At 72.2% G+C, this 57671-nt stretch carries 39 protein-coding genes (1 of these 39 running past the window's edge); 17 read left to right on the forward strand and 22 right to left on the reverse strand.

What is annotated here, in order from left to right; all coding sequences use genetic code 11:
- The 3 genes from AB0H62_RS40690 to AB0H62_RS40700 all read right to left on the reverse strand — a co-directional run.
- Nucleotides 1-9149 (reverse strand): type I polyketide synthase (locus AB0H62_RS40690; RefSeq protein WP_360591913.1); only part of this gene is annotated, 9149 nt, incomplete at its 3' end.
- A 191-nt stretch (nucleotides 9150-9340) separates the two neighbouring features.
- Nucleotides 9341-12154, reverse strand: coding sequence for a LuxR family transcriptional regulator (locus tag AB0H62_RS40695; protein ID WP_220238835.1), 2814 nt, complete (start codon nucleotides 12152-12154; stop codon nucleotides 9341-9343).
- Between the two features lie 668 nt (nucleotides 12155-12822).
- Nucleotides 12823-13386, reverse strand: a complete 564-nt coding sequence (locus AB0H62_RS40700; protein WP_220238834.1) for a DUF1579 family protein — start codon at nucleotides 13384-13386, stop codon at nucleotides 12823-12825.
- A gap of 251 nt (nucleotides 13387-13637) precedes the next feature.
- On the opposite strand from AB0H62_RS40700, the gene AB0H62_RS40705 reads away from it, so the two are divergent.
- The 3 genes from AB0H62_RS40705 to AB0H62_RS40715 all read left to right on the forward strand — a co-directional run bounded on the left by AB0H62_RS40705 (nucleotide 13638) and on the right by AB0H62_RS40715 (nucleotide 17604).
- Entirely contained in the window at nucleotides 13638-14849 is a 1212-nt protein-coding gene (locus AB0H62_RS40705; protein ID WP_220238833.1) for a cytochrome P450, read from the forward strand.
- A 284-nt stretch (nucleotides 14850-15133) separates the two neighbouring features.
- Nucleotides 15134-16891, forward strand: a complete 1758-nt coding sequence (locus AB0H62_RS40710) for a non-ribosomal peptide synthetase (protein WP_360591914.1) — start codon at nucleotides 15134-15136, stop codon at nucleotides 16889-16891.
- Nucleotides 16888-17604, forward strand: coding sequence for an alpha/beta fold hydrolase (locus AB0H62_RS40715; RefSeq protein ID WP_220238831.1), 717 nt, complete (start codon nucleotides 16888-16890; stop codon nucleotides 17602-17604). The genes AB0H62_RS40710 and AB0H62_RS40715 overlap by 4 nt, the downstream gene beginning before the upstream one ends.
- A 49-nt stretch (nucleotides 17605-17653) precedes the next feature.
- On the opposite strand, the gene AB0H62_RS40720 is transcribed toward AB0H62_RS40715, so the two are convergent.
- Entirely contained in the window at nucleotides 17654-23929 is a 6276-nt protein-coding gene (locus tag AB0H62_RS40720) for an amino acid adenylation domain-containing protein (protein ID WP_360591915.1), read from the reverse strand.
- A gap of 151 nt (nucleotides 23930-24080) precedes the next feature.
- Between AB0H62_RS40720 and AB0H62_RS40725 the strand changes: the two genes are divergently transcribed.
- Nucleotides 24081-25367 carry a condensation domain-containing protein gene (locus AB0H62_RS40725; RefSeq protein WP_360591916.1) on the forward strand — a complete coding sequence of 429 codons (1287 nt, stop codon included), beginning with the start codon at nucleotides 24081-24083 and terminating at the stop codon, nucleotides 25365-25367.
- A 55-nt stretch (nucleotides 25368-25422) separates the two neighbouring features.
- On the opposite strand, the gene AB0H62_RS40730 is transcribed toward AB0H62_RS40725, so the two are convergent.
- From AB0H62_RS40730 to AB0H62_RS40770, 9 genes are all read right to left on the reverse strand, one after another.
- Nucleotides 25423-26676 carry an MFS transporter gene (locus AB0H62_RS40730; protein WP_220238828.1) on the reverse strand — a complete coding sequence of 418 codons (1254 nt, stop codon included), beginning with the start codon at nucleotides 26674-26676 and terminating at the stop codon, nucleotides 25423-25425.
- Nucleotides 26673-27848 carry an LLM class flavin-dependent oxidoreductase gene (locus tag AB0H62_RS40735; RefSeq protein ID WP_360591917.1) on the reverse strand — a complete coding sequence of 392 codons (1176 nt, stop codon included), beginning with the start codon at nucleotides 27846-27848 and terminating at the stop codon, nucleotides 26673-26675. Before AB0H62_RS40735 ends, AB0H62_RS40730 begins: the two co-directional genes overlap by 4 nt.
- 26 nt (nucleotides 27849-27874) lie before the next feature.
- Nucleotides 27875-29014: an acyl-CoA dehydrogenase family protein gene (locus tag AB0H62_RS40740; protein ID WP_220238826.1), complete on the reverse strand. Its 1140-nt coding sequence runs from the start codon at nucleotides 29012-29014 to the stop codon at nucleotides 27875-27877.
- Nucleotides 29005-29760 carry a class II aldolase/adducin family protein gene (locus tag AB0H62_RS40745; protein ID WP_220238825.1) on the reverse strand — a complete coding sequence of 252 codons (756 nt, stop codon included), beginning with the start codon at nucleotides 29758-29760 and terminating at the stop codon, nucleotides 29005-29007. Before AB0H62_RS40745 ends, AB0H62_RS40740 begins: the two co-directional genes overlap by 10 nt.
- Nucleotides 29757-30473 carry a dihydrodipicolinate reductase C-terminal domain-containing protein gene (locus tag AB0H62_RS40750; RefSeq protein ID WP_360591918.1) on the reverse strand — a complete coding sequence of 239 codons (717 nt, stop codon included), beginning with the start codon at nucleotides 30471-30473 and terminating at the stop codon, nucleotides 29757-29759. Before AB0H62_RS40750 ends, AB0H62_RS40745 begins: the two co-directional genes overlap by 4 nt.
- Nucleotides 30463-30729: an acyl carrier protein gene (locus AB0H62_RS40755; RefSeq protein ID WP_220238823.1), complete on the reverse strand. Its 267-nt coding sequence runs from the start codon at nucleotides 30727-30729 to the stop codon at nucleotides 30463-30465. The genes AB0H62_RS40750 and AB0H62_RS40755 overlap by 11 nt, the downstream gene beginning before the upstream one ends.
- 16 nt (nucleotides 30730-30745) lie before the next feature.
- Entirely contained in the window at nucleotides 30746-32200 is a 1455-nt protein-coding gene (locus AB0H62_RS40760) for a class I adenylate-forming enzyme family protein (RefSeq protein ID WP_220238822.1), read from the reverse strand.
- A gap of 19 nt (nucleotides 32201-32219) precedes the next feature.
- Entirely contained in the window at nucleotides 32220-33602 is a 1383-nt protein-coding gene (locus AB0H62_RS40765) for a nitroreductase family protein (RefSeq protein ID WP_360591919.1), read from the reverse strand.
- A 221-nt stretch (nucleotides 33603-33823) separates the two neighbouring features.
- Nucleotides 33824-34360 carry a helix-turn-helix transcriptional regulator gene (locus AB0H62_RS40770; RefSeq protein ID WP_360591920.1) on the reverse strand — a complete coding sequence of 179 codons (537 nt, stop codon included), beginning with the start codon at nucleotides 34358-34360 and terminating at the stop codon, nucleotides 33824-33826.
- Between the two features lie 467 nt (nucleotides 34361-34827).
- Here AB0H62_RS40770 and AB0H62_RS40775 point away from each other — a divergent pair, with 467 nt between their 5' ends.
- From AB0H62_RS40775 to AB0H62_RS40835, 13 genes are all read left to right on the forward strand, one after another.
- A complete protein-coding gene (locus AB0H62_RS40775; RefSeq protein WP_220238820.1) occupies nucleotides 34828-35574 on the forward strand; it encodes an alpha/beta fold hydrolase in 747 nt (248 codons plus the stop codon).
- Nucleotides 35571-36167 (forward strand): NADPH-dependent FMN reductase, encoded by a 597-nt coding sequence (locus AB0H62_RS40780; protein WP_360591921.1) that lies wholly within the window; start codon nucleotides 35571-35573, stop codon nucleotides 36165-36167. The genes AB0H62_RS40775 and AB0H62_RS40780 overlap by 4 nt, the downstream gene beginning before the upstream one ends.
- The gene (gene ccrA / locus AB0H62_RS40785; RefSeq protein ID WP_360591922.1) at nucleotides 36164-37498 is read left to right on the forward strand and encodes a crotonyl-CoA carboxylase/reductase; all 1335 of its coding nucleotides are present in this window, start codon (nucleotides 36164-36166) and stop codon (nucleotides 37496-37498) included. The genes AB0H62_RS40780 and ccrA overlap by 4 nt, the downstream gene beginning before the upstream one ends.
- A 198-nt stretch (nucleotides 37499-37696) precedes the next feature.
- Nucleotides 37697-38458, forward strand: coding sequence for a 3-oxoacyl-ACP reductase FabG (fabG, locus tag AB0H62_RS40790; RefSeq protein ID WP_220238817.1), 762 nt, complete (start codon nucleotides 37697-37699; stop codon nucleotides 38456-38458).
- Between the two features lie 5 nt (nucleotides 38459-38463).
- Nucleotides 38464-38916: a MaoC family dehydratase gene (locus tag AB0H62_RS40795; RefSeq protein WP_360591923.1), complete on the forward strand. Its 453-nt coding sequence runs from the start codon at nucleotides 38464-38466 to the stop codon at nucleotides 38914-38916.
- Nucleotides 38917-39070: 154 nt separating this feature from the next.
- On the forward strand, nucleotides 39071-40096 hold the full coding sequence (locus AB0H62_RS40800; RefSeq protein ID WP_360591924.1) for a phosphotransferase family protein: 1026 nt from the start codon (nucleotides 39071-39073) through the stop codon (nucleotides 40094-40096).
- A gap of 2 nt (nucleotides 40097-40098) precedes the next feature.
- On the forward strand, nucleotides 40099-41322 hold the full coding sequence (locus tag AB0H62_RS40805; RefSeq protein ID WP_360591925.1) for an acyl-CoA dehydrogenase family protein: 1224 nt from the start codon (nucleotides 40099-40101) through the stop codon (nucleotides 41320-41322).
- On the forward strand, nucleotides 41319-42497 hold the full coding sequence (locus tag AB0H62_RS40810) for an acyl-CoA dehydrogenase family protein (RefSeq protein WP_360591926.1): 1179 nt from the start codon (nucleotides 41319-41321) through the stop codon (nucleotides 42495-42497). The genes AB0H62_RS40805 and AB0H62_RS40810 overlap by 4 nt, the downstream gene beginning before the upstream one ends.
- Nucleotides 42494-43612, forward strand: a complete 1119-nt coding sequence (locus tag AB0H62_RS40815) for an acyl-CoA dehydrogenase family protein (protein ID WP_220238812.1) — start codon at nucleotides 42494-42496, stop codon at nucleotides 43610-43612. Before AB0H62_RS40810 ends, AB0H62_RS40815 begins: the two co-directional genes overlap by 4 nt.
- Before the next feature lie 155 nt (nucleotides 43613-43767).
- Nucleotides 43768-44622: an alpha/beta hydrolase gene (locus tag AB0H62_RS40820; RefSeq protein ID WP_360591927.1), complete on the forward strand. Its 855-nt coding sequence runs from the start codon at nucleotides 43768-43770 to the stop codon at nucleotides 44620-44622.
- A 370-nt stretch (nucleotides 44623-44992) separates the two neighbouring features.
- On the forward strand, nucleotides 44993-46825 hold the full coding sequence (locus tag AB0H62_RS40825) for an amidase (protein ID WP_360591928.1): 1833 nt from the start codon (nucleotides 44993-44995) through the stop codon (nucleotides 46823-46825).
- Nucleotides 46822-47022: a hypothetical protein gene (locus AB0H62_RS40830; protein WP_220238809.1), complete on the forward strand. Its 201-nt coding sequence runs from the start codon at nucleotides 46822-46824 to the stop codon at nucleotides 47020-47022. Before AB0H62_RS40825 ends, AB0H62_RS40830 begins: the two co-directional genes overlap by 4 nt.
- A 50-nt stretch (nucleotides 47023-47072) precedes the next feature.
- Complete coding sequence (locus AB0H62_RS40835; protein WP_220238808.1) at nucleotides 47073-47636, forward strand: GrpB family protein; 564 nt, start codon at nucleotides 47073-47075, stop codon at nucleotides 47634-47636.
- Nucleotides 47637-47796: 160 nt separating this feature from the next.
- On the opposite strand, the gene AB0H62_RS40840 is transcribed toward AB0H62_RS40835, so the two are convergent.
- The 9 genes from AB0H62_RS40840 to AB0H62_RS40880 form a co-directional block, all read right to left on the reverse strand.
- Complete coding sequence (locus AB0H62_RS40840; protein WP_360591929.1) at nucleotides 47797-48408, reverse strand: TetR/AcrR family transcriptional regulator; 612 nt, start codon at nucleotides 48406-48408, stop codon at nucleotides 47797-47799.
- A 54-nt stretch (nucleotides 48409-48462) separates the two neighbouring features.
- Nucleotides 48463-49437 carry a phosphotriesterase-related protein gene (locus AB0H62_RS40845; RefSeq protein WP_354885186.1) on the reverse strand — a complete coding sequence of 325 codons (975 nt, stop codon included), beginning with the start codon at nucleotides 49435-49437 and terminating at the stop codon, nucleotides 48463-48465.
- A gap of 12 nt (nucleotides 49438-49449) precedes the next feature.
- A complete protein-coding gene (locus tag AB0H62_RS40850) occupies nucleotides 49450-51105 on the reverse strand; it encodes an AMP-binding protein (RefSeq protein WP_360591930.1) in 1656 nt (551 codons plus the stop codon).
- Nucleotides 51106-51280: 175 nt separating this feature from the next.
- Nucleotides 51281-52051: an SDR family oxidoreductase gene (locus AB0H62_RS40855; RefSeq protein WP_220238804.1), complete on the reverse strand. Its 771-nt coding sequence runs from the start codon at nucleotides 52049-52051 to the stop codon at nucleotides 51281-51283.
- Nucleotides 52048-52800 (reverse strand): SDR family oxidoreductase, encoded by a 753-nt coding sequence (locus AB0H62_RS40860; RefSeq protein ID WP_220238803.1) that lies wholly within the window; start codon nucleotides 52798-52800, stop codon nucleotides 52048-52050. The genes AB0H62_RS40855 and AB0H62_RS40860 overlap by 4 nt, the downstream gene beginning before the upstream one ends.
- Nucleotides 52801-53392: 592 nt before the next feature.
- Nucleotides 53393-53806: a DUF126 domain-containing protein gene (locus AB0H62_RS40865; protein WP_220238802.1), complete on the reverse strand. Its 414-nt coding sequence runs from the start codon at nucleotides 53804-53806 to the stop codon at nucleotides 53393-53395.
- Nucleotides 53803-55107, reverse strand: coding sequence for an aconitase X catalytic domain-containing protein (locus AB0H62_RS40870; protein ID WP_360591931.1), 1305 nt, complete (start codon nucleotides 55105-55107; stop codon nucleotides 53803-53805). Before AB0H62_RS40870 ends, AB0H62_RS40865 begins: the two co-directional genes overlap by 4 nt.
- A gap of 3 nt (nucleotides 55108-55110) precedes the next feature.
- Nucleotides 55111-56400 carry an FAD-dependent oxidoreductase gene (locus AB0H62_RS40875; RefSeq protein WP_220238800.1) on the reverse strand — a complete coding sequence of 430 codons (1290 nt, stop codon included), beginning with the start codon at nucleotides 56398-56400 and terminating at the stop codon, nucleotides 55111-55113.
- A gap of 10 nt (nucleotides 56401-56410) precedes the next feature.
- Nucleotides 56411-57671, reverse strand: the 3' portion of a protein-coding gene (locus AB0H62_RS40880) for a dihydroxy-acid dehydratase (RefSeq protein ID WP_360591932.1). It continues 359 nt past the right edge of the window; 1261 of the gene's 1620 nt are visible here — the last part of the coding sequence; its start codon lies off the right edge, out of view; it ends in the stop codon at nucleotides 56411-56413.

Here is a 57671-nt window from a genome sequence, read left to right on the forward strand (position 1 = left end):
AGAGCCCGCTCACACGCAACCATCGACTCCGCAAACACCGCAGACGCTTCCCACAACGCCCGACCCATGCCAACCCACTGACCACCCTGACCAGCGAAAACACCAGCCACACCACCGGAACCCGACACCAACCCCCGCACCACATCCGGAGACTCGACACCCTCAGCCACCGCCGCCAAACCGCCCAGCGCCGCCGCCCGGTCACCGATCACCACCGCGCGATGCTCGAACCGCGACCGTCCAATCGCGAGCGTGTGCGCAACCTCCGCCGCCGACACATCCTGATGCGAAGCCAGATACGCGCTCAAGCGCCCGGCCTGCGCTGCCAACGCCGCACCCGTCGCCCCGGACAACGGCAGGAGCACCTCACCATCCGACGGCTCGGACACCACCGGCTCTTCCTCGGGTGCCTGCTCCAGAATGACGTGCGCGTTCGTGCCACTCACTCCGAACGACGAAACCCCGGCCCGCCGCGGGCGGTTCGTCTCCGGCCACTGCCGGTTCTCGGTCAGCAACTCCACCGCGCCCGAGGACCATTCGATCTCACGCGACGGTTCGTGCGCGTGCAACGTCGCCGGCAACACGCCGTGCCGCAACGACTCGATCATCTTGATCACACCCGCCACACCGGACGCGGCCTGGGTGTGGCCGAGGTTCGACTTGAGCGAACCCAGCCACAGCGGCTCGCCAGCGATCCGGTCGCGCCCGTACGTCGCCAGCAACGCATGCGCCTCGATCGGGTCGCCCAGCTTCGTCCCCGTCCCGTGGGCTTCGACCGCGTCCACTTCGGACGGATCAAGGCCGGCAGCGGCCAGCGCGGCACGGATCACGCGTTCCTGCGAGGGGCCGTTGGGGGCCGTCAGGCCGTTGGACGCGCCGTCCTGGTTGATCGCCGAACCCCGCACCACCGCCAGCACCCGATGCCCGTTACGGCGGGCATCCGAAAGCCGCTCCAGTACCACCACACCGGCGCCCTCGGCCCAGCCCGTGCCGTCGGCCTCAGCCGAAAACGCCTTGCACCGCCCGTCGGCCGAAAGCCCGCCCTGCCGGGAGAACTCCACGAAGTTCCCCGGCGTGGACATCACCGTGACCCCACCGGCCAGAGCCAGGTCGCACTCACCGCCGCGCAACGCCTGCAGCGCGAGGTGCAGCCCGACCAACGACGACGAACACGCCGTGTCCACCGAGACCGCCGGCCCCTCCAGGCCGAGGAAGTACGACAACCGTCCGGAAAGGACACTGCCGGCCGCGCCCGTGATGCCGTGGCCGACGTGCTCCTCACCGGAGCGGTCCAGCAGCCGGCTGTAGTCCTGGCCGTTGGTTCCCACGTAGACGCCGGTGCGGCTGCCGTGCAACGACAACGGATCGATCCCCGCCCGCTCCACCGCCTCCCACGACACCTCCAACAACAACCGCTGCTGCGGATCCATCGCCAACGCCTCCCGCGGCGACACCCCGAAAAACCCCGCGTCGAACCCACCCACCTCGGCAAGAAACCCGCCACGGCCACCGGCAGAACCAGGCCACGCCTCCCAACCACGATCCACCGGAAACCCCGACACAGCGTCGACCCCGTCCGACACCAGCCGCCACAAATCCTCCGGCGAGCTCACCCCGCCCGGCAGCCGGCACCCCATCCCCACCACCGCCACCGGCTCGTCGGCGACGGACCCGGGCGCAGCTCGGCCATCGGCTTCCGGGGCGCGGCCGGACACCAGGTCGTGCAAGTGCCCGGCCAGCCGCCCCGCGGACGGGTGGTCGAACACGACCGTGCTGGGCAGGTCGGTCCCCAAAGCCGCGCCGAGCCGGTTGCGCAGGTCCACCATGGCCATCGAGTCGAACCCGAGCGAGGCGAACGCGCGGTCTTCGGCGACGTCGCGGATCGACGAGTAGCCGAGGGCGTCGGCCACGTGGGTGCGGACGAGGTGCACCAGCGCCTGGCGGTCCAGCGCGGCGGGCGCCGCGCCCGGTGCCGGGCCGGCCGGCGTGGTGGCCGGCCGTTCGCCGCTGCCCGCCAGCATCGCGCTGATCAAGGGGCTGTGTCGGGCGGCACCGAACGAAGCCGCCAGCCGGGGCCAGTCGACGTCGGCGACCAGCGCGGACCCGCCGTCGTCGATCAGCCGGTGCAGGGCGGCGAACGCGTGGTCCGGCAGCAACGGCCGCAGCCCGAGGCGGGCCAGCGTCCGGCCGGCCGCACCGGCGCCGCCGGCCATACCCTCACCCCAGGAGCCCCACGCGACCGCGCTCGCGGGCAGGCCGAGTGCTCGGCGGTGTTCGGCGAGCCGGTCCAGGTAGGCGTTGGCCGCCGAGTACGCGGCCTGCCCGGCATTGCCGAGAACACCGGTGAACGACGAGAAGACCACGAACGCGGACAGGTCCAGCTCGCGCGTCGCCTCGTGCAGCGCCCAGGCACCGCCGGCCTTCGCGGCGAACACGCCCGCGAGCCGCGCCGGGGTCAGCCCGTCCAGCACCCCGTCGTCGAGAGCCCCGGCCAGGTGGAACACCGCTCGCAAGGAAGGCGTGCCCGCGACCAGCCGCGTCACGGCACCCGGATCCGTGAGATCACAGGCGGCCAGGGTGACCTCGGCGCCGAGCGCCCGCAGCTCGTCGGCGAGGTCGGCACCGCCGTCGGCCGCCGGTCCGCCCCGGCTCGCGAGCACGAGGTGCGGCGCGCCCAGCTGCGCGAGCCAGCGCGCGACCCGGGCGCCGAGCGCGCCGGTTCCGCCGGTGACGAGCACGGTTCCGTCCGGCCGCCAGCCGGGTTCCGGGCGGGCCGGCCGGGCGGCCGGGACCAGACGCCGGGCGAGGACGCCGGCGCCGCGCACCGCGACCTGGTCCTCGCCGGTTTCCCCGCCGAGTACGGCGAGAAGCCGTTGCACACCACGGTCGTCGAGGGTTTCGGGCAGGTCGATCAGCCCGCCCCAGCGCCGAGGGTGCTCCAGCGCCGCGACGCGGCCGAGCCCCCACAGCGCGGCTCCTCCGAGGCCACCCGGATCACGCGCGAGCTGCTCGTCGCGCGGTCCGGTCGACAGCGCGCCCCGCGTCAGCCACCACAGCGGCGCGGTGACGCCCAGTTCACCCAGCACCTGGGTCAGCAGCAGAGCCGCAACAGGTTCACCGCCACCGAGCCCCGGCAGCGCGACGACGCCGGCGAACAGTCCACTGTGGATTTTCAGGCGCAGCGCCTCGCCGAAGTCGCCGTGGTCCGGTACGACGGCGGCGACCACGGTGGCGCCCGCCCGGCGCAACGCACCGCTCAGCAGCTCGAGGTCGGCCCCCGCCTCGGCGGCGACCACGAGCCAGGTCCCGCTCATCCGGGTGACCGGCGGTTCGCTCACCGGCACCCATTCGACGGTGTAGCGCAGGCCGTCGACGGCGGCGTCGCGGTCGGCGGCCTCGGCCCGGCGGGCCAGCGCGGCCCAGCCGTCGGCGAACGAGGCGTCCCCGTCGAGACCGAGCTCCGCGCCGGCTTCGGCGACGTCCGCCCGGCGCAGGAGCGCCTGGACGTCGTCGTTTCCGGGCGCCGTGGCCGGCTCGTCGGCGTCGAGCCAGAACCTCTCGCGCTGGAAGGGGTAGGTGGGCAGCTGGACCGGCCGCGGACCCGGTCCGTGGAATCGCCGCCAGTCGACTCGCACCCCCCGGCACCACACCGCGGCGAGCGCGGTCAGCAGGGTGCGCACCTCGCCCTGGTCCGCGCGGGCGACCGGCACCGCGGCGCATTCCGAAGCGGCGGGGAGACACGCCGGAACCATCGCGCTGAGCACGGCGGCCGGGCCGATTTCCAGGAACGTGCGGACGCCGGCCTCGTGCAACGTGGCCACGGCATCGACGAAGCGCACGGTGTCGCGGGCGTGGCGCACCCAGTAGTCCGGCTCCAGCCACTCGGTGGTCACGCCACCGCCGGTCACGGTGGACACGAAGGGAATCGCCGCCGGCGTGAACCGCACGTCCGCCAGCACCGCGCGGAACTCGGCGAGCATCGGCTCCATCAACGGCGAGTGGAAGGCGTGGCTGACCGCCAGCCGCCGGGTCTTCAGGCCACCGGCCGCGCATCGCGCCTCGAGGTCCGCCACGGCGTCGCCGGCGCCCGAGACGACGACCGCGTCCGGGCCGTTGACCGCGGCGAGACAGACCTGCCCACCCTGATCGCCGATCAGGGCCAGCACCTGCGACGCGTCCGCGCGCACGGACACCATCGCGCCCCCGGCCGGCAGGTCCTGCATCAGGCGGGCCCGGGCGGCCACCACCCGGCAGGCGTCCCGCAGCGACCACAACCCCGCGACGTGGGCGGCGGCGAGCTCGCCGATCGAATGGCCGGCCAGCACGTCCGGGCGGACCCCCCAGGATTCCAGCAGCCGGAAAACCGCCACGTGGAAAGCGAAGAGGGCCGGCTGGGTGAACACCGTCCGGTCGAGCGCCGCGGCCGGGTTCTCGAAGATCGCCTCACGCAGGTCGAGGCCGAGCTCCCCGGCCAGCGTGTCGCACACCTCGTCGAAGGCGGCGGCGAACGCGGGGAACCGCTCGGCGAGCTCACGTCCCATGCCGGCCCGCTGCGAGCCCTGCCCGGAGAACAGCATCGCGAAGTCACCATCGGAGACGGTGTCGCGGACCAGGCCGATTCCGGGTTCCCCCGCGGCCAGCGCCTCGAGCGCGGCCAGTGCCTGCGGCCGCTCGTCGGTGACGACCGCGGCCCGTTCGGCCAGCCCGGCGCGGCCGGTGGCCAGCGAAGCGGCGACGTCGGCGAGGCCGGCTTCCGGGTGCGCCGCGAGGTGGTCGCGCAGGCGCCGCGCCTGATCGGCCACGGCGGGTCCCGCGGCCGCGGAGAGCGGCAGCACCGCCGGGCCCGGCGGCGGCGCGGCGATCACCGGCTCACCGGCAGGCGCCTGTTCGACGATGACGTGGGCGTTCGTTCCGCTGATCCCGAACGACGACACCCCGGCCCGCCGTGGCCGGTCCGTCTCGGGCCACTGCCGGTTCTCGGTCAGCAACTCCACGGCACCCGAGGACCAGTCCACCTCACGCGAAGGTTCGCCCGCGTGCAACGTCGCCGGCAATACACCGTGCCGCATCGACTGCACCATCTTGATCAGGCCGGCCACTCCGGCCGCGGCCTGCGTGTGGCCGATGTTGGACTTCAACGACCCCAGCAGAAGCGGGGTGTCGCGGTGGCGGCCGTAGGTGGCGAGCAAAGCGTGGGCCTCGATCGGGTCGCCGAGCCGGGTACCGGTGCCGTGCGCCTCGACGGCGTCCACTTCGGACGGATGAAGCCCCGCGACCGCCAGTGCGTCACGGATCACGCGTTCCTGTGAAGGGCCGTTGGGCGCCGTCAGTCCGTTGGACGCACCGTCCTGGTTGACTGCCGAACCCCGCACCACCGCCAGCACCCGGTGTCCGTTGCGGCGGGCGTCCGACAGCCGTTCCAGCACGACGATGCCGACACCTTCGGCCCACCCCGTGCCATCGGCGTCAGCGGAGAACGCCTTGCACCGCCCGTCGGCCGCGAGCCCACCCTGGCGCGAGAACTCCAGAAAAATGCCCGGAGTGGACATCACCGTGACCCCACCGGCCAGCGCCAGGTCACACTCACCACCGCGCAACGCCTGCGCCGCCAGGTGCAACCCCACCAACGACGACGAACACGCCGTGTCCACCGTGATCGCCGGTCCACGCAACCCGAGGAAGTACGCCAAGCGTCCGGAAAGGACACTGGTCGTGGTTCCGGTGAGCAGGTGCCCACGGGTTCCGGGGTCCGACCGGTGCAGCCGGGGGCCGTAGTCCTGCGGCATCGCGCCCACGAACACCCCGCCGCGGCTGCCCCGCAGCGACGTCGGGTCGATCCCCCCTTGTTCGAGCGCCTCCCACGAGACCTCCAGCAGCAACCGCTGCTGCGGGTCCATCGCCAGCGCCTCGCGCGGGGAGATGCCGAAGAACCCGGCATCGAAGTCCTGCGCCCCGGTGAGGAAACCACCGAACCGTGGGTAGTCGCCGTCCCGGTCCCAGCCGCGGTCGTCGGGGAAGCCGGACACCGTGTCCACCCGGTCCACGACGGCCTGCCACAGCTCGTCCGCCGACCCGATCCCGCCGGGCAGCCGGCAGGACATCGCGACGATGGCGACCGGATCCTGCGCGCCCGCCGCGGCACCCGGGCCGGCGGTCTCGACGTCGTCGTGCCCGGTCAGGAAGGCGGCCACCGCCGCGGGGGTCGGGTGGTCGAACAGCAGCGTGCTCGGCAGCGCCACCCCGAGCGACGCGGCCAGCCGGCCCCGCAGCTCGACCCCGAGCACGGAGTCGACGCCGAGTTCCCGGAACGGCACCTCGGCCGCGACCTCGGCGATGTCGTCGTGCGCCAGGACCGCCGCGGTCTCGCCCCGCACCAGCCGGACCAGATCGCGGACGTCGCCGGCAGAGGCCCGGCGCGCGGGTTCGATCTCCACGGGTCCGATCTTCACCGCGGGCGAGCGAGATTCCACTGTGGACTCACCAGTGGCCGGAAGCCAGTGCGCTCGACGCTGGAACGCGTACGTCGGAAGGGAAACCCGGCGAGGTGCGGGTTCGCCGAACACCGGCCGCCAGTCGACCTCGAGCCCGCGGGTGTGCGCCTCGGCCACGGCCGCGAGCATCCGGCGAGGGCCGCCTTCACCGCGACGCAGGGAACCGACCACGGCGACGTCGTGCCCGGCCGCCTCCGCCGTCTCGGCGACACCCACCGTGAGCACGGGGTGCGGGCTGCACTCGAGGGCGACCCCGTGCCCGTCCCGCAGCAGGGCGCGCACCGTGCGCTCGAACTGCACCGGGCGACGGAGGTTGCGGTACCAGTAGGTTGCGTCCAGGCCCGCGGTGTCGATCGGCTCGCCGGTCACCGCCGAGTAGAAGGGCACTTCCGACGAGCGCGGCTCGAGCCCGGCGAGATCACGCAGCAGGCGGTCTTCGATCTGCTCCACCTGAGCCGAGTGGGACGCGTAGTCCACGGCCACCCGCCGGGCCCGCGCGCCGGCCTCGGCCACTTCCGCGGCGAGCTCGTCGAGCAGGCCCGGTTCGCCCGAGACGACCGTCGCCCGCGGCCCGTTGACCGCGGCGAGCGACAACCCGGCGCCCCGGCGCTCCAGCATCCGCTCGACCTCGTGCGCCGGCAGCGCCACGGAAAGCATGCCGCCCGCGCCCGCCAGCGCCCGCAACGCGCGGCTGCGCAGCGCCACCACTCGCACGCCGTCGGCCAGGCTCAGCCCACCGGCCACCACCGCGGCGGCGATCTCGCCCTGGCTGTGCCCGGCGACGGCCGCCGGCCGGACTCCGAACGAGCGCCACAGCTCGGCCAGGCTCACCATCACCGAGAACAGCGCCGGCTGCACCACGTCGACCTGGTCCAGCGCCGCCGGGTCGGGGTCGGCCAGCACGTCCAGGAGGTTCCAGCCCACCAAGTCGGCGAGGTGCCCGGCGCACTCGGCCAGGTTCCGCGCGAACACCGGGTACGCCGCCGCCAGCTCGGTCGCCATGCCGGGCCACTGCGAGCCCTGGCCCGGGAACACGAACGCCGCGGACTGCGCGGGCACCACCGAACCACGCACCACCTGCGGAGCGGCTTCTCCCGCGGCGAGCGCGGTCAGGCCCGCGCGCAGCTCGGCTCGATCACGGCCGAGCACCACGGCGCGAGCGGCGAAGTGCGATCGCGTCGCGACGAGGGCGTGGCCCAGCTCGGCCGGGGTCGTGGCGGGGCGGTCGTCCCAGTGCGCGAGCACGGCGCCGGCCTGCGCCCGCACGGCGGCGACGTCACGTCCGCTCACCGCCAGCGGAACCCACGAACCCGCCACCGGTGAGTCTACTTCGGACTCGGCTTCGGTCACCGGGGGTCCGGAAAGGACGAGGTGGCAGTTGGTGCCGCCGATCCCGAACGAGCTCACGCCGGCGACCGCCGCGGTGCCCCGCCAGGGCGCGGACTCGGTGGTCATCCTCAGCCGCAACGTCTCGAGCGGGATCTCCGGTGGCGCGGAACGGAACCCGAGCGTCGGGTACAGCGTGCCGTGTGCCAGTCCGAGTGCGACCTTGAGCAGGCCGGCGATCCCCGCGGCGCCTTCGAGATGACCGACGTTCGTCTTGACCGAGCCCACGGGAAGCGGTGCGCCCACCGCGCGGGCCGCACCCAGGACGGCGCCGAGTGCCGCGGCCTCCACCCGGTCACCGACCGGGGTCCCGGTCCCGTGCAGCTCCACGTAGCCGACCTCGGCGAGGGCGACCCCGGCCCGCCGGTACGCGGCACGCAGGAGCTCCTCCTGTGCCTGCTGCTCGGGCACGGTGAACCCCGCGCCGCCGCCGTCGTTGTTGACGGCGCCGCCGCGCAGCACGCAGTAGATCCGATCGCCGTCGGCCACCGCGGCCGAGAGTCGTTTGAGGACAACGGCCCCGCCGCCCTCGCCGCGAACGTAGCCGTCGGCGCGGGCGTCGAAGGTGTGGCACCGGCCGCTGCGGGACAACGCGCCCATCCGCGCGACCGCGACCGTGCTCGCCGCCGCGAGGTTCAGGTTCACCCCGCCCGCGACGGCGATCGAGCATTCGCCTCGGCGCACGCTCTCCGCGGCGAGGTGCACCGCGACGAGCGACGAGGACTGACCGGTGTCCACCGCGAGGCTCGGCCCCCGCAGCCCCAGCGTGTAGGAGATCCGGTTGGGGATCATCGCCCGGTTGAGCCCGGTGAGCGTGTGCGCGGACACGCCCACCGCACCCCGCTCGTGCACCAGCGCCGCGTAGTCGTCGGCGATGGCGCCGACGAACACACCCGTCGCCGTCTTCCGCAGCCGCTCGGGCACGATCGCGGCGTCCTCGAACGCCTCCCACGCCAGCTCGAGCATCAGCCGTTGCTGCGGGTCCATCGACGCCGCTTCCCGTGGCGAGATCCCGAAAAACGCGGCGTCGAAGCCGGCGACGTCGTCGAGGAACCCGCCCCGGGCCGCCAGTTCCGGGAACATCGCGAACGCGTCGGCAGCGGCGCGGCCCGGCGGTACCTCGGTGACGTGGTCGCGTCCGGTGCTCAGCAATGCGGCGAACCGCGCGGGGTCCGGCGCACCGGGCAACCGGCACGAAATCCCGACCACGGCGATCGGCTCGGCCGGTTCCTCGGACTCGGTCGAGGAGTGACCCGGCAGGGATTCCGGCATGGCGCCTACCTCTTCGCAGTGGGGAGTCAGCGCGACGGCCGCACATCCGCCGACGGTGACGACGTGGGCTCAAGCCGGGATGATCACCGGTCGGCAACGCGCTCGGGATCAACTCCCGAACGGTGCTTACGGCCGACGGCGGCCGGTGGCCCGCTACCGATCTTCGCCGTCGGGAATCGCACCCCCTACCCCTAGGAGACCCCTGTATCGCGCGAGCGCGAAGCCCCGATTCCCCACTGCAGCAACGAAACCATCTCCGGACGACCCTTGACGTCCAGCTTCCGGTAGATCCGCGTGAGGTGCTGTTCGATCGTGCTCACGGTGAGGAACAGCTCCGCGCTGATCTCCCGGTTGGTCATCCCGCGGGAAACCAGGTTGGCGACCCGGAACTCGGCGTCGGACAGCGCGGCCCGGGCAACCTGCTCGACAGTGTCCTGGGGCGAGGTCTGGCGGCGGCGCGTCAGGGCGACGGAAAGGATTTCGTCGCACAGCGCGGCGGCCCCGGACAGCTTCGCCATCTGCCTGGCCCGTCGCGCGACCAGTTTGGCGCGCCCGAACTCGCCCAGCTCGCTGTGGGCGTTCGCCAGGCTCGCCAGTGCGAGCATCAGCTCGATCCGGTTCGCGCCGGCCTCCAGGAGCTCGACCGACTGGCGCAGCAGGGAAACCCGCGCCGGCGCCTGCTCCTCCGTGGCCGCGCGCAACCGCAGCCAGCCACCGCGCACGACCGCGTCGCCGGCGCCGGGCAGACCGGCCTCCTCCGCGAGCAGTTCCCGCGCCTCGTCGACCTCACCGAGGACCAGGTACGCCTCCGCGGCACCGTGGCGCCACGCGGCCAGCAGCGGGTTGTCCAGACCCCAGTCGCGCATGACCTCACCGCAGCGGCGGAACTCGTCGACCGCCGCCCTCGGCCGGGAGGTGATGAGCAGGTGGTAGGCGCGGGCGTGGAGGTACTGCACCCCGAAGCCGCTCGCGAACATCTTGTCCGGCACGGCATCCCAGACCTCGTCGCCGATGTCGTCGAGCCGGCCGGTGACGAGCGCCGCCGTGAGCAGGCACCCCAGCGGATAGCCGACGACCACGCCCCAGCCCTCCAGTGGCACGAGGTCGAGCGCGGCCGTCGCCAGCTCCAGCGCGGTCTCGGTCTCCCCCGTCCGCAGGGCGATGTCGGCCGACGCAGCCGACAGGATCGCCTGCCAGGTCACCACCCCACGCACGTTCGCCTCGGCCAGCAACGAGTCGCACCACGTCGACGCGCGGTCCAGCCGGCCGGCGTAGATGAGCGTGAGCACGGCGACGAGCAGCCATTCGACGGTCGTGTCGCCGAGCCGGCAGGTGCTCAGCACGTACTCGGCGTCCACCACCCGCTCTTCGTCCGGCCCCTCGGTCAGCACGGCGGTGAGCGCGCTCGCCGCGAGAACGCTCATCTCCTGGGCCGGCCCCGCGTCCGCCGGCACCGGCGGCGCAAGGGTGTCCAGCTGCGAGTGCGATTCCGGGTGCAGGTACTGCGTCCACAGGTGCATCGCGCGCAGTTCCGAGTCTTCCGGAGGCTCGGCACTCGGCGGCAGCTCCTTCAGCAGGTTCCAGGTCGTGCTGACCTCGTCGGCCTTGCCGTGCCAGAGCAAGTACAGGATCAGCGCGCTGGCGCTCCAGTCCGTGAGGTGGCCCTGGCGCATCGCGTCCTGCAGCGCGGGCAGGCCGCGCTGCGCGGCCGCCGGGTTGGCCCGCCATTCGATCCGGACCCGGGCGCTGACGACAAGCGCGCGCTCGCGCTCGTCCGACGTGCTCCGAGCGGCGAGGTCGATCATCTCCAGCGCGCGGGCGGGCTCGTCCTCCTCCAGTGCCGCTTCGAGCAAGACCCCCGGAGCCCACGGTTCCTCGGTTTCACCCGCGAGCAACAGCAGCGACGCGACCAGCGGCGCCGGCGCGGACTCCAGGTACATCAGCCGCGCGGCGCGCGCGTGGTGGCGCGCCCACTCCTCGAGCGAGAGCGAATCGAGCACGGCGCGGCGCGCCGCGGGGTGCCGGAAAGCGCCGTTCTCGACCAACCCGATCTCCGCAAGCGTCGACACACCGCTGACGACGTCGTGCGTGTTCAGGTCGAGAAGGCGCCTCGATCTGCCGACAACGTTGTCGTCGGGCAGCACTGCCAGCGCCTGGGCGATCTCGCGCACGGCCGGCTCGCACCGGTGCAGACAGGCCTGCACCGCCCTGGCGAACGACTCCCCCGCCACGATCGGCTCGTCCGCTTCGGCCGCACTGGTCGCACCGGCCGCACCGGTTCCGCCGGACAGGTGATCACGCAGCAACGCGTTCAGCAGCAACGGGTTTCCGCCGGACGCGTCGTGGTACGCGGTCGCCGATCTCGCGGCGACCTCGGCCCCGGCCCGCCGCCGGACCAGCTCGCCGGTCCCGGTCGCGGAGAGCCGGCGCAGCCGCAACCACAGGAACCCCGGCTGCGCGTGCAGCTCCGCCCGGAACTCCCAGTCGACGCCGAACCGCGAGGTCGATTCCGTGAGCAGCACCAGGATCCGCGACGAACTGATACGGCGGAGGAAGATCGCGAGCACCGCCAGCGAGGTCCGGTCGGCCCATTGGATGTCGTCTACGACCACCACCAGCGGACGCCGCAGAGCCAGCGACAGCATCGCGTTGGACACGGTGACCGCCGTCGACGTCACGCTGGAGTGCGACAGATCCGCCGCCGCGCAGGGCAGACCGGCCTGGCCGAACTGCTGCAGCAGCGGCGCTCGCACCTCCGCCGGCCACGCCGGGGACTGCAGCAGCTGGTCGATCACGCCCATCGCCAGCGACTGCTCCGCGCGGGAGCACCGCGCGGAGAGCACCAGCGCCGGCCCGGCCACGGCAGTCACCGCCCGGCCGAGCAAGGCGGTCTTGCCGGTCCCGACCGGACCGCTGATCAGTGCCGAACGTCCCTCGCCCGCCGCGACCTCTTCGAAGAGGGCTTCGAGCAACGCAAGCGCTTGCTCACGCTCAACCAAGTCCACCGGTGTCTCCCCGCCGTGTGCGAAAATCCGGCCGCCGGCCAGGGTTGCTCAAGACAAGCGGCGTCAAGCCCGTCCTGCGTCGATTCCCGTCGAGCCATCGGCGGTCGAAGTGGCACGGCCGCGCCGACGGCGGGCGAAAGCAGTTCGCTTTCCGAGACGCATCCGGAAATCATCCGGGAATTCCGGAACTCGTCATTGAGCACACCGGACAGTACTTCTCGTCCCGCTTCGAAGTCACACAAAAAATGCGTGAACACTCGATTGGTTCAATCGAATTTCACCAGAAGACCATAGTGCGCAGCGCCGTCGCCGATTCGATATCGATTCCCTCGATGACGCTCATAACTCTGAGGATACGATCACCGTCGCTCCTGTCAAGGCGCCCGGCGAACCGTTGCCCCGGGCTCCACGACGGCGTGTTCGTTCGCCCACGTGCCGTGATCCGCCGGTGATCGTGCTCCCGCGCGATGGCTACCAGCGCAGGTGACCCGATCCCCCGGCGCACCCGGCCGCGCACCGGAGCAGGCGAGGCGTACACGACGAACCGGGCAGTCCCACGGAGGCCGAAGTCTGCCCGAACTCCTGGCCGCCACTGCCCGATCAGGCAAACCGGTCCCCGGACACCGGGACGTCGCCCGGGGGAGCCGGTCTGCCGGACCCGTCGGCAGTCAGACGCGGTGGCAGTGGATCACGTCGACCGGCACCCAGGCGTCCGCCTGGCGCACGAAGCCGTGCTTGGTGTAGTGGTCGTCGTCGACCTGGGCGAAGACCTCCTGGAACACGAAGGGCTGCCCGAACGCGAAGTAGTCACCGGTGCATTTGAGCTCGCCGTCTTGCCACCCCTCGCATTTGGTTGCTCCGTGGTTACCCCAATCGTCGTAATAACTTGTGAAGAATGTGGAGTCCGCTTGATTCCAGCCGAACACCCAGCGGCTGCTGACGCCCGGAACCGGCACCGTCTGCGTCATCTCGTAGTAATGCCCGCCCAGAATCGGCACCGTTGTCCAGGTGGCCACGCCCGAACTCACCGGGTCCGTGGTGAGATTGGTGTATTCGCACCGGAACTCGCCGAGCAGGAAGTCCAGTTCGTGCATCTGCACGGGCGCCGGCGGGCGAGCCGGGAACTCCACCTTGCCGTTCGTGCTTTCGGCGGAGTCGGGCGCGGCCACATCTTGCGTGCTCATGAGTCGTCTCCTCGGGTTCGCGGACCACGCGGCGTCTTCGGTGCGCACACCACCGCCAGGCCTCGGCACCGAACCTAAGGATCACGAACCAGCACCGACAACCACGCGGCGCGGAGGTTAGGGGATCGGCGCGGCGCACGGGCGGGCATGGGGTCCGCTAGGGGTAGGCGCGGGAGCGAGCCTACCCCTACCGTTCACCCCGTTGACCACCCTGACCAGGCAAAACGGCGCCGCCGGCCGCATAAGGTCCAGGCGTCGAGTTCGCCGCGCAACCGTCCCGTACGACAGGAGTGCAGCAGATGACCACCGCCGGAGCGGATGCCGAGCAGATCACCCCGGAGTCCTTGAGTTCGCTGTTGGCCTGGTTCACCGAGATGCGCGCGACGGAACCGGTGAGCCAGGACGAAACCCCCGGCGTCTGGCACGTGTTCCGGCACGCCGACATCACCCGCGTGCTCGCCGACCCCGAGACGTACTCGAGTGACATGAGCGCGCTCATCCCGTCGTTCCCGGGCATGGAGTGGATCAACCGGAGCAACATCGTCGGCATGGACGCGCCGCTGCACCGCAAGCTGCGCAGCCTGGTCAGCAAGGCGTTCACGCCCCGGTTCGTCAACGAGCTCGCGCCCCGCATCCACGAGCTGACCCGCGCCCTGCTCGACGAGGTCGCCGGGCAGGAGCGGATCGACTTGGTCGGGCACCTCAGCCACCCGCTGCCGGTGACCGTGATCGCCGAGGTGGTCGGGGTGCCGAGCGAGGACCGGCCGCATTTCCAGCGCTGGGCCGACGCGTTCATCCTCGCCAACGGCGGGTCGGAGAACGCGCTGCCGACCGAGGCCGAGGTGATCGGGTTCGCCACGACCGCGGCCGAGATGCACGCCTACCTGACCGACCACGTCGCGAAGATCCGCTCCGCGCCCGGCGACGATCTGCTGAGCCAGCTGGTACAGGTCGAGCTGGACGGGGAACGGCTGTCGGACGACGAGGTGTGCGGGTTCGTCGCCCTGCTGCTGCTCGCCGGCCACATCACCACGACCGCCGTCCTGGGCAACACCGTGCTGGCTCTCGACGAGAACCCCGGCGCCGTGGCGGAACTGCGCGCGAACCCCGGCCTGATCCCCGACGCCGTCGAAGAGGTCGTCCGGATGCGCCCGGCGTTCTCCCGCCTCGCCCGGATCACCAAGCGCGAGTCCGAGGTGGGCGGCCGGACCATTCCGGCGGGCCAGATGCTCACGCTCTGGGTGGCTTCGGCCAACCGGGACGAAGCGGCCTACCCCGACCCGGACCGGTTCGACCCGCACCGCAGCCCGAACCGGCACCTCGGTTTCGGGCAGGGCATGCACTTCTGCCTCGGTGCCCCGCTGGCGCGGCTGGAAACGCGCATCGCGCTCGAGCACCTGCTGGAGCGGTACCAGTCGTTCGCCGTCGCCACCGACGAGCCGACCCTGTTCCACCACCCGAAGAGCCTCATCGGCGTGCGGCGGCTGCCGCTGGACGTCACCCCCTCCTGAGTTTCCGGCGCCGCGCCGCCCGCGTTCGACCACGAGGCCCGATCCGGACCTCGTGGTCGAACGCGTGCCCCCGCCCGGATTTCCGTGCCGCGGCAGGCGCTGCCGCGGTTTCTACCAGCACCACCCGCCCGCGCCCGGCAACCCGACCGGCAGTTGCGCGCGCGGCGCGGCCCGGCCCAAATGCCGTTGTTCTTCCCCGGAAGTCCGAGCCCGCACGGATACCGTTGATCTCGCGGCGCGGCTGCGCCGCACGATCCACTTCGGACGAATGGACCAGACCCACCGTGAAGTCGTCACCCGCGAAGTCCGGCGCCCTCCCCGAGCGCACGATCGTGTCCCTGTTCGCCCGTCAGGCCGCGGCCGCACCGGCCCGCCCGGCCGTGACGTCCGACGACACCACGCTCACCTACGCGCAGCTGCACCGGCGCTCCTCGGACCTCGCCCGGACCCTGGCCGCGGCCGGAGTGTCGCCCGGCGACCGGGTCGGGGTCGGGCTGCCCCGCGGCACGGAGCTGGTCGTCGCGCTGCTCGCCGTGCTGAAGGCCGGCGCCGCGTACGTGCCGCTCGATCCGGACTACCCCGCCGAGCGGCTCGCGTTCATCGCCGCGGACACCGGAATCGACGTGGTGGTCGGGAATTCCGCCACCGCCGTCGAAGGCGCACGGGTCGTGGACGTGGCGTCGCCTGCCGCGGATGACCGGCCCGCCCCGGCCGAACCGGCCGCGGGCGATGTCGCGTATGTCATCCACACCTCCGGCTCCACCGGGCGACCCAAGGGCGTGCTCGTTGCCCATCGGACGGTCGTCGCACTGCTCGACGCCACCGCGGCGGAGTTCGAGTTGTCCGGGAGCGATGTGTGGACCCTGTTCCACTCCTTCGCCTTCGACTTCTCGGTGTGGGAGATGTGGGTGTGCCTGATGACCGGCGGCCGGCTGGTGGTCGTCCCCCATTGGACCGCCCGTGATCCCGCCGAGTTCCACGCCCTGCTGGAGCGCGAACACGTGACGGTGCTGAACCAGACGCCGTCGGCGTTCGCCCCGCTGCTCGCCACCCCGGCGTTCGCCGGCGGCGGGCTTTCCGTCCGCCTGCTGGTGTTCGGCGGTGAACCGCTCGACGTCCGCACGCTCGGCCCGTGGTTCGACCGGTACCCGCACGCACGCGTGGAGAACATGTACGGCATCACCGAAACCACGGTGCACGTCACGGCGCGCACGCTGACCGCCGCCGACGTCGCGCTCGGCTCCCGCTCGGTCGGCCGCCCGCTGCCAGGCTGGACCGTGCGGCTGCTCGACGAGCACGGCACCCGGGTGCCGGCCGGGCAGCCCGGCGAGATCCACGTCGGGGGCGCCGGCGTGGCCCTGGGCTACCTCGACCGGCCCGAGCTGACCGCCGAGCGGTTCCTCCCCGACCCGGAAGGCCCCGGCACGCTGTACCGCAGCGGCGATCGCGGGCGGGAGCTGCCCGACGGCGAGCTGGAGCACCTCGGGCGCCTCGACGACCAGGTCAAGATCCGCGGTCACCGGATCGAGCTCGGCGAGGTCCGCCAGGCCCTGACCGACGATCCCGCGGTCACCGCGGCGGCGGTCGTCCCCCGGAGTTCCACAGGCCTCGACGCGTACGTGGTGACCACCGCGCCCGACGGGCTGGCGGAGCTGCGCCGGCGGCTGGCCACGCGAATGCCCGCGCACCTGGTCCCCGACACGCTGACCGCCGTTCCCGCGCTTCCGCTCAACGCCAACGGCAAGGTCGACACCACGCGCTTGCCCGCGCCCGCTCCCCCGTCCGGCGCGTCGGGACCGGGCCCGCACGACGACCCGCTGACCAAGCGGATCGCCCGGCTGTGGGAAGGACTGCTCGGCGGCCCGGTCGCGGCCGGGGACAACTTCTTCGAGCTCGGCGGGAACTCGCTGCTGGCCGCCCGGCTGGGCAACGAGCTCGCGGGCGCCGGCCTGCCGGCCGTCTCGATGCGGGAGCTGTACGCCCATTCCTCCCTGACCGCGATGACCGAACTCGTCCGAACCAAGCAGGAGGCGACCCCATGACGACGACCAGCCTGGTGTGCGTGCCGTTCGCCGGCGCCGGTGCGAGCCTGTTCCGGCAGTGGCGCGAGCACGCCGGCGATCGCCTGTCGCTCGTGCCGGTGCAGCTGCCCGGGCGCGAGGAACAGTTCCTCGACCAGCCGCTGACCACCATGGCCGAGGTGGTCGACGTGGTGGCCGCGAAGGCCGCCGAGGCCGCGGCCGGCGGCCCGTTCGTCCTCTTCGGACACAGCTTCGGCGCACTGGCGGCCTACGAGACGGCGCAGGCGCTCGTCACCCGGGCGCTGCCGCTCCCGCGGCGGCTCGTGGTGAGCGGCATCGCCTCGCCCTGGGCACCCCGGGTGCGGCTGGGCACCGCCGCCCTGTCCGACGACGAGTTCGTGTCGCGGCTCGCCGACCTCGTCGGCTACCGCCACGCCGCCCTCGCCGACCCGGACCTGCGCGAGGTCGTCCTGCCCGCCCTGCGGGCGGACATGACCATCGCCGACGAGTACGAGCCGAGCTCCCGGCTCCCGCTGCCCGTGCCGATCACAGTGCTGCGCGGTGAGCACGACGAGCTGGTGTCCGAAGCCGACGCCGCGGGCTGGGCCGAGGTCGGCGGGTCCGGGGTGGACTTCGTGGCGCTGCCGGGTGCGCACATGTACTTCACCGAGAATCCCGGGAACCTCATCGCCGAGCTGGACCGGTGCGTCCGCGCGCCGATGGACGTGTCCTGACCCTTCTCGAGGGCGCGGGGACGGCGAGCCGCCCCCGCGCCCTTCGCCGTCAGCGCAGCCGCCGCGCGAGTTCCGGGCCGACCACGGCGAGCGCGGCGGGCGACGTCAGCTCACCGTGGGCCACCGGTACCTCGCACACCTCGAACTCCCCGGCCACGTACGGCGCCCAGTCGGCCGGTTCGGGGAACGTCTCGTCGCGGCCCTCGGTGGCCAGGAAGAACAGCACCGGGCCGGTGTAGACCGGCGCGTCGTCGGGCAGGCCCGCCACCGCGACGTTGCCGGCGAAGACGGCCGGCAGGCGGCGCGCGACGTCCTCGGGCAGCCCGGCGAGCGGACTGTCCTCATGGGACACGATCTTCACGAAATCCTGTCCCGGCAAGCCCTCGTCGAGCCCCAATGAGGCCAGCAGCTCGCCGATCAGCTCAGGGTCTTGCGGATCCCGGGGCCGGCCGGTAAGCGCCGGGTAACCATCCATAATGGACACGAGTTCGACCACCTCGCCCTCGGCCTGCAGCCGGGCCGCCAGCCGGTGCGCGACCGCGCCGCCGAACGACCAGCCGAGCAAGGCGTACGGCCCGTGCGGCCGCACCGCCCGGATCCGCGCCAGGTGACCGGCCACGATCTCCTCGGCGCTCTCGCCCAGCGCCGCGGGTTCCCCGAGCGCTCGCGACTGCAGCGCGAACACCGGGTTGCCTGCCCCGAGCCACCCCAGCAGTCCGGAGTAGACCCAGCCGATGCCCGCCGCCGGGGCCACGCAGAACAGCGGGGTTCCGGATCCGGTGGCACGCAAGGCGAACACGGGCTCGAGCGAGCTCGCCCGTTCGGTCCGGCGGTCGGCACCCAGCCGCGCGGCCAGCGCGACCGGGGTCGGCGCCTCGAAGAGGGTCCGTACGGCGACGTCCGTGCCCAGCGACCGGCGGATCGTGCCCACCAGCCGGGCGGCGGTGAGCGAATAGCCGCCCAGCTCGAAGAAGTTGTCGTGCGGGTCCACGTCCGCGCGTTCCAGCACGTCGGCGAACAGGCGGCGCAGCGCCTCGGTCACCTCCGGGTCGGCGATCACCTCGGGGCCGGCCGTCCGCTGCCGCGTCACCGGCCCGGCAGCCCGCGCAGGCAGCCTCGGCAGGTCGATCTCGCCGATCGGCACGTCCGGTGCGCGCAGCACCGCTTCGAGCACGGCGCTCACGCACTCGGCCAGCACCGTGACGGTCGCGGCGTCGAAGCGGCCCGTGCTGTATTCCACGAGGCCCGCCAAGCCGTCCCGCTCGGTGAAGGTGAAGGCCAGGTCGAACTTCGCCGTCGGGCCCGCCTCGGGCCCGGGCGTCACGACGAGTCCGGGCAGCCGCGGGGGCAGCGGATCGCCCTCGTTGAGCACCACGCTGACCTGGAACAACGCCTGGTTCGTGCCCGACCGGGCCGGGTTGAGCGCCTCGACGAGCCGGTCGAACGGAAGATCCTCGTGGACGTAGGCGGCGAGGTCGACCTCGCGCACCCGCTCGAGCAACCCGGCGAACGACGGCTCGCCGGAGGTGTCCACGCGCAGCACGAGGGTGTTGACGAAGAAGCCGACGAGGTCGGCCAGCGCGTCGTCGGCACGGCCCGCGACGGCGGTGCCGATCGGGAGGTCCGTGCCCGACCCGGTCCGGGTGAGCACCACGGCGACCGCGGCCTGCAGCACCATGAACAGCGTCACGCCGTGCGCCCGGGCCAGCTCCTGCAGACCGGCGTGGGCACCGGTGCCGAGCGCGAAGCGGACCTCCCCGGCCGGCGCGTCCGGTCGGTCCCCGGACGTGGGCAGCGCGATCGTGTCCGGCGACCCGGCCAGCGCGCGCCGCCAGTAGGCGAGCCCCTCGGTGGTGTCCAGCCGGTCCTGCCAGGCGGTGTAGTCGACGTATCGGACGGGCAGCTCGGACCAGCCTGGCGCCCGGCCGCCGAGCCGCGCCCGGTACGCGGTGGCGAAGTCACGCGCGAGCACGTTCAACGACCAGCCGTCGACCGCGATGTGGTGCATCACGAACAGCACGACGTGCTCATCCGGTGCCACCACGATCACCGTCACCCGCAGGGGTGCGTCCACCGCGAGGTCGAACCCGCGCCCGGCGTGCTGCCGGAAGACCAGGTCGGCGTCCCCGTCGACCACGGCCACGGTGACCTCACCGGGATCGAGCAGCCGCTGCGCGGGCACACCGGCCACGTCGGGAAAGACCGTGCGCAGCGGCTCGTGCCTCGTGACCACGTCGCGGACCGCGGCGCGCAGGGCGGCCAGGTCGAGCGGGCCGCGGGCGCGGAACGCCCAGGGCACGTTGTACGTGCCGGTCGGCCCGCTCACGTGGTTGAGGAACCAAAGCCGTTGCTGTGCGTGAGAAAGCGGGATCTGGTCCGGCTCGGCCGGCTGCCGGGTGAGCGCGGGCCGGCTGGGCCCGGACGCGCCCCGCAGGTAGCCCGCGAGGCCCGCGACAGTCGGAGTCTCGAACAGCTGCCGCACCGTCAGGTCGACGCCGAGCACGGCGCGCACCCGGCTGACCAGGCGGACGGCGAGCAGCGAGTACCCGCCGAACTCGAAGAAGTTGCCGCCCAGGTCGATGTCGGGCCGGCCGAGCAGGTCCCGGAACGCGGCCAGCAGGAGCTCCTCCTGCGCGGTGCGTGGCGGTCCCGTGACGACCGCCGCCGTGCCGGCCGGTTCCGCGGCCGGCGGTGTGCCGCGGCCGACGAGTTCCTCGGGCACGGCCAGTTCACCGACCCGAGTGTCCGGAGCGGTGGCCAGCTCGGCCAGCACGTCCCGCAGGGCGGTCGCGAGCAGGTCCGCGGTCTCCTCGTCGAACAGGTCTGTGGCGTATTCGAGCACCGCCGCCAGCCCGGTCGAGTGCTCGGTGAAGGTGACGCACAGGTCGAACTTCGCTTCGCCGACCGGGAGTTCCTCGACCTCGCCGGTCAGCGCGCCCGCGCCGAACCCGGCCGTCGCGGTGTTCTGGAGCACGAGCATCGTCTGGAACAGCGGGTGCCGGCCCGGCGGGCGAGGGGGGTTGAGCCGTTCGACGACGAGGTCGAACGGCGCGTCCTGGTATCGGAACGCGGCCAGGTCCGCCTCCCGGACCCGGTCGAGCAGCTCGCCGAACCCCGGGTTCCCGCTGGTGTCGGTCCGCAGGACGAGGGTGTTGACGAAGAAGCCGACCAGCTCCTCCAGCGCCTCGTCCGGCCGGCCCGCGACCACCGAGCCGATCGGCAGGTCTTCGCCCGCGCCGAGCCGGGTGAGCAGCGCGGCGAGGCCCGCGTGCAGGACCATGAACAGCGTGACCCGATGCCGGGTTGCGAGCTCGCGCAGCCGGCCGGTGACGGTGGCGTCCACGGTGAACTCGACCAGGCCAGCCCGGTGGGCCGAACTCTCCCCGCCTGCCGGCCGCGGCCGGTCGGCAGGCAAGGCGAGTTCGGCCGGCGCTCCGGCAAGCCGGCGTTCCCAATAGGACAGCTGCTCCGCCAGCACCGGTTCGAGCGTTTCCGCCTGCCAGCGCGCGTAATCCGCGTATTGAATCGGAAGCGGTGGCCGCGACGCGGGTACTCCGTCCACTTCGGAAAGGTACGCGGCGGCGAGATCGTCGGCGATCGGGCGGATCGACCAGCCGTCGCCGGCGATGTGGTGCACGACGAGCAGCAGCACGTGGTGCTCCTCGGTGACCGCGAACAAGGTCGCCCGGACGACCGGGTCGCGTGTGAGGTCGAACGGCCGCCGCGCTTCGACGCGCACCCGGTCGGCCAGCCCCGCCGGCTCGGCGCGCACAACGTCGAGCGGAATCCGGGGCTCCCGCACGACCTGGACCGGCGCGCCGTCGATCTCGCGGTAGCCGGTGCGCAGGATCTCGTGCCGGGTCACCAGTTCCCGCAGTGCCGCCCCGAGCGCCGTCACGTCGAGCGGGCCGCGCAGGGTCAACGACAGCGGGATGTTGTAGGTGGCGCTGGGGCCCTCCAACCGGTTCAGCAACCACATCCCCCGCTGGGCCGCGGAAAGGGGAACACGCTCCGGTCGGGAGGCCGGCCGCAACGCACGGCGCTCCGGCCGGGGGGCCGCGGCATCGAGGGCACGTGCGAGCTCCGCCGGGGTCGGCGCGTCGAACACCGTGGCCAGGTCGAGGTCGGCGCCCAGCACGGTCCGGATCCGGCTCAGCAGCCGCACGGCAAGCAGGGACTGCCCGCCGAGCGCGAAAAAGTCGTCCCCCACACCGATCCCCGGCAGTTCGAGCACGTCGGAGAACAGCCGGCACAGCTGTGCCTCGCGTTCGGTCCGCGCACTGCCGCCGGCGCCCGTCGCCACGGCGGCCGGTTCGGGCAGCCGCTTGCGGTCCAGCTTGCCGTTGGCGGTCACCGGCAATTCGTCGAGCCGGACGAACGCAGCGGGCACCATGTAGTCGGGCAGCACGCCCGCGACGAACGCGCGCAGCGCCGCCACGTCGAGGACACCACCGGCGGATACCGGGTAGGCCACGATCCGCGGCTCACCGAACCGGTCCGGGCGCACGACGACGGCGGCGTGAACCACCCCCGGCGCCCGCCGCACCACGGACTCGACCTCGCCGAGCTCCACGCGGAAGCCGCGGATCTTCACCTGGTCGTCGGCCCTCCCGAGGTACTCGACCACTCCGTCGGCGTGCCGGCGGACCACGTCACCGGTCCGGTACATGCGGCTGCCCGGCGGACCGAACGGATCGGAGCCGAACCGTTCCTCGGTCAGGTCCGGACGGTTGAGGTACCCGATGGCGAGCTGGGCGCCCGCGAGGTACAGCTCGCCGGGAACTCCCACCGGGACGGGCCGGGACACCGCGTCCAGCACGTACAGCCTCGTGTTCCAGACCGGCAGCCCGATCGGCACCGGTGCGCCGGGCTCGTCGCCGCCGCAGTCCCAGTAGGTCACCTCGACCGCGGCCTCCGTCGGCCCGTAAAGGTTCAGCAATTGCACGTCGAGCAGCGCCAGGCACCGGTCCCGGGTCTGCGGAGACAGCGCTTCGCCGCTGCAGGAGATCCGGCGCAGCGAGGCGCAGCGCGCGGCTGCCGGGTCCTGCAGGAAGACCTGGAGCATCGACGGCACGAAATGTGCGCACGTCACACCTTCACCGGTGAAAAGCCCGGCGAGGTAGGCCGGATCCCGGTGCCCGCCCGGGCGCGCGAGCACGAGCACCGCGCCGGCGATCAGCGGGCCGAACAGTTCCGGCACCGACACGTCGAAGGTGATCGGGGTCTTCTGCACGACCCGGTCCGACTCGGTGAGCGGGTAGCGCGACTGCATCCACAGCAACCGGTTCACGATCGCCGCGTGGGTGACCACGACACCCTTGGGCCGCCCGGTCGACCCGGAGGTGTAGATGACGTAGGCCGGGTCGTCCCCGGCCACGCGGATCGACGGAGGTGTCTCAGGTTCGGCCTCGAGCGCGGCCACCACGGCGGGGTCGTCCAGCGCCAGCACCGGGTGACCGTCCGGCAGATCGGCCTCCGGGCCGGTGGTCAGGACCACTGCGGGCCGCGCCTCCTCGAGCACCGTCGCCAGCCGCTCGCGCGGGTGGTCGCGGTCGAGCGGCAGGTAGGCGGCGGCCAGTTTGTGCACCGCCAGCAGGGCGACGACCAGCTCCACCGACCGCGGGACGGCCACCGCCACCACGCTTCGCGGCCCGGCCCCGAGCGCGCTCAGGTGGTGAGCCAGCCGGTTGGCGCGCGCCGCCAGCTCGGCGTAGGTGACCGAGGCACCCTCGAAACGCAGCGCGGTCGCGGCGGGCACACGCCGGACGGTCTCGGTGATCAGGTCCGGCAGCGTCGTGGCCGGCAGCTCGACGACCTCGCCCTGCCAGCCCACGAGCGCATCTTCGCGTTCCTGCCGGGTGAGCAGGTCGAGCTCCCGCAGGCGGGCGCCGGGGGTGGTGACGACGGCCGCCAGTGCGAGTTCGAGACGCACGGCCAGCGACCGGGCCCGGGCGGCGTCCGTGCGGTGGCGCAGCACACCCCGGTCGACGACCACGACCACGTCCTTGTCGCCGCTCTCCCCGAAAGCCGTGTCGTAGCGCCCTTTCCTGTGTCCACTGCGATGGTCCAGACCGGTGAGCAGCTCGGCCACCGTGCGGTCGGGATCGAGGTGGGCGAACACGGTGTCCTCGCCTGCGCCGAAGCAGACCTCGGTGCGGCCCAGGGTGGCGCCCAGTGCGATCGCCCAAGCGCCCAGCCACGCTCTTTCGCCCGGCACCCCACACGGGAGCCGGGTGGCCAGCGCGATCGACTGCCATTCGGCGCCCGGGGCGCCTTCGCCGACTAGAGCGGGCTCGAACTCGTCGGCACCGGATGAGCTACGCACCCTGAAAAATCTAGGTTCGGCGCCGCCGCACCATCCGGCAGCAAGGCGGGCACTCCGGCGGCAGTTATCCGTGCGCCAAGCTGCCGCCCGGGACCCGGCTGCCGCGCTATCAATGAACAGGCGAGGGAGATTCGACGACCACGAGGACACCATGAAACCATCCGGAACCCTGACCGGGCCCTTGACGTTCGGACAGCTTTCCTGCTGGCGTGACGTCGAGTTCCACCCGAGACACCGGTGGCACGAGCCGAACGGCGCCGAGCTGTGGCCGGTTCCGGTCCCGGTGAGCACCGACCGGGTCCGCGCCGCGTTCGACGTCGTCGCCGCCCGGCACGACTCGTTGCGGACCACCTACGACCTCACCGACAAGAAGAACCCCACGCAGACCGTGAACGCACCGGGCGGGCCGCTCGACGTCGAGGTCGTCACCGCCGAACGGGCCGAGCTGGGCGAGGTGGCCGACGAGGCGGCGCGCGAACCGTTCGACCTGCGCAGCGACTTCAGCTGGCGGGCGAGAATCGTGACCGACGGGTTCCGTGCCGGCCACATCGTCTTCGCCAACCATCACATCACCGCCGACGCGTTCAGCCGCCGGCTGCTGTGCGAGGAGGTGCTGGCCGAGCTCACCGGCCCGGGAGCACCCGCGCCGGCCGAGGCCGCCTACCACCTCGTGGACCTCGCGAACGAGCAGCGCTCCGAGAAGTTCCGCGCCAAGCACGACGCCGCGCTGCGGCACTGGGAACGCATGCTCACAGCCACCTACGCCACCCCCGCGCCGGCCGGCGCCGGCGGCGGGCCGTTCGCCGAGCACGACTCCCCCGTGCTGCTCGCCGCGCTCAGCTCGGAGACCGCCCGGGTGGCCGCACAGGAGACGGCCGACCGGTTGGGCGTGTCGCTCTCTTCGGTGCTGCTGAGCGCGTACCTGGTCGCTGCCGGCCACGTCCACGACACGTGGTCGCTGCCGGTCCGGCTGATCTCCTCCAACCGGTTTTCCGCGCGCCTGCAGCAGTACGTCACGTCGCTGAACTCCTGGGCGCCGGCCCAGGTCGACGCAGGGCCGGGCGAACCGTTCGACGACGTGGTCGTCCGCGTCAACCAGCTCGGCCTCCAGGCCTACCGCCTCGGCGTCTACGACCTCGACCGCGTCGCCGAGCTGCGGACGCGCGTCACCGAGGCCGGCTCGGAACCGGAATCCGTGTGGTCGTTCAACTTCTTCACCACCGACGCAGCCATCGACCCGCTCGACGACACGGAGCCGCGGATCACCTGGGCCGAGCCGTTCCACGCCATCGGCCCGCGTTTCTACCTGCGCGCCATCGACCACGGCAAGGCGGGTGTCACGTTCCGCCTGCGAGCCAGGGACACCACGGCCGAGCACGTCCGCGGTGTGCTGCTCGGCATGCACGCGCTCCTGCACGGCCGGCGTTTCCCGGCCTGACGGCCGAACGGCGAACGGGGCTCGCGGAACCTCCGCGAGCCCCTTTCGCTTCCCGTCAGCCGAGTTGCGGTTCGAGCGCCTTCTGCCGGCGACCGTTGCGGTACACGAAAACCATGGCGATCACGAGCACCAGCGGGAACAGACCCGCGGCGACGTTGGTGCCCTGCCAGCCCAGCGACAGGAAGATCGGGCTGGCGGAGAAGGAAGCCGCACCCGACACGACGGCGGTCGTCGCCTCCATGACCCCCTGCACCCGCCCGCCGCCGCCGGCCGGGTAGGTGCGGATCACGAACGCGGTTCCCGCGACGTAGAGCAGGTTCCAGCCCACGCCGACGAGGCCGAGCGACACCGTGAAGGCGGTCAGGCCGAGGCCGGACGCGCCGACGACCGCACCCGCGAGCAGCACCGCGGCGCCGATGAGGCCGGTGCGGTCGGCGCCCCAGCGGGACACGAGCTTGCCGCTGATCAGTGACGGCGCGAACATGCCGATCAGGTGCCACTGGATCACCATGGCGCCCTCGCCGAGGGTGTGCCCGGCGTGCTCGCTGCCGATCGGCCCGACGGCCATCAGCAGCGTCATCACCCCGCCCGACACCGCCAGCAGCGCGAACGCGACGATGAAGTTGCTGGTGCGGACCACCTCGCGCACGCGAACCTGCACCACGGCCGCGGCCGTGGTGGCGGCAGCGGCAACTGCGGTGGCCGCGCGCCGCCGCGCGGGGCTGCGGACCGCCATCACCAGTGGCACCGTCACGGCACCGAGGATGGCCACCAGGAGGTAGGACCCCGCGAACTCGGCCCGGAACAGGTCGCTGGCCCAGGTGGCCGCGAGCGGGCCGATGATCGCCGCCAGCACGCCGCCGGTCAGCACGATGCTCAGTGCCCGCTCCCGCTGGTGCTCGGGTGCGAGATCCGTGGCCAGGTACCGGAAGTAGCCGCCCGTCGCCTTGTACAGGCCGACGATCGCGGTGCCGGCGCAGAGCACCCAGAAGGACCCGGTGATGGTGGCGTAGACCGAGACGAGCCCGCCGACCACGGCGAGGAACGCGCCGACGGCGAGCACCTGCCGGTGGCCGAACCGGGCGGCCAGCACACCGGTCCCGTACGAGGCGATCACCGCGACCGTCGTCATCGCGGTCAGCGGCGCCGTCGCCAGTGCCGGGGTGGGGGCCAGGTGCAGGCCCACGACGGCCGTGAGGGTCAGGTCGACGCTCGTGCCGCCGTAGTAGAGGAACTGGCAGAACGTGAGGATCCAGAGGTCCCGCCCGATGCGGGTACGGCCTGGGGCCTTCGGTTCGACCTGCGTCATCGGGCGGTCTCCTGTCCGCTGGTCACCTGGGTGCGGGCTTCGTGGTTCTCCCGCTGGAAAATCGCCTTGCTGGCCGCCGCCCAGCTCTGCGCGGCGCGCAGGCCCTCGGCGGAACCGGTGAAGCGGGGAGCGACGTGGCGGGCGAAGAGGTCGAGGCTTTCCACGGTGTGCTCGTGGCGGGCCCAATGCTGGATCGACAGCAGCAAAGTTCCGAATCCCCCACTGGCTTCCTGCAGCTTCTGAACACCTGCGACACAGTCGTCCACGTCGCCGAGAATGATACCGCCGGCGTCGACCGTGGACTCGAATGCCTTGCGGGCCGCAGCATCCCCGCGCCCCATGGGCATGCCCATCGTTTCCGTCCACAGCTCCACGCGCTGGCGCAGCCAGCCGCCGTACACCTGCTCGACGGCTTCGTCGCGGGAGTGCGCGACGTGGACCGGGACGGCGAGCCGCCACCTCGAGCGCGACGCCTCGTGGCCCGCCGCGTCCGCCGCTTCGGCGAGGTGCTGCCACTGCCCCGCCAGCTTCTCCACGCCGATCCCGTGCCCCGCGCGCATCGCGCCCCACGGCGGCGCCGCGTGCGAGAGGGCCGAGACACCCAGCCGCCCGGCCAGGCGCATGCCGAACGGCGACGCGGCGCTCGCCACGGCGATCTCGAACCCGCCCGGGGTGAACGGCTGCAGCTGCAGCCGGCCGTCCGCCAGGGCGAACCAGTCGGTGGAGTGGGTGACGACGTGCCCGCGCAGCAGCCGCACGATCACTTCGAGGGACTGTTCCGTGCGGCGGCGGGTGTCGGCGGGCGCGACGCCCATCATGTGCATGTCACCGATGACCGAGCCGGCTCCCACCCCGAGCATGAACCGGCCCCGTGTCAGGTGGTCCAGCTGCACCGCCCGCTCGGCCACCATGAACGGGTGGTGGTAGGGCAGCGCCGTGACCCCGGTGGCCACGCGGATCCGGCGGGTGCGCTCGGCGGCGGCGGCGAGGACGACCTCCGGGGAGGAAATGGATCCCCAGCCGGACGAGTGGTGCTCACCGATCCAGACCTCGTCGTAGTTCAGCTCGTCCAGCCGCTGGACGATTTCGAGATCTCTCTGCAGCAGCAGAGTGGGATCCTCCCCGACGGGGTGCAGGGGCGACATGAAGGCACCGAAACGCAACGAAGACATGGCTTTCCTCTCGGGGTACGGGCGGGTCACAGGCTCGCCGCGACGGCGTTGCGCTGGATCTGGTTGGTGCCTTCGATGATCTGGAGCAGCTTGGCCTCCCGCAGGTACCGCTCGAGCGGGAAGTCGCGGGTGTAGCCGTCATCGCCGAGGACCTGCATCGCGTCGGTGGTCACCCGCACGGCGGTGTCGGTGGCGAAGAGCTTGGATTTGGCCGCCTCGGTGGAGAACGGCCGTCCGGTGTCCTTGAGGCGGGCGGTGGCGTGCAGCAGGGCCCGCGCGGCGGCGACCTGCGTGGCCAGGTCGGCCAGCAGGAACGCGGTGCCCTGGGCGGCGATCAAGGGCCGGCCGGACTCGGTGCGCTGCTTCGCGTACGCCACGGCCTCGTCGAGCGCGGCCTGCGCGAGGCCGACCGCGCACGCCGAGATGCCGAGCCGGCCGTGGTCGAACACGTGGGCCGCGACCAGCATGCCGCGGCCGCGCCGCCCGACGAGCCGGCCCGCCGGCACCCGGACGTCGTCGAACACGATCTGCGCCGTGGGCACGGTGTTCACCGCCATCTTGCGTTCGTGCCGCTGGGGGTGCACCCCGTCGGCCGTCGCGTCCACCAGCAGGCACGAAAGCCCGGCCAGCCCGGTTCCCGAGCCGGTGCGGCAGTAGACGTTGTAGACGTCGGCGACCCCGCCGTGGCTCACCCAGGACTTGGTGCCCGACAAGGTGTACGCCTCGCCGGCGAGCTCGGCGCGGGTGGCGACGGCGCCGAGGTCCGAGCCGGCCGCAGCCTCGGACATGCAGGTGGCGCCCAGCAGCTCGCCGGTCAGCAACCGGGTGAGCACGCTCTCGCGTTGCTCCTCGGTGCCGAACGCGGCGAGGCCGTGGGAGGCGAGGACCTGCAGGTGCACGGATTCGGCCACGGCGAACCAGCCGTGGGCCAGTTCTTCCAGCAGCTGGAGGAAAAAGACGTACGGCTGCCCGCCGCCGCCCCACCGCGCGTCGAACGGCACAGCCGCGACGCCGAGGCCGAGCGCGTGCCGGACGAGCTCTCGCGGGAAGCGCGCCGCTTCCTCCGCCTCGCCGGCCCGCGCCGGCAGCTCGTCGCGGGCGAACTTCGCCACCACCGTGTGGAGCTCGGCCTGCTCCTCGGTCGCGAAGCAGGGGGTCACGACCATGTCCGGGCCTCCGGCCAGGTGCGCTTCACCTTGCTGACGCAGTAGTCCCAGTACGACCGCACGGACAGGTCCGCGTAGATGTACTCGCGCTTCGCCTCGACGTCCTTCGGCGGGGACCAGTGGTAACCGCCCGGCTGCTGCTCGGCGATCAGCTGGAGCCCGCACGCGCGCTCCAGCGTGTGCGCGTGCACCGTCGCGTGTTTGATCGACTCGCCCACGACGACACCACCGTGGTTGCGTAGCAACACCGCCGGGGCGTCGCCCAGTGCCTCGGCGACACCGAGCCCGGTTTCGATGTCGAGGATGGTGTTGGTGACCATCGTGAACCTCGGCAACCGGTGCTCGAAGTAGGCGCCGTCGTGGGAAACCGGGCGCATCTCGAGGTCCGTGGCCCCGAACACCAGCGTGTGCGGCGCGTGGCTGTGCACGACCGCGTTGACGTCCGGCCGGGCCGAGTACACGGCCTGATGCAGCGGCAGCTCCGGCGGCGCCATCGGGTGCGCGGCGATCCGGTGGTCGATCGGGGCGACGATGACGTCGTCGGGGCAGCACTCGTCGAAACCGCGCACGGCGCCCTTGATCAGCATGTAGTCCGCGCCGGGCAGGCGCGCCGAAACCTGCCCCTGGTTGAAGTCGTCGTGACCGCCGAGCGACAGCGACCGCGCCGCCAGGGACACCAGGACGCGCATCCGCAGGTCGACCGGGCGGAGCTCACGCGAGAGTGCGGGTTTGTCGGTGGTGGTCACGTTGTCTCCTCGAGGAACAGCCGATCGAACAGGTGCTGCAGCGGAACCAGTCCCGGTTCCGCGGTGTGCGCCCAGCGGGCCGCGGTCACGGCGCCGAACGCGGCCGCGCGCAGATCGCGAACGTCGTGACGCAGCTCGAGTGACTCGTCCTCCAGGTCGAGCCGGACGGTGTGCTCGCTGACGGGGTGGCCGGCCCTCAGCGACACGACTTCGTCGACCGGCGGCTGCCCGCCGTCGCGCCAGACCCCGGCCAGGGCGAGCGCGGACGCGCTCGGCCGGTCGCGTTTGGTTGGCGTGTGCCGTTCCAGCACGGCCGCGCGCGGCGTCGCGGGCAGCGCGCCGGCGATCCGCGCGACGGTGGCGACGAGGTGGCGCTGGAGCCAGTGCCCCACGGAGAGGTTCACGGCGCGCACCACGGCGACCCGCTCGGCCAGCCGGTCGAGCAGCGCCGGGCCGTCCTGGCCCAGTGCCGACACGCATTCGACCAGCGCGGCACCGTGGCGCGCGCAGAACCGCGTGGTCTCGGGCAGCGCCTCGGCGGTACCGGCGTCGATCACCACCGATGGCACGGCGTCCTGGCTCCAGCCGTCGCGGGTGGCCCGCAGCACCACCGGGATGCCTTGCGCGGCGCACTCGCTCGCGATCCGCGAACCGAGCCGGCCCGTCACGCCGACGATGCCGACCGTCAGGTCGCCGGCCGGATCAAGCGCCACTGACCGCGCCCTGACTCACCATGTAGTCGACGATCTGCTCGACGGTGCCCAGTTTCCCGGCCGCCTCCTCGAGGTCGATGTAGACCCCGTAGCGGTTTTCGATCGCGTCGATCAGGCGCAGGTACGCGAGCGAGCTGAGACCGAGCTCGACCAGGGTGTGGCCCGGGCGCGTGGCGTCGGCCGCCGTCATCACGCCGTCGCTCGACTCCGCGACGAGGTTCGCGACGCTGGTGTACATCTCCTGGGCGTCCGGCATCGTGTCTTTCTCCTTGTCACCGTGCTGGCGAGGTCGCGATGGCCTCGTGGAACAACTCCTGGACCGCGGCCATCCGCAGCTTCCCGAGGCTGGTACGGGGAATCGCCTCGACGCGCACGAACCGCTCGGGCACCTTGTGCGCGGCCAGCCGCGCGTGGCACCACGAGCGCAGCGCGCGCTCGTCCGGCGCCCCGGCACCGGCGACCACCGCCACGAGAACGGGGTCGCCGTTGTTCTTGCGGTCGGCGAAGACGACGGCGTCGGCGCACCCCGCGTCGAGGACCACCCGGCGGATCTCCTCGCCGTCGAGCTTGCGCCCGGCGATGTTCAGCGCCTTGCCGACCCGGCCGCGCAGGTGCAAGCTGCCCCGGTCGTCGAAGAAGCCCTCGTCCGCGGTGGCGTAGAACCCGTCGGCGCCCACCTTGCGTTCGAACGCGCCGGGCACGTTGAGGTACCGCGACCCCATCGACTCACTGCGCACCTTGATCTCGCCGTCGTCGAGCCGGAACCGCACGCCGGGCAGAGGCAGGCCGAGCCCACCCTCCGGGGTGGGTACCGGGTCGAAGGTCAGCGGCCCGGCCTCGGCGATCCCGTAGTAGTTCGAGACGGCCAGGCCGTGGCGCCGCAGCAGGTCCTGGGCGGTCTGCTCGCTCAGCGGCGCGGCCGAGGACAGCGCCACCCGGACCCCGGCGAGCTCGGGCACCTCGCCTTCCTTGCGCAGCAACGCTTCGTACAGCGCAGGGAACCCCACCAGCCGGGTCGGGGCGAGCTCACGGAGGAACCTGGTCACGTGCCCGGCGCTGGGCAGCCCCGACGGCAGCCACAGACACGCGCCGGCGAGGATCGAGGCGAGCAGGGAAGTGTTGTAGGCCAACCCGTTGAACAGACCGGCGAAGCACAGCACCCGGTCGGCGGGTGCCAGTGCCGTCGCCTCCTTCCAGGCGACGGCGGCGTTGTGGACCGCGGTGCCGGAGAACTCGATGCAGTTCGGCGTCCCGCTGGTGCCGGAGGTGAACCGGCAGACCTCGGTGCCGGCGAGCAGCTCCGGCCGCGGACCGCCGGCGACCTCGGTGAGCCGGAAGCCGCCGAGCTCCGTGCGGGCGCCCGGTCGCGCTGTCGCGGGCAGATCGCGGTCGTGCAGCACGACGTCGATCCCGCAGCTTTCGACCACGCTGGTGAACTCGTCGCCGCCCAGCGCCGGGTCGATCAGGAACGGAACCGCGCCGGCGTGCAGGATCCCGGCGTAGGCGGCGACGTAGGCCGCGGAGTTCGCGGCCGACACGAGCACCCGGACCCTGCCGTCACGGCGGGTGGCACCGGTGCCGTTCCACCAGGCGGCGGCTTCCGCCGCGAAGCGCCCGGCAGCGCCGGCCAGCTCGGCCCCGGTGAGCACGCCCCGCGTGTCCGCGACCAGGGCGGCGTCACGGTGGCGGGCGAAGTGCTCGGTGAGCACCTGGTCGAGCACGGTCATGTCCTCGGCTCCTCTCGTCTCATTCACCGTGGGCGTAGGCGATCGCGGCGCGGTCCTGCTTGACGCGACCGGCACCGTCCTCGCCGAGTGCCATCAGGTACACCGGTTCGTCGTCCGGTCCCAGGCCCGCCAGGAGCCGCCAGCCGTCGATGTCGTAGCCGCCGACGGAGGTCACCGCCACCCCGGCCCGTGCGGCGCCGAGGTAGACGAGGTGCGCCGCCGCGGCGGCGCGGAAGAGCGCTTCGCGGAAAACCTGGGTGCTGCCAAGGCCGAGGGTGGTCCGTCCGTCCACATGGCACACCAGGAACGCCTTCGCGCCACCGAGGTGGCGCTGCCCCATGCACAGCCGGCGGATGTGGTCGGGGTCGTCGGCCGGCGCCGACACCACGACGTCCACGCCCGTGCCGCGCCAGGCCGCGCGACACGCGGCGGCGACCTCGTCTGTGGTGACCACGAGGGTCAGGCGCAGCTCCGACGGCGCGCCGTCGAGGTCGGTGACCAGCCTGGTGCCGAGCGCGCCGAGCGCGTCGGACAGGGCGGAGCCGGCGACGGGCCGGGCCCGGAACTGGTTGCAGGACCGCCTCGCGCGGGTCCACCTCAGCCAGTCCCCCGCCGGGATCCCCGGCCCGGCGCCCGGGACCACGGACGTCGGGACCGCCGCCGAGGTGCCGGGGGTGTCGGCGCCGGTGGCCAGTCCGTCCGGCAGCATCGCCCAGCCGAAGCGCTCGAGATCGCCGTGGGAGTCGGTCCGCACCGCGTGCAGTGGTTCGACCACCGGCAGCGGGTCGGGTCCGGCCTCGACCGGCGCCGGGCCGATGGCCAGCACCGAGTGCGGCTCGCGAAACGGCAGCAGTCCCCACAACGCCTTCTGGATCTGCCGGCGCGCGAGTTTCAGGTGCAGCTCCGCGGGGCCGGTCGCCAGTGCGCCACCCAGCAGGCTGGTCGCGGCGTGCCCGGTGTCGAGCTGCGCGTAGAGGTACCCGCGCGGCCCGTACTTGCGCACCGAAAGCCACGGCCGGGACAGCAGGATCGCCCACACGTCACGGGTCACACCGGCCGCCCGCGGCATGGCCTGGACCACTGCGCGCAGGGCCGGAGCCGGCAGAAGCAGCCGCACACAGGCGCGGCGCACCGCGTCGACGCGGAAAAGACCCGGAGCGGAGCCCGGCTCGTCAGTCAGCACCAGGACGTCGTATGGGAAGATCGCGCCGGCTGAGGGGACCGGCCGGCCGGCCCCGCCGCTCGGCCCGAGCAGTGCGTCGTGCACGATCCGCAACGCCCGGGCGAAGCCGTCGCCCACCTTCGGCACCGGGCGGAACTCCTGGGCTTCGCTGACCACCGCCATGCTGGTCCAGACCTCTCGGAGCGAGACGTCGGCCAGCCCGGCTGTCGGCACCACCATGATCACACCTCAGAGGTCGAGTGGTCAGGCGCGTCCGCGCGCCGATCCGGCCCCGCGGACCCACTTTGGTCGGCAGCCGGGCACACGAGGCTCCTGCCGCGTCGGCCGCGCCGAGGGATCCGCCCGCGATCGGCCGCTGTTTCCAACGTAGCGACGGCGATTCGGCCGGACCGGCAGTTGAGCGGGCACAAGGCGCGGAAGTTCGGCCGCACCGGCGTTCGTCATCGTGACGTCCCGGTGCCGTCGTCCGCGCCGGGATCCGGGGTGGAGACCACCCACAGCACCCGCCACTCGCCGTCGGTCCCGTCGCCCCGCGTCGCGGCGATCACGGTCTCGCCGCGGGATTCGGCACCGCCGCACTCGGTCGACACGAGCTTGCGGCGCCGCGCCTCGACGAGCAACCGGGCCAGGAAGTGGATCTCGCCGTCGCGCGGGCGCGGCTCGGCCAGCCGCAACGGCGGGTACGGCGGCGGCTCGGCCACGACATCGCCGCCCCGCGCCAGGGTTTCCAGGAGCCGCCGGTCCTCCGCCGGCAGCCGCAGCGCGTCCGCGAGGAGCTTCACCGTCTCCGCGCGCGGCCGACGCACCCGGTCCTGTTCGAGGTTGCGAATGGCGCGCACGCTCAACGTGGCGAAGTCGGCCAGCTCCTGCTGGGTCATGCCGGCCCGTTTTCGCAGACGGCGCAACGCCTCGGGAAAGGTCTCCGTGGCCCGCACCGGCAGATCCGACACGAAGGCCGACTCCGGAAGGTTCAGCACGACCGGCCTGTCCGGCCCTCGCGCCCTTCCGGCCGGGCCCGGCACCGCGGTGCCGACCACCCCCGGCCCGCACGAGGCGCCACTGCGGCGAACACCGGATTCGCATCGAACGCGTTCACGCGTCATCCCCTCCACCCGACGACCGCGAACGGGCGCGCGCGACGGTTTCCCGCCGGCGCGTCTAGGCGACCTGCCGGCTGCGTCGCCTGGTCGCCGTCGATCACGCCGACGCGCGTCGAACCCGCTCGGAACATCCAGACCGGTACCCGAGTCCAGCGTGCTCCCGGCCCACCACGGCGCACACCCCTAACGCGCCCCGCAGTTGACCAAGTCGCGGCGCCGGATTCCGCCGCTCGGCGGGCGGAAAGGCCGTCCTGCGGATAGGGGTTGCCCAGGCTGTCGGCGCCGTCCGACGATCGGCCCCGGACCCGGTGGCGGACGCCCCGGCCGGATCGAAGGAGCCTGTCGTGTCTCCCGACGTGGACATCGAACTCTGGACGCGCAGGTACCACCCCGCTCCGGAAGCCGCGGTTCAACTGGTCTGTTTCCCGCACGCCGGCGGTTCGGCGAGCTTCTACTTCCCCGTGTCGAAGGCGCTCTCGCCCGGCGTCGACGTGATCGCCGTGCAGTACCCGGGCCGCCAGGACCGGCGCTCCGAACCGTGCCTGGACAGCGTGGGTGAGCTCGCCGACGCGCTCGTGGCCCCGCTGCTGCGCTACCGCGACCGGCCCATGGCCTTCTTCGGGCACAGCATGGGCGCGTCGGTGGCGTTCGAGGTCGCGTGCCGGCTGGAAGCCCGCGACGTGGTCCCGATCGTGGTGTTCGCGAGCGGCAGACGGGCGCCGTCGCGCCGCCGTGACGAAACCGTCCACCAGCGGGACGACGACGGGCTGCTCGCGGAGATCCGCAGCCTCAGCGGCACCGACGCGCAGATCCTCGGCAACGAGGAGATGCTGCGCATGATCCTCCCGGCCATCCGCAGCGACTACCGCGCCGCGGAAACCTACCGCTGGGCGGGAACCGGGCCGATCGCGGCGCCGATCCATGTGCACGTCGGGGAAACCGACCCGAAGGTCTCGTTCGAGGAGGCCGAGTCGTGGCAGGTCCACACCACCGGCCGCACGACCGTGACCACCCACCCGGGCGGGCACTTCTACCTCAACGACCGGGCGCCCCAGCTGATCCGGGCGATCTCGGACGCGTTGCCGAGATGAGCACCACGGGTTCCGAGGACGACGTCAGCATCCTCGCGATGTCGGGCAGCGGGCGGGCCGGCTCGCCGAACACCGCGCTGCTGCACGCGGCGCGTGGGCTCGCGCCCGCCGGCGTCACGATCGAGATTCACGAAGGACTCGCGCAGGTGCCGCGCTACGACCGCGACGAGGACACCGAGAGCCGGCTTCCGCCGGCCGCGCGCGATCTGCGCGCGGCGGTGGCGAAGGCCGACGGGCTCCTGATCGCGACCGGGGAACTCGCGTTCGCGGTGCCCGAGGTCGTGCGCACCGCGCTCGCCTGGCTCGTCCGTCCGGCGATGAGCACTCCGCTGCTTCGCAAGGACGTCGCCGTCATCGGCGTCTCGCCCGGCGGTTTCGGCACCGTACGAGGGCAGGTTGCGCTGCGGCAGCTGCTGGCCGGGTACGGCCACCGCGTGCTGAGCGGGCCGGAACTGCTCGTGTCGGCCGCGCACGACCGCTTCGACCGCGACGGGCACCTCATCGACCACCAGGCCGCCCAGCGGCTGCGCGAGGTGCTGGCTGCCCTGCGCGAGCAGATCGTCCACGGCGAAGGACCCGGAGGAACACGGTGAAACAGATCGTCGCGGCCGTCACGGCCGAGAACATTTCCGCCGACGAGATCGGTTCGGTGCCCGTGCCGGAGAGCTACCGCGCCGCCGTGGTTCTCGCCGCGGAGTCGGACATGTTCGAGGGCATGGCCACCGCGGACAAGGATCCGGCCAAGGCGCTGCACGTCCAGCAGGTCGCCACCCCCGAGGTCGGGCCCGACGAAGTCCTGGTGGCGGTGATGGCCAGCAGCGTCAACTACAACACGGTGTGGACCGCGCTGTTCGAGCCGTTGCCCACGTTCGGTTTCCTCCAGCGCTACGCCAGGACCGTGCCGGGCGCCGGCAAGCACGACCAGCCGTTCCACGTCGTGGGTTCCGACCTGTCCGGCGTGGTCCTGCGCATCGGGGCGGCGGTCCGCTCGGTCAAGCCCGGCGACCGCGTCGTCGCGCACTGCCTGAACGTCGAGCTCACGGACCCCGACGGGCACGACGACTCGATGCTCGACCCGGAGCAGCGCATCTGGGGGTTCGAGACCAACTACGGTGGCCTCGGCGAACTCGCGCTGGTGAAGGCGAACCAGCTCATGCCGAAGCCCGGCCACCTGACCTGGGAAGAGGCCGCCGCCTCCGGCCTGGTGCACTCGACGGCCTACCGGCAGCTCGTCTCCCGCAACGGCGCCACCATGAAACAGGGCGACGTCGTCCTGATCTGGGGCGCGGCCGGCGGCCTCGGCTCCTACGCCACCCAGCTCGTGCTCAACGGCGGCGGCATCCCGGTGTGCGTCGTGTCCAGCCCCCGCAAGGCGGAGCTCGTCCGCGCCATGGGAGCCGAGCTGGTGATCGACCGCAAGGCCGAAGGATTCCGCTTCTGGCCGGAGGAAAACGTGCAGGACCCCCGCGAGTGGAAGCGGTTCGGCACCCTGGTCCGCGACCTCACCGGCGGCACCGACCCCGACATCGTCTTCGAGCACCCCGGTCGCGAAACCTTCGGTGCCAGCGTCTACGTCGCCCGTCGCGGCGGCACGATCGTCACCTGCGCTTCCACCTCGGGCTACGAACACGTCTACGACAACCGGCACCTCTGGATGCGTCTCAAGCGCATCGTCGGCACCCACTTCGCCAACTACCGCGAAGCCTGGGAAGCGAACCGGCTCATCACCCGGGGCATGATCCACCCGACGCTGTCCACGGTGTACCCGCTCGACCGGATCGGCCAGGCGGTCCAGGAAGTCCACACCAACCAGCACAACGGCAAGGTCGGCGTGCTGTGCCTCGCCCAGGGCACCGACCAGGGCGTCGAGGACCACGAGACCCGCGAACGCCACCTCGCGAAGATCACCCGGTTCCGGTCCTGACCCGCACCTCCTCACCGACGATCCAGCGACGACCGAGCAGCTCGCGGCGCCTTCTCGGCCCAGCCTGCGCTCGTCCGGGCGAACATGAGGCCGGTCACAGTGGCCCGCCGGGAGCCCCCCGGGTATGTTCCCTAAGCGGATGCTTAGCGCGCAGACTGCGTGCCCGATCTCTGTTTCTCAACGTTGAGGAGGGTCCTCGTGACCGATTCCCCCGCCCGGGTTGCCATCGTGACGGGAGCCGGCCGCGGCATCGGTGCCGCCGTCGCCCGTCGCCTCGCCGCCGACGGGTTCGCCGTCGGCCTGCTGGACCTCGACGAGTCCGCGGTGAAGCAGGGCGCCGAGGCGATCGTGGCCGAGGGTGGCCGGGCCGTCGGCGTCTCGCTGGACGTCAGCGACGCCGACCAGGTCGAGGCTGCCGTCACCCGTGTCGCCGAGGAGCTCGGCGCGCCCACCGTGCTGGTCAACAACGCCGGCATCACGCGCGACAACCTGCTGTTCAAGATGACCGAGAACGACTGGGACTCCGTGCTCGGCGTGCACCTCAAGGGCTCGTTCCTCATGACGCGCGCGGTGCAGAAGTACCAGACGCAGGAGAAGTGGGGCCGGATCGTGAACCTGTCCAGCACTTCGGCGCTGGGCAACCGCGGCCAGGTCAACTACTCCGCCGCCAAGGCCGGCATGCAGGGCTTCACGAAGACCCTCGCCATCGAGCTGGGCAAGTTCGGCGTCACCGCCAACGCGATCGCGCCCGGCTTCATCGCCACGGACATGACCGCGGCCACCGCCGAGCGCCTCGGCATGGACTTCGAGGACTTCAAGAAGGCGGCCGCCTCTCAGATCCCGGTGCAGCGGGTGGGCACGCCCGACGACATCGCCCACCTGACCTCGTTCCTCGTGAGCGAGGGCGCGGGCTTCGTCTCGGGTCAGGTCATCTACGTCGCCGGCGGACCGAAGGACTGATGGCCATGCGCGTGTTCACGAACGTCGACGAGTTCGCCGCCGCGGCGGGCGAGCGCCTCGGCGAGAGCGAGTGGCTCACCGTCACGCAGGAGCGGGTGCAGCAGTTCGCCGACGCCACCGACGACCACCAGTGGATCCACCTCGACACCGAGAAGGCCGCGGCGGGACCGTTCGGCACCACCATCGCCCACGGATTCCTCACGCTGTCACTGCTGCCGCACTTCGGCTCGCAGGTCTACCGCGTCGACGGCCTGAAGATGGGCATCAACTACGGCCTCAACAAGGTGCGGTTCCCGCAGCCGGTGAAGGTCGGGGCGAAGGTGCGCGGCAGCGCGGACCTGCTCGAGGTGACAGACGTGCCCGGTGGCAAGCAGGCTGTGGTGCGGTGGACCGTAGAGATCGACGGCGAGGCCAAGCCGGCCTGCGTCGCCGAGTTCGTCGCCCGCATGATCGCCTGACCTGCCCGACCCACCTGACACCGTCGCCTGACGGAACTGCCCGACAACCCGCCTGACCACACGAGAGGCACCCGGCCCGGGGACACCCGGGCCGGCGGCTGTACGACATACCGACTAGTCGGTAGCGTGGCCCGGTGACCCCCGAGGAGGCCCGATGACCCCGTCCGACCCGCCAGGACTCGACCTGGCCCGCCTGCGCGCCTACCTCGACGAGCAGCGGCCCGGCCTGGTCACGGGTGAGCTGACCGCCGAGGTGGTGCAGGGCGGCCGCTCGAACCTCACCTACATCGTGGGCGACGGCACGCACCGCTGGGTCGTCCGGCGGCCGCCCCTCGGGCACGTGCTGCCGACGGCGCACGACATGGCGCGCGAGTTCAAGGTGATCTCCGGCCTGGCCGGCACGGCGGTCCCGGTGCCGCGCACCGTCGTGCTGTGCCAGGACGCCGACGTGCTCGGCGCGCAGTTCTACGTGATGGAGTTCGTGGCCGGCACGCCGTACCGCAGCGACTCCGAGCTGGCTGTGCTGGGCACCGAGCGCACGCGCGAGATCGGGTTCCGGCTCGTGGACACGCTCGTCGACCTGCACGCCGTGGACCCGGAAGCGGTTGGGCTCGGCGACTTCGGCCGGCCCGACGGCTTTCTCGAACGCCAGCTGCGGCGCTGGAAGAAGCAGCTCGACGGCTCCCGCAGCCGCGACCTGCCCGGCGCCGACGAGCTGCACGACAGCCTCGCGGCGAAGCTGCCGACCTCCGGTCCGGCCACGATCGTGCACGGCGACTACCGGCTCGACAACGTGCTCGTGGACGGCGACGACCGCATCACCGCGGTGCTCGACTGGGAGATGTCCACCCTCGGCGACCCGCTCACCGACCTCGCGCTGCTGGTGGCCTACGCCGAGCGCGACAAGGTGTCGCTGCAGATGGTGTCCAACGCCAGCTCCGCACCCGGCTACCCGAGCACCGACGAGGTGATCGCCCGCTACGCCGAGCGCTCCGGCCGCGATGTGTCGGCGCTCAACTGGTACGTGAGCTTCGCGTTCTTCAAGCTCGCAGTGATCCTGGAAGGCATCTACTTCCGCTACAGCAAGGGCCAGACCGTCGGGTCCGGGTTCGAGGGCATCGGCGACGCCGTGGCCCCGCTCGTCTCGCACGGCTACGAGACGCTCAAAGAGGAGAAGTAGTCATGGATTTCGCGTTCGACGCGCGCACCGAGGAGCTGCGCGGACAGCTGCTCGACTTCATGGATTCGCACGTCTACCCGGCCGAACCGGTCTTCGAAGAGCAGCTCGCCGAGCGCGAGAACCCCTGGTCGTCGGTGCCGGTCGTCGAGGTGCTCAAGGCCGAGGCGCGCAAGCGCGGCCTGTGGAACTTCTTCCTGCCCGGTGAGGACGGCGCGGGCCTGACCAACCTGCAGTACGCGCCGCTGGCCGAGATCACCGGCCGCAGCCCCCGGCTCGCGCCGACCGCGGTCAACTGCGCCGCGCCGGACACCGGGAACATGGAAGTGCTGCACATGTTCGGCAGCGAGCAGCAGAAAAAGCAGTGGCTGCAGCCGCTGCTCGACGGCGAGATCCGCTCCGCGTTCGCGATGACCGAGCCCGACGTGGCCTCGTCCGACGCGCGCAACATCGCCACCAGCATCCGCCGTGACGGCGACGAGTACGTGGTCAACGGCCGCAAGTGGTTCATCTCGGGTGCGATGAACCCGAACTGCAAGATCATGATCGTGATGGGCAAGACCGATCCGGACGCGCCCGCGCACCAGCAGCAGAGCATGATCCTGGTGCCGCGCGACGCTGCGGGCGTGACCATCAAGCGCGGCATGCACGTGTTCGGCTACACCGACGGCGACCACGGCGGCCACGCCGAGGTGTTGTTCGAGGACGTGCGTGTGCCGGCGGAGAATCTCATCGCCAGCGAGGGCGCCGGGTTCGCGATCGCCCAGGCCCGCCTGGGCCCCGGCCGCATCCACCACTGCATGCGCGCGATCGGCATGGCCGAGCGGGCGCTGGAGCTCATGTGCCGCCGCACGCTCTCGCGCGAGACGTTCGGCAAGCCCATCGCCGAGTCCGGTGTGGTGCAGGACTGGATCGCCGAGTCGCGCGTGCGCATCGAGCAGCAGCGGCTGCTGGTGCTCAAGACCGCGTGGCTGATGGACACCGTGGGCAACCAGGGCGCGCACACCGAGATCCAGGCCATCAAGATCTCCACCCCGATCACGGTGGAGTGGATCCTCGACAAAGCCGTGCAGGCCCACGGCGCCGGTGGCGTGAGCCAGGACTTCCCGCTGGCCGAGCTGTGGGCGGGCGTGCGCACGCTGCGCCTGGCCGACGGACCGGACGAGGTGCACAAGCGCTCGCTGGCGCGTCGTGAGCTCAAGAAGTACCGGGCGGAGGCCGGCCGATGACCCCCGACGACCTCCGGGCCCAGGTGGCCGGGTTCCTGGCCGCGCACGACCCGAAGACCACCGAACGGCTGGAGTTCCTGCGCGCCCGCTACGACGCGGGCCTGGCGTGGGTGCACTTCCCCGAGGGCCTGGGCGGCCAGGGTGCGCCGCGCGCGCTGCAGCCGGTGGTCGACCGCGCGTTCGCTGCGGCCGGCGCGCCGGACAACGACCCGCGCCGCATCGGCATCGGCCTCGGCATGGCCGCGCCGACGATCCTCGCGTTCGGCACCGAGGAGCAGCGCACGCGCTTCCTGCGTCCACTGTGGACGGGCGAGGAGGTGTGGTGCCAGCTGTTCAGCGAACCCGGCGCGGGCTCCGACCTCGCCGCGCTGGCCACGCGCGCGGTGCGCGACGGCGACGACTGGGTCGTGACCGGGCAGAAGGTGTGGACCTCGGGCGCGCACAACTCGCAGTGGGCCATCCTCGTCACGCGCACCGACCCGGACGTGCCGAAGCACCAGGGCATGACGTACTTCATGTGCGACATGACCGCGCCGGGCGTCGAGGTCCGGCCGTTGCGCCAGATCACCGGCGAGGCCGAGTTCAACGAGGTGTTCCTCACCGGCGTGCGCATCCCGGACTCGCAGCGGCTCGGTGCCGTCGGCGAGGGCTGGAAGGTCGCGCAGACCACGCTGATGAACGAGCGCGTGGCCATCGGCGGCAACGCTCTGCCGCGTGAGGGCGGCCTGATCGGCATGGTCTCGAAGACCTGGCGCGAGCGGCCCGAGCTGCGCACGCCGGAGCTGCGCGACCGGCTCGTGCAGCACTGGGTGGAGGCCGAGTCGCTGCGGCTGGCCGCTTCCCGGCTGCGCCAGCAGCTCACGGCCGGTGCGCCGGGGCCGGAGGGCTCCGCGATGAAGGTGGCCTTCTCCGAGCTGAACCAGAAGCTCACCGGGCTGGAGATCGAGCTACTCGGCGAAGAAGGCCTGCGCTACGACGACTGGACGCTGCGGCGGCCGGAGAAGGTCGACTTCCTCGGGCGCGAGGCGGGTTACCGCTACCTGCGCGCGAAGGGCAACTCGATCGAGGGCGGGACCTCGGAGGTCCTGCGCAACATCATCTCCGAACGCGTGCTGGGGCTGCCGTCCGAGCCGCGGGTGGACAAGGACGTCGCCTGGAAGGACCTGCCGCGATGAGCGAGCTGCCCACCCCGGACCTGCTGTACTCCGACGTCGAGGAGGACCTGCGCGCGTCGGTGCGGGACCTGCTCACCGACCAGGCCTCGCCGGCCGCGCTGCTGGCGCGCGTCGAGACGGCCGAGCCGTACGACCTGAAGCTGTGGAAGACGCTCGCCGCCGACCTCGGCGCGGCCGGGCTGATGGTGCCCGAGGAGCTCGGCGGGCACGGCGCTTCGGCGCGCGAGACGGCCGTGGTGCTCGAAGAGCTGGGCCGCAGTGTGGCGCCGGTGCCGTTCCTCGGCAGTGCGGTGCTGGCGACGTCGGCGCTGCTGGCGGCGGGCGGCTCGGTCGCGGCCGAGCTGCTCCCCCGGCTCGCCGCGGGCGAGCTGACGGGTGCGCTGGCCGTGCCGCTGTCGACCGCGCCGGGTGCGGCTTTCCCGGCGACGGTGTCCGTGAACGGTGACGGGACGCTGAGCGGGCGGGCCGGCACGGTCGTCGACGCGTCCGTGGCCGAGCTGCTCGTGGTGCCCGCGACCGGGCCGGACGGGCCGGGGCTGTACGCGGTGGAGGCTTCGGCGGCCCAGGTGACCGAGCTGGTGTCGCTGGATCTCACGCGGCGGGTGGCCGACGTCGAGCTGGACCACGCCGCGGCGCGCCTCGTCGTGAGCGGCGCGGCCGCGCAGGCGGCGCTGGACACCGCGCTGACCACGGCGGCGGGGCTGCTCGCGTCGGAGCAGACGGGGCTCACGGAGTGGGCGCTGACGACCACCGTCACCTACCTCAAGGCCCGCTACCAGTTCGGCCGCCCGGTCGGCGGGTTCCAGTCGCTCAAGCACCGGCTGGCGAACCTGTACACGGACTTGGTGAACGCGCGCGCGACGGCGCGGTACGCGGCCGACGCGCTCGCCGGCGGCTTCGACGTGCCGATCGCGGTGGCCGTGGCGCAGGCGCGCGTCGCGCCGATCGCGGTGCACGCCGTGGAGGAGGCGATCCAGCTGCACGGCGGGATCGGCATGACGTGGGAGCACCCCGCGCACCTGTTCCTCAAGCGCGCCAAGAGCGACGAGCTCGCGTTCGGCACGCCGGGCCGGCACCGCGCACGGCTGGCGGATCTCGTGGATCTGCCTGCCTGAGGTCGTTTTCCGGGGCCCCGCCCGCCGTTTCGGCTGGCGGGGCCTGGGCACGTGGTGGACACTGTGGACGGTGGTGCCCGGCACGTACGAACAGGCGGCAAGAGTGCACTTTTTCCTGTGGTGGCCGGAAGCTTCGGCTTCCTAGCCTGGTGATCATGGTCCCGGGCACCGAGCAGCTGACGATCACCGTCGGCACCCACCACCACAGCGCGCTCGCCGCCGGCCCCGAGTCCGGGGAGCTCGTCCTGTTGCTGCACGGATGGGCGGAGTTCGCCGACTCGTGGACCACGGAACTCGCGGTACTGGGCGCGGCCGGCTACCGCGCCGTCGCGGTCGACCAGCGCGGCTACGCCTCGGGCGCTCGACCGCTGGACGTCGACCAGTACTCGGTGCGCCACCTCATCACCGACGTAATCGCCTTCGCCGCGGCGCTGGGGTCGGATCGCTTCCACCTCGTCGCGCACGACTGGGGCGGCATGGTCGGCTGGGCGTTCGCCAGCGCGCACCCCGACCAGTTGCGATCCCTGACCATCCTCACCACCCCGCACCCCGCCGCCCTGCACCGCGCCGCCACCGACGACACCCGCCAGTTCCGCGACCTCGGCTACGTCCGCTTCTTCCGCCACCTCGACGGCCGCGCCGAGGCCTCCCTGCTCGCCGACGACGCCGCCGAACTGCGCGCCGCGTACGGCGACCGCGTGCCCGCCGAGCTGGTCGAACGCAACATCACGCGCCTGACCGAGCCGGGCGCGCTGACCGCCACGTTGAACTGGTACCGCGGCCCGGCCGCCAGCGAGTTCGACATCCCCGCCGGCCGCATCTCCGTGCCGACGCTGTACCTGTGGGGCAGCGAGGACCCGTACCTGGGCCGCACGGCTGCCGAGCTGACCCGCTCTTATGTCGACGGCGAGTACGAGTTCGAGGTCGTGGAGGGCGCCAGCCACTGGCTGCCCGAAGAGGCCGGAGAGTTCATCCTGCCGCGGGTCTTGGATCACCTGAAGCGGCACTGAGTTATTTGCCCCGGCTTCGCCAGGGCGTGCGAGATCGCCTTTGAGCCGGCTTCTGGATTGAGCGGTCTGATCGGCCGGGGGCCGATCGCACCGCTCAATCCAGAAGCCGGCGCGATCTCGCGCCCGGGTCGGGTTGCGGTCGCGAACCGCGGTGGGCGGGTGCACCGAATCGTGACCGCAGCGTGGCCTTAGGACGTCCTTGCCGGGCACGGCTTCCCGGCATAGGGCGAAAGGTCTGAACACGAAATGTCTTCGTAATACTCGAAAACTCCCCCGCAACCGCAGGGTCCTAGCGTCGCGCCTGCCCTTCCCCACCTGTTCAGAAGCGAGGCAGTACGTGGCACAACCAGGAAGACTCACGCGGAGATCCGTGCTCGGCGGCGCCGGTGCGGCGGTCGCCGGTGGCACCCTTTCCCTCACGTTGGGTGCGGCGCCGGCGAGCGCGGCGCCGTCCGGCGGCCCGGCGCTGCCGTCGGTGAACCAGATCCCCCACCGCGGCCGGCTCGTGGACTACGAGATCACCGAGCTCGCCGCGCTGCTGCGCGCGGGCCGCACGTCGAGCGTCGAGATCACCCAGGCCTACCTCGGCCGGATCTCGAAGTTCAACGGTCCCTTCGAGGTCTACGGCGACAACGGCGCGTACAACGCGTTCGTACGCGTCGACACCGCCGGCGCGCTCGCCGCCGCGCGAGCCGCCGACCAGCGGATCTCGACCTGGCGCCGGCACGGCGGCGACCTGTCGCCGCTGTGCGGGATCCCCATGGGCATCAAGGACTCCGTGGGCATCAAGGGCCTGAACGCGCAGGACGGCAGCGCGGCGTTCACCGGCAACAAGGCGCTCCAGGACGCGACGGTCGTCGCCCGGCTGCGCGCGGCCGGCGTGGTGCTGCTGGGCAACACCATCTGCTCGGCTTTCTCCGGCTCGATCACCGGCACGTTCGCGGGCAACGCCTGGAGCCCGTCGCACGTGCCGGGCGGATCGAGCCAGGGCTCGGGGGTCGCTCCCATCGCGCGGCTGGCCGCTGCCTGCATCGGCGAGGAGACGGGCGGCAGCATCATCATGCCGTCGGCCGCGAACGGCGCCAGCGGGATCAAGCCGTCGCTGGGCACGGTGTCGATCGCCGGGCTCATGCCGCTCTCACCGGGTTACGACGTGCTCGGCCCGATCTCCCGCAGCGCACGGGACTCGGCGCTGATCCTGAGCACGATCCTCGGTCCGGACCCGGTGAACGACCCGCAGACGCTCTCGGCGCCTCTGCCGTTCCCGGTGATCCCGTCGTCGCCGCGGCCAGGGCGGACTCCGTTGCAGGGCCTGACGATCGGCGTCCCGCAGACGGACTGGATGAACGTGGGCGGCACCATCAAGACCGGGGTCAGCCCGCAGGACACCTACGGCGCCGAGCACCTGAAGGCGTTCAACCGGCTGGTGGGACAGCTGAAGAGCCTGGGCGCCCAGGTGAAGGAGTTCCCCGGTCTGGACATGACCGACCCCGCGCAGAACCCGTACTTCGCGTCGGCGGACGTGCTGGCGACGGTGGACGGATCGCCCGTGTCGCCCTCGGCCGCGGTGGTGAACGCGAACCGCTACGAGGTCCGGTTCGTCGCGGCGGTGGCGGACTTCTGCGCGAGCGGCATCCCGACGGCCGACGCTGTCGCGACCCTCACCGGCCAGTACGGCCGGCGCGCGCCCGGTGAGACGGCGGCGAGCTTCGCGAGCGCCGACCGCTTCAACGGCGGCATCCCCGCCTCCGTCCGCTACGAGGGCGAACAGCGGCGGCGCCGGCTCATCGCCAACTACACCCGGGCGCTGGAGGACGCCGGCGTCGACTTCATGCTCGTGCTGGCCCTCGGCGACGTGATCGGCGAACGTGCCGGCGGTGGCCCCGGCTTCCCGGTGTACCGGGCGTACTACCAGGTGCCGAACGCGCTGGGCTGGCCCATGGTGAGCTTCCCCGTCGGCGCCACCGCCGGCCTGCCGATCTCGGCCCAGTTCTGGGGACCGCGCTTCGCGGAGCCCGCACTGGTCCAGTCGATGGTGGACTACCAGGCCCACTTCCCCGAGTACCACACCGCGGCCCCACCGGACCCGGTCTTCGGGACCCTCACCCCGAAAATCGCGCCGCGCGCCCTCGCCCCGGCCGTCGAGGACCCGACCAACGACCCGATCCTGGGCGAGGAAGCGATCAGGAGGGCTCTCTCGTGAGCGTCGCCGAACCCACCCGGTTCCTGACCGTGGACTTCTCGACCCCGGTGGACATCGGGTTCCTCCCCCAGCACGCGGAGACCCCCGCCGTGTCCCCGCTGACCATCGGCTGGGCCCCCAGGCTGGGCACGACGTATCTCCCGTTCGACCCGGCCGACGAAACAGTGCCGGGCAGTACGACGGCGCCTCGCCCGTGAACCCCGGCGGGCACCGAAACTGTCGGTGCCCGCCGGTAGCGTGCGTGCCCATGAGTGATCCCCCGGCTTGGGCGTACGAAAAGCCGCACGTCACCGCCGCCGACCCGATGTGGGCGGCACGTGGTGCGACCTTGTGCGCGCGCTTGGCCGAGGTGCTCGGGCCATGGCTGGTCGACGGGGTGGAGCACGTCGGGTCCACGTCGGTGCCGGGGTTGGCGGCCAAGCCGGTGGTGGACGTGATGGCTTCGGTGGCGGACGTTGATGCGGTGGTGGCTTCCGCCGGCGCTGTCCTGTCGGCCGATGGCTGGGCGTACGTGCCGCCGTCCCTCGACGTCAGCGCGCAATGGCGGCGGTTCTTCGTGCTACCCGACTCCACCAACGAGCATCGGCTGGCGCACCTGCACCTGATCCCGGCCGGCCACCCGCGTTGGCGGGCCCAGCTCACTTTCCGCGACGCCCTGCGGGCGGATCCGGCGCTGGCCGCGGAGTACGGCACGCTGAAACGCCGCCTCGCCACGGAAACCACGGACCGCGAGGCCTACACCGCGGGCAAAACGGACTTCGTCACCCGCGTCCTCGCGCGCCACGGGGTGGTGGTCGCGCCCGTGGAATGAGGCGTGCGCGAACCCAACCACAGCGCGAGATCGCGCCGGTTTCCGAATTCAGCGGTGCGATCGGCCCCCGGCCGATCAGACCGCTGAATTCGGAAGCCGGCTCAAAGGCGATCTCGCACGCCTCGGCGGAGCCGAGGCAGAAAAAACAGCCGAGGCAGAATTACGGCCGGAGCATCGACAGCAGCAGGTCCGCGAATTGGTCCCCCACCTCGCGCGCCGACAGCGGCCCACCCCGGCGGTACCACGTGCCCAGGTGGTGGACCGAGCCGAAGAAGAAGTCCACGACCAGGTCCGCGGGCTTGTCCGTGCGGAACTGGCCGGAAGCCTGGCCTTCTTCGATCAGGCGGCGGAACCGTTCGTGGTACTTGCGGCGTTCGGCGCGCACGGCCTTGCGCTTGTCGGCGCTGAGCTGGTGCATGGACTGCAGGAAGATGGTGTTGTCGTCGAGGTTGTCGATGCTGCTGACGACCACGTCGGACGCGGCGGCGGCCAGGCGTTCGCGCAGCGGCGCGGCGCTGGAGGCGACGCGTTCGAGCTGGGAGGTCTGCTCGCGCAGCACTCGGGCGTAGATCTCGTAGAGCAGGTCGTCCTTGGAGCCGAAGTAGTGGTACATGGCGCCTTTGGTGACGCCGGCGGCCTCGACGATCTCCTGCACCGACGTGCGGTCGAAGCCCTTCTTCGCGAAGAGCTTCGTCGCGTGCTGAAGCAGGCGGCGAGGCACCGCGGGCGACTCGTCGGAGACGACGGCCTTGCGCGTGCCGGCCCGGGTCATCGCCACACCCCCTCCGGGAACTCAGAGAACAGCCAGCCTACCGGCCGAGGCCGGTCAGTACGCGCCCCCGTGGTCGAGCAGGCGGCGCGGGTTGTCGACGAGCATCGTGGTGAGGTCGGTTTCGCTGACGCCGCGTTCGCGCAGCGCGGGGAGCACGTCGTCGGTGATGTGGAGGTAGTGCCAGTTGGGCAGCACGGCCTCGCGCACCGGTGCCTCGAGCCAGTCGAAGTAGCACGACGCGTCGTGCGAGAGCACCATGCTGCGGGCGTAGCCGCGCTCGCACATCGCCGCGACCGTCGCCACGCGCTGTTCGAACGGCAGGTAGACGTCCAGGCCGAAGCGGTCCATGCCGAGCAGCGAGCCGCGGTCGGCCAGGGCCGTGAGGTAGCCGAGGTCGGCCGAGTCGCCGCTGTGCCCGATCAGCACACGGCTCAGGTCCACGCCCTCGGACTCGAACACGTCCTGCTGCTCCAGCCCGCGCCGCGTGCCCGCGTGCGTGTGGGTCATGATCGGCGCCCCCGTGGCCCGGTGCGCCTTGGCGACCGCGCGCAGCACCCGCTCGACGCCGGGCGTCATCCCGGGTTCGTCGGTGGCGCACTTGAGGATCCCGGCCTTCACGCCGGTGCCGGCGATGCCCTCGGTGATGTCGCCGACGAACATCGCGACCAGCGGGTCGTCACCGCCGAGCGGCGTGCCCGGCCCGCGCAGCGAGAGGTAGTGCGGCACGTCGTGGTAGGTGTACAGACCCGTCGCCACGACGATCTGCAGCCCCACCTCGGCGGCGACCTTCTGCACACGCGGCACGTAGCGCCCCAGCCCGATCACCGTCGGGTCCACGATCGTGTCGATCCCGGCGTCCTTGAGCGCCTGCAGCTTCGCGATCGCCTCCGGCACGTGCACGGACTCGTCGAACCCGTCGTGCTCCGGGTAGTTGGCCACGAACTCCGGGCTCAGCACGAAAATGTGCTCGTGCATGAGCACCTTGCCCAGCGCTGCCGGCTCGACCGCGCCGCGGACCGTCTCGACCACCGTCACGACCTCCTAGCCTCGGGCGCGCAGCTCGCGCCTCAGGATCTTCCCGCTCGCGGTCTTCGGCAGCTCGGCGAGCACCTCGACCGATCGGGGGTACTTGTAGGCGGCCAGCCGCTCCCGGCAGTAGGCCACCAGCTCGTCGGGATCGGGCGTCGCGCCCGGCGCCGCGCTCACGTACGCCTTCACCGTCTCGCCGCGGTACTCGTCCGGCACACCCACCACAGCGGCCTCGCGGACGCCGGGGTGCGTGTACAGCACGTCCTCGACCTCGCGCGGCCACACCTTGAACCCGGAGGCGTTGATCATGTCCTTCTTGCGGTCCACGACGTAGACCCAGCCACGCTCGTCCATGAACCCGACGTCGGCGGTCAGCAGCCGCCCGCCGGGCAGCGCCTCGGCCGTGGCGTCCGGCCGGTTCCAGTAGCCGGGCACGACCATGGGCCCTTCGACGGCGATCTCGCCCGCCTCGCCGAACGGCAGCTCCGTGCCGTCGTCAGCCAGGATCCGCACGATCACGCCGGGCACCGGCAGCCCGATCGACAGCGTGCCCGAAGCCGGGTCGAGGGGCGCCTCGACACCGGCGGGCACCACGACGCAGCCGGCTGTGGTCTCGGTGAGGCCGTAGCCGTTGTGGATGTACTGGCCGAACCGGTCGCGGAACGTGTCGACCACCGCCGGAGGCAGCGCCGCGCCGCCGGAGTACAGCGCGTCGAACGACGCGAAGTGCTCGGGAGTGACGTCCGGGTGCGCCATCAGCGCCATGTACGCCGTCGACGGGCCGACCATGTACGCCGGCTTGTGCTCCAGCAGCGCCCCGAGCACCACGCCGGCTTCGAAGCGGTACGCGAGCGCCAGCGTGCCGGCGATCTCGATGGCGTAGGCGACCTCGCACACCATCCCGGTGATGTGGAACAGGGGCGCGAGCGCGAACACCGTGGCGCCCGGTTCGACGCGGCCGGCGCCGGCGAGGATCACGGCGTTGGTGCCGAGGTTGCCGTGGGTGTTGGTGGCGCCCTTGGGTTTCCCGCTCGTGCCGGACGTGTAGCTGATCAGCGCGACGTCGTCGAGGCCGAGCCCGGGGTCGGGCGGCGGATCACCGGGCGTCGAGCGCAGCACCTCGAGCAGGTCGGCCGCGCCCGGCGTCGCCTCGCGGCGCACCTTGCCGAGCACGCGCTCGTCGTCGCGGGTCTGCAGGTCGAGCTCGCTCGTGGTCACGGCGATCGTCACCGAGCTGTCGGGCACGAGGGCGCTGACGTAGTCGTGCCACGCGGTTTGTGAGCAGACAAGCGCCTTGACGCCGGCGTCGGTCAGCACGTGGCTCAGCTCGCCCGCGCGGTACATCGGGTTGACCGGCACCACGATCCCGCCGGCTTTCCACGCGCCGAGCAGGGAGATCACGAACTGGGGGATGTTCTGCAGCACCAGCGCGAGCCGGTCGCCGCGACCGAACCCGGAGGCGGTGAGGTGGCGGGCGAACGCGTCGGAGAGCTCGTCCAGCTCGCGGTAGGTGATCCGGGCGTCGAAGTACACCAGCGCCGTGGTTTCCGGTGCCTGCGCGACGGTGCGGCGGAAGGTGGCCAGCGGCGTGGTCGGCGTGAACTCGCTCGCGGCGGCGCGCTGCTCGTCGTAGCTCGCGAGCCAGGGCTTCGCGTCGTACCAGCTCATCCCGCGGCCTCCCTCGGACACCGACCAGTCGGTATGGGGACGCTAGAGAGCCCGCGTGCCGTGCGTCAACCCCGGGTACCCGGAACGGGCAAGCCGGAACGCACGGGCGGGCACCCGGAACGGGCAAGCCGGAACGCACGGGCGGGCACCCGAACCGGGCGCCCGCCCGCGACGATCAATCCTCCGGCAGCGCCTCGATCTTGCGCTGCAGCTTGTTCATGCCGCCGAGCCAGCGGTCGGTCTGCGTGGCGCGCAGCGCGTAATACTCGGCGACCTCGGGGTGAGGCAGCACGAGGAACCGGCCCTCGTCGATGGCGGTGAACAACGCGTCGGCCACCTGCTCGGGGCCGATCGCCGACGCGCCCATCAGCAGCTGGCCGCGCGGGCCGCTGCTCTCCAGCATCGCCGTGCGCACGCCCTGCGGGCAGATGGCCTGCACCGTGATGCCGCGGTGGCGGTAGGTCGCCGAAAGCCACTCGGCGAAGGCCAGCGCGCCGTGCTTCGTCACCGAATACGGCGCGGAGCCCAGCGTCGTGAGCAGGCCCGCGGCCGACGCGGTGGCGATGAAGTGGCCCTTGCCGCGTTCGAGCCACGCGGGCAGCAGCTGCTTGGCCGCGCGGACGTGGGCCATCACGTTGACGTCCCAGGTGCGGGCCCAGTCGTCCTCGGTGGCCTGCTCGTCGCCGAAGGGCGCGACGCCCGCGTTGGCGCAGAAGACGTCGATCTCGCCCAGCGTCTCGCGGGCGGCCGCGAGGAGCTTCGCGACGCCGTCTTCGCTCGCGACGTCACCGGTGAACGAGGTGCCACCGACCTCGGCGGCCACCTCCGCCGCGGCTTCGCCGTTGAGGTCGGCCACGACCACGCGCGCACCGTCGGCCGCGAAGCGCCGCGCCAGCGCCCGGCCGATCCCGCCGCCGCCACCCGTGATGACGACCCCGGCGCTCACAGGCCACCGCCCAGAGTCACGCCGCCGTCGAGGACCACGGTCTGGCCGGTCATCCAGCCCGCGTCCTCGGAGAGCAGGAACGCCACCGCGCCCGCGATGTCCTCGGGCATACCGAGGCGCTTCATCGGGTAGGCCGCCGCCACTTCCTCTTCCTTGCCCTCGTACAGGGCGGTCGCGAACTTGGTCTTGACCACGGCCGGGGCGACCGCGTTCACGCGGATCTTCGGCCCGAGCTCGGCGCCGAGCTCCTGCGTGAGGCGGATCAGCGCGGCCTTGCTCACGCCGTACATGCCGATACCGGGCGACGCGCGCAGGCCGGCGATCGAGGCGACGTTGACGACCGAGCCGCCGTGCTCGCCCATCCACGCGTCGCGGGCGCGCCTGGTCCAGGCGATCGGCGCCAGCACGTTCACGGCGAAGATCTTCGCCGCGGCGGCCGGGTCGATGTCGAGCGTGGACCCGTAGACCGGGTTGATGCCGGTGTTGTTCACGAGCATGTCGAGCCTGCCGAAGCGCTCGATCGTCTTGGCGACCGCCTCGTCCTGGTGCCCGGTGTCGTCGGCCTTGCCGGGCACGGCGATCGCGAAGTCTTCGCCCCCGAGCTCAGCGACGGCCTCGGCGAGCGGCTCGGGCTTCCGCGCGGTGATGCACACCTTCGCACCCCGCTCGACCAGGCCCTTCGCGATGGCGAGGCCGATCCCGCGGCTGGCGCCGGTCACGATCGCCACGCGGTCCTTGAACGAGTTCACAGCTCTGGTCTCCTGTTCTGCCGCGCACCCCGGCGGCTAAGCGGTCGCTCAGTGGAGGCTACCGTCTTTCTTCCGGGAGTCGAGTCGCCGCGCTCGGTGCCGGAGCACTCGGCCTGCGCCCGGGTGCGCCGGCGTCTCCGACGACACTCCCCCGGGCGTACTTCTACGCCTGGGCGCGGGTGCTCCGCATCGTCGACGGCCCCGACGCCGTCCACCGGCGCACCATCGCCCGCGGCGAGCTCAAGCGGGCGGCCGCCCGGCGCAGCTCCGGCGTCACGGGCTGAGACCTTGGGCATCCTCCCGCTCGTCCGACACGGACAGGCGTCCTTCGGTGCCGCCGACTACGACCGGCTGTGATGAACGCGGCGGTGGCCAGCGCCGCCAAGGCCCCCCACGGGAACTTGTGGTGCGCGCTTGCGTCCGGGGTCTCGGCCGGCCCCGCGGTTTCGTATCGCATGCCACCAGGATCGAACCTTCACACGAATGTCAAGGTCAACGCGAACCTCGGTGAGGTCGGGCACACGCGCACCCGGACCGGCCCGTGGACCGGCCGAGACGAGGGGCCGGAGGCACCGCCCCTTCGTCTCGGACCTCAGCGCGGGAGCACCCGCACCAGCCCGCGATCGGCGTCGACCTCGACGAGGTCGCCGGTGGTGATGCGGGCGACCGGGTCGTCGTCGAGGTCGGTGATCGCCGGAACCCGGGTCACGATCGCGCCCAGCGCGGCCTTCGTCGTGAGGCGGGTGAAGACCATCGCGAGCGGCGCGGTGCCCAGCAGCCGGGTGGACTGGAAGAAGCCCGACCACCCCGAGGAACCCTTGGCGCCCGGGAACACCAGGACCTTCCCGGTGAAGCAGACGCCGAACAGCTCGTGCCGGCGTTCGATGATCGTGCCCGTCGCCGGGTCGATGCCGCCCCAGCCCGAGATCGTCTCTCGGGAGACCAGCGCCTCGCCGACGACGCGGCCGGGAACGATGCCCCGGCCGCGCAGCTGCACGCCGGTCATCGGCGGGCCTTCCCGACGGGCGCGAGCGAGCCGCGCCACCGGCCGGTGACAGCGGCATCGACGCATTCCTCGAGCGTGCCGAACCACGCCTCGATCCCGAGGATCGCGGGCAGGTAGTGGGCCTGCTTCGCGGAGTCGGTCGCGAACACCTTCGTGCCGTCCGGAGCGACACGCGACATCGCCGGGCAGGAGTCGGTGAGGATCCGCCCGCCGGCGCGCCGGATGGTTTCGGTCCAGCCGTTGCGATCGGCGACCGTCCGCAGCGCGCGGGGGGTCATCAGCCACAGTTCGCAGCCGGCCGAGATCGTGCGGCCCTCGAGCGCGCGAGCGACCCGGCCGACCTGCTCCAGCGAAGCGTGCGGGCAGCCCAGCAGCACGAAATCGACGTCCTCGCTGTCCCCGATCGAGTTGAGCGACTCGTAGACGGCACGACGCTCTGCTTCGCCGTACCGGATCGACGCGGGGATCGAGCGGCCTCCGAAGGCGGCCTCGAGCGTCGGCGCGTCGGGGGTCCGGCCCGGCAGGTGATACATCTCCACGCCGCCGGACGACGCGGCGGCGGCACCGAAATGCTTGAGGTCCGCCAGATCCGGGCTGCCCAGCTCGCCGATGACGACCGGCCGCTCCTCCTGGACGACGTCGCCGGCGAAGTAGCCGAGCAGCCCCCAGTCCTGGAATCCGTTGAGCGCCAGCGTCGTCTCGATGAGGTGCGTGCCGTAGCGGTTTTCCCGGTGGTGGTTGCCCCAGCACGGGATCCGCCCGGTCAGGCTCGCGGCGCCGGTCGAGGCACCACCCTCGCAGTTGGTGCGCGCGCCCAGGACGGAGTTGGCGTAGACGACCGCCGACGACTCCATCCAGGCGACGTGCTCGCCGTAGGTCGGGAGGTTGCCGACCTGGTAGGGCGTGCAAGTGGCGAGCACGTTGACACCGCGGCTGCTGGCGAACGACTCGGCCTCGGCCTGCAGGTCGATCTTGTGCTCGGGGTACGGCATGATGCCGCGCGCGTCTTCGCCGAACCCGTGCTGCAGCTGGCAGGTCGGAACCCGCATCGGCGGGATTTCGAGGTCGTCGTCGCAGTCGAGGCTGATCACCGAGAACGCCTTGGCCCAGCCACCCTCGGCGACCAGCTTTTCCTTGGCCGGTGAAGGTTGTGTGGTCGTGCCCGCGACGTTTCGGGTCTCGCACAGCCGCTCGGCGCCCAGCGCGTCGGCGTAGCGGATCAGCAGATCCATCGCCGCCGCGACCGCGCCGCCTTCCGCGCCGTCGCGCATGCCCTTCTCTTCGTCGGTGAGCCCTACCATCGCTCAGCCCTCCACGTTGTCACGGATGCGGTCACGCAACGCGGTCAGATCGACGTCGTGGACATCGCCACCCAGCGTCAGGTCCAGTGCGTGCGCGGCGGCGCTGCCCATCGCCGAGCACGGGCCCATCACCCGCACGCTCGACAGAGCCGCCGCGTCGCCGTCGACGCACCGGCCGGCCGCGACCAGGTTCCGTGCCTCCGGTGAGGTCAGGCTGCGCAGCGGGACGTAGTGCACGTGATCCGGCCCGAAAGTCTCCCACGCGTAGCCCGACGCCCGGTCGTGCAGCTCCACCGGCCACGCCGTCCGCGCCACCGCGTCCGCGAAACCGGTGCCGTTGCGGACCTCGTCGAGGGTGAGCTGGTGATCGGCGGCCAGCCATCGCGTCTGCCGGCGCCCGGGAAAACCGTAGGCCAGCACGGAAGCGTCCTTGAACGCCGCCGGGAACTCGATGCGCAGGAACTCGACGACCCGGTCGGCCTGCGCCCGCCCCCGCAGCTGCGCCTCGGTCGCCTCGACCGCGGTCAGGGGCGCCTCCACGTGAGTCATGTTCATCACGGCAGTGTTGCGTCCCGGGAAGAAGAAGGCGAGCCCGTCGCGACGGAGGAGGCCGTACTCGTCGGCCTTCTCGTCGATGCGGGCCACCAATTCGGCCGGGTCGGGTTTGGCCGACTCGACCAGACCGGCGAGCCGGATCTGCTGTGAGCCCCACACCGTCCGCTCCGGCACCCGGCACGGCAGCCCGGCTTCCCACGCCAGCGCGGCGTCGCCGGTCGCGTCCACGAATCCCTTGGCGCGCACCGAAACCGGACCGTAGCGGGTCGCGAAGTCCACCTGCTCGATCACCCCGCCCTCAATGGCGACCCCGTTGATCGACGCGCCCAGCACGACCCTGATCCCGAGCTCGGAAACGAGGTTCTCGAACCACCGGCCCAACGCGACCTCGTCGTAGGGGACGGTCTGGGTGTGGGTGCGGTTGTACGCGATGTCGCCGGAACGCTCCAGCGCCGGGAACATCTCGTCGAAGATCCCGTGCGTGAGCTGGTGGTATTCGGGAGCGTTTCCGTAGATCCCGCAGAACAGCCCGATCATGGAGTTCACGCACTGTCCACCCAGGACAGGAAGCGCGTCGGCGAGCACGACGTCGCGGCCGCGTCGTTTCGCGTCGATCGCCGCGGTCAGTCCGGCGATCCCCGCGCCGACGACGAGGATGTCGGCTTCGAGCGACTCCACGGAGCGGTCGGCGGGCCGGGTGACGGTGTTCACCCGCAGATCGGTCAGTGCGTGAGGCAACAAAAACTCCTTAGGACGAAGAAGAACGGCGCAGGGTCGCGCCACGGTCGAGCGGTTCCACGGCGTCGGCGTACACACCGAGCCACGAACCCGGGCGAGCCGGCCAGGTCTGCGGCGACCGCGTGCGGGGGTAGTCCGCGAGCCGGTGCTCGAGCTCGGCCGGTGCCACGAGCAGGTCGGCGGTGCGAGCCGGGACGTCGATCGCGATCTCGTCCCCGGTGCGCACCACACCGAGCGGGCCGGGGACCCCGCCTTCGGGGGTGACCTCCCCGACGACGATGCCCTTGTTCACGAGCCCGGAGAGCTGCCCGTCAGTGACGAAGGCGACCTGCTCGCTCAGCCCGGCGCCGTTGAGCGCGAAGACCACGGCCGACGCCATGCCCATCCCCGGGGTTCCGGTGACGCCGAGCCCGCGGAGCACGAGTACCTCGCCGGGCCGCACCTCACCGCGCTCGATCGCCGCGGTGGCCTCGGGCGCCGACTCGTAAACCCGCGCCGGGCCGCGGAATGTTCGCGCTCGCGTCTCGGTGACCGACAGCTTCACGATCGCGGTGCCGGGGCACAGACTGCCCCGCATCAGCACGATCGTCGACTCCGGCCGGATCGGTTCGGCTCGGATCACGGTGGCGTCCACCGTCACACCGGCGAGGTTCTCGGCCATCGTCCGGCCGCTCATCGTCGCGACCGAGCCGTCGACGACGTCGCCGAGCTGGGCCAGCACCGCGCGAGCACCACCGGCGTCGTCGAACTCCTCGATCGACGACGGCCCGTTGGGGCGCACAGCCGTGAGCGGGCCGACGTGGCGGCCGAGCTCCTCGAACAGGCCGTGCACATCGAAGTCGCCGGGGAGTTCGGCGGCGATCGCCTCGAGGTGTTTGACCGCGTTGATCGACCCGCTGACGGCGATCACCGCGGCCACCGCGTTGCGGACCGCACCCGGTGTCATCACCGTGCTGGGCCGCCGGTCGGCTTCGACCGCGGCCAAAATCGCGGCGCCCGAAGCCCGGACCGCCGCCCACATGGTGTCGCTGTTGGCGCGAGTCGGCGTGGTGCCGGGCAGTGCCATGCCGAGGGCCTCGGCGACGACGTGCATCGTGTTGGCCGTGCCCATGCCCGTGCAGACACCGGGGCCGGTGATCGCCCGGTCCGACATGGCGCACAGGTCGTCGAAGCTGATCGCGCCCGACGCCAGCTTGCCGGCGTCGACGAACACGTCCTCGATGTCCACACGGCGGCCGTCGTCGAGGGCACCGCAGCTCTGGTAGCCGCAC

The organism is Amycolatopsis sp. NPDC050768 (assembly GCF_040654155.1).
Lineage (GTDB): Bacteria > Actinomycetota > Actinomycetes > Mycobacteriales > Pseudonocardiaceae > Amycolatopsis.

Coding starts and splice junctions, on each gene's coding strand:
- AB0H62_RS40705 (WP_220238833.1), top strand. CDS start 13,638: ATGACCACCGCCGGAGCGGATGCCGAGCAGATCACCCCGGAGTCCTTG.
- AB0H62_RS40715 (WP_220238831.1), top strand. CDS start 16,888: ATGACGACGACCAGCCTGGTGTGCGTGCCGTTCGCCGGCGCCGGTGCG.
- AB0H62_RS40725 (WP_360591916.1), top strand. CDS start 24,081: ATGAAACCATCCGGAACCCTGACCGGGCCCTTGACGTTCGGACAGCTT.
- AB0H62_RS40730 (WP_220238828.1), bottom strand. CDS start 26,676: ATGACGCAGGTCGAACCGAAGGCCCCAGGCCGTACCCGCATCGGGCGG.
- AB0H62_RS40735 (WP_360591917.1), bottom strand. CDS start 27,848: ATGTCTTCGTTGCGTTTCGGTGCCTTCATGTCGCCCCTGCACCCCGTC.
- AB0H62_RS40740 (WP_220238826.1), bottom strand. CDS start 29,014: ATGGTCGTGACCCCCTGCTTCGCGACCGAGGAGCAGGCCGAGCTCCAC.
- AB0H62_RS40755 (WP_220238823.1), bottom strand. CDS start 30,729: ATGCCGGACGCCCAGGAGATGTACACCAGCGTCGCGAACCTCGTCGCG.
- AB0H62_RS40760 (WP_220238822.1), bottom strand. CDS start 32,200: ATGACCGTGCTCGACCAGGTGCTCACCGAGCACTTCGCCCGCCACCGT.
- AB0H62_RS40765 (WP_360591919.1), bottom strand. CDS start 33,602: ATGGTGGTGCCGACAGCCGGGCTGGCCGACGTCTCGCTCCGAGAGGTC.
- AB0H62_RS40780 (WP_360591921.1), top strand. CDS start 35,571: ATGAGCACCACGGGTTCCGAGGACGACGTCAGCATCCTCGCGATGTCG.
- AB0H62_RS40795 (WP_360591923.1), top strand. CDS start 38,464: ATGCGCGTGTTCACGAACGTCGACGAGTTCGCCGCCGCGGCGGGCGAG.
- AB0H62_RS40800 (WP_360591924.1), top strand. CDS start 39,071: ATGACCCCGTCCGACCCGCCAGGACTCGACCTGGCCCGCCTGCGCGCC.
- AB0H62_RS40805 (WP_360591925.1), top strand. CDS start 40,099: ATGGATTTCGCGTTCGACGCGCGCACCGAGGAGCTGCGCGGACAGCTG.
- AB0H62_RS40810 (WP_360591926.1), top strand. CDS start 41,319: ATGACCCCCGACGACCTCCGGGCCCAGGTGGCCGGGTTCCTGGCCGCG.
- AB0H62_RS40815 (WP_220238812.1), top strand. CDS start 42,494: ATGAGCGAGCTGCCCACCCCGGACCTGCTGTACTCCGACGTCGAGGAG.
- AB0H62_RS40820 (WP_360591927.1), top strand. CDS start 43,768: ATGGTCCCGGGCACCGAGCAGCTGACGATCACCGTCGGCACCCACCAC.
- AB0H62_RS40835 (WP_220238808.1), top strand. CDS start 47,073: ATGAGTGATCCCCCGGCTTGGGCGTACGAAAAGCCGCACGTCACCGCC.
- AB0H62_RS40840 (WP_360591929.1), bottom strand. CDS start 48,408: ATGACCCGGGCCGGCACGCGCAAGGCCGTCGTCTCCGACGAGTCGCCC.
- AB0H62_RS40850 (WP_360591930.1), bottom strand. CDS start 51,105: ATGAGCTGGTACGACGCGAAGCCCTGGCTCGCGAGCTACGACGAGCAG.
- AB0H62_RS40865 (WP_220238802.1), bottom strand. CDS start 53,806: ATGACCGGCGTGCAGCTGCGCGGCCGGGGCATCGTTCCCGGCCGCGTC.
- AB0H62_RS40870 (WP_360591931.1), bottom strand. CDS start 55,107: ATGGTAGGGCTCACCGACGAAGAGAAGGGCATGCGCGACGGCGCGGAA.